The organism is Allobosea sp. P4_H5, from assembly GCF_056400825.1.
Window position 1 is genome coordinate 1 of the sequence record NZ_JBFUKM010000006.1, and the last position, 54,327, is coordinate 54,327.

Annotated in this window: 56 protein-coding genes and 1 tRNA gene (1 of these 57 only partly in view); 28 read left to right on the plus strand and 29 right to left on the minus strand. The window is 66.8% G+C overall.

Translation table 11 applies throughout. From position 1 onward, the window contains the following. A partial coding sequence (locus AC1DS0_RS13435) for an autotransporter outer membrane beta-barrel domain-containing protein (RefSeq protein WP_476814840.1) occupies nt 1-2,821 on the minus strand: 2,821 nt, incomplete at its 3' end. Nucleotides 2,822-2,991: 170 nt separating this feature from the next. Then, complete coding sequence (locus AC1DS0_RS13440; RefSeq protein ID WP_476814841.1) at nt 2,992-3,984, minus strand: zinc-dependent alcohol dehydrogenase family protein; 993 nt, start codon at nt 3,982-3,984, stop codon at nt 2,992-2,994. Between the two features lie 104 nt (nt 3,985-4,088). Here AC1DS0_RS13440 and AC1DS0_RS13445 point away from each other — a divergent pair, with 104 nt between their 5' ends. After that, nucleotides 4,089-4,976, plus strand: coding sequence for a LysR family transcriptional regulator (locus AC1DS0_RS13445; RefSeq protein WP_476814842.1), 888 nt, complete (start codon nt 4,089-4,091; stop codon nt 4,974-4,976). On the opposite strand, the gene AC1DS0_RS13450 is transcribed toward AC1DS0_RS13445, so the two are convergent. After that, nucleotides 4,973-5,932 (minus strand): nucleoside recognition domain-containing protein, encoded by a 960-nt coding sequence (locus tag AC1DS0_RS13450; RefSeq protein WP_476814843.1) that lies wholly within the window; start codon nt 5,930-5,932, stop codon nt 4,973-4,975. The genes AC1DS0_RS13445 and AC1DS0_RS13450 overlap by 4 nt on opposite strands. Before the next feature lie 113 nt (nt 5,933-6,045). Here AC1DS0_RS13450 and AC1DS0_RS13455 point away from each other — a divergent pair, with 113 nt between their 5' ends. Then, nucleotides 6,046-6,498: an Lrp/AsnC family transcriptional regulator gene (locus AC1DS0_RS13455; RefSeq protein WP_476814844.1), complete on the plus strand. Its 453-nt coding sequence runs from the start codon at nt 6,046-6,048 to the stop codon at nt 6,496-6,498. 30 nt (nt 6,499-6,528) lie between these two features. On the opposite strand, the gene AC1DS0_RS13460 is transcribed toward AC1DS0_RS13455, so the two are convergent. Further along, complete coding sequence (locus tag AC1DS0_RS13460) at nt 6,529-6,939, minus strand: GNAT family N-acetyltransferase (protein ID WP_476814845.1); 411 nt, start codon at nt 6,937-6,939, stop codon at nt 6,529-6,531. A gap of 252 nt (nt 6,940-7,191) precedes the next feature. On the opposite strand from AC1DS0_RS13460, the gene AC1DS0_RS13465 reads away from it, so the two are divergent. Continuing rightward, a complete protein-coding gene (locus tag AC1DS0_RS13465) occupies nt 7,192-8,046 on the plus strand; it encodes a DMT family transporter (protein ID WP_476814846.1) in 855 nt (284 codons plus the stop codon). A gap of 141 nt (nt 8,047-8,187) precedes the next feature. Then, nucleotides 8,188-9,153, plus strand: a complete 966-nt coding sequence (locus tag AC1DS0_RS13470; RefSeq protein ID WP_476814847.1) for a Bug family tripartite tricarboxylate transporter substrate binding protein — start codon at nt 8,188-8,190, stop codon at nt 9,151-9,153. A gap of 57 nt (nt 9,154-9,210) precedes the next feature. On the opposite strand, the gene AC1DS0_RS13475 is transcribed toward AC1DS0_RS13470, so the two are convergent. The 4 genes from AC1DS0_RS13475 to AC1DS0_RS13490 all read right to left on the minus strand — a co-directional run bounded on the left by AC1DS0_RS13475 (nt 9,211) and on the right by AC1DS0_RS13490 (nt 11,925). After that, on the minus strand, nt 9,211-9,774 hold the full coding sequence (locus tag AC1DS0_RS13475; protein WP_476815166.1) for a methylated-DNA--[protein]-cysteine S-methyltransferase: 564 nt from the start codon (nt 9,772-9,774) through the stop codon (nt 9,211-9,213). A 214-nt stretch (nt 9,775-9,988) separates the two neighbouring features. After that, entirely contained in the window at nt 9,989-10,945 is a 957-nt protein-coding gene (gene msrP, locus AC1DS0_RS13480; protein WP_476814848.1) for a protein-methionine-sulfoxide reductase catalytic subunit MsrP, read from the minus strand. 117 nt (nt 10,946-11,062) lie between these two features. Beyond that, complete coding sequence (locus AC1DS0_RS13485) at nt 11,063-11,605, minus strand: SRPBCC family protein (RefSeq protein ID WP_476814849.1); 543 nt, start codon at nt 11,603-11,605, stop codon at nt 11,063-11,065. An 11-nt stretch (nt 11,606-11,616) separates the two neighbouring features. After that, a complete protein-coding gene (locus AC1DS0_RS13490; RefSeq protein WP_476814850.1) occupies nt 11,617-11,925 on the minus strand; it encodes an ArsR/SmtB family transcription factor in 309 nt (102 codons plus the stop codon). A 148-nt stretch (nt 11,926-12,073) separates the two neighbouring features. Here AC1DS0_RS13490 and AC1DS0_RS13495 point away from each other — a divergent pair, with 148 nt between their 5' ends. The 3 genes from AC1DS0_RS13495 (at nt 12,074) to AC1DS0_RS13505 (ending at nt 14,794) form a co-directional block, all read left to right on the plus strand. Beyond that, entirely contained in the window at nt 12,074-12,982 is a 909-nt protein-coding gene (locus AC1DS0_RS13495; RefSeq protein ID WP_476814851.1) for a DMT family transporter, read from the plus strand. A gap of 12 nt (nt 12,983-12,994) precedes the next feature. Then, nucleotides 12,995-13,543 carry a hypothetical protein gene (locus tag AC1DS0_RS13500; RefSeq protein WP_476814852.1) on the plus strand — a complete coding sequence of 183 codons (549 nt, stop codon included), beginning with the start codon at nt 12,995-12,997 and terminating at the stop codon, nt 13,541-13,543. A gap of 117 nt (nt 13,544-13,660) precedes the next feature. Further along, nucleotides 13,661-14,794, plus strand: coding sequence for an iron-containing alcohol dehydrogenase (locus tag AC1DS0_RS13505; RefSeq protein ID WP_476814853.1), 1,134 nt, complete (start codon nt 13,661-13,663; stop codon nt 14,792-14,794). Nucleotides 14,795-14,923: 129 nt separating this feature from the next. On the opposite strand, the gene AC1DS0_RS13510 is transcribed toward AC1DS0_RS13505, so the two are convergent. From AC1DS0_RS13510 to lipB, 3 genes are all read right to left on the minus strand, one after another. Beyond that, the gene (locus AC1DS0_RS13510) at nt 14,924-16,522 is read right to left on the minus strand and encodes a carboxyl transferase domain-containing protein (RefSeq protein WP_476815167.1); all 1,599 of its coding nucleotides are present in this window, start codon (nt 16,520-16,522) and stop codon (nt 14,924-14,926) included. A gap of 112 nt (nt 16,523-16,634) precedes the next feature. Further along, on the minus strand, nt 16,635-16,832 hold the full coding sequence (locus AC1DS0_RS13515) for a hypothetical protein (RefSeq protein WP_091842296.1): 198 nt from the start codon (nt 16,830-16,832) through the stop codon (nt 16,635-16,637). A gap of 67 nt (nt 16,833-16,899) precedes the next feature. After that, the gene (gene lipB / locus AC1DS0_RS13520; protein WP_476814854.1) at nt 16,900-17,604 is read right to left on the minus strand and encodes a lipoyl(octanoyl) transferase LipB; all 705 of its coding nucleotides are present in this window, start codon (nt 17,602-17,604) and stop codon (nt 16,900-16,902) included. A 136-nt stretch (nt 17,605-17,740) separates the two neighbouring features. On the opposite strand from lipB, the gene AC1DS0_RS13525 reads away from it, so the two are divergent. Continuing rightward, entirely contained in the window at nt 17,741-18,010 is a 270-nt protein-coding gene (locus AC1DS0_RS13525) for a FliM/FliN family flagellar motor switch protein (RefSeq protein ID WP_092159516.1), read from the plus strand. A gap of 31 nt (nt 18,011-18,041) precedes the next feature. On the opposite strand, the gene AC1DS0_RS13530 is transcribed toward AC1DS0_RS13525, so the two are convergent. Beyond that, entirely contained in the window at nt 18,042-18,440 is a 399-nt protein-coding gene (locus AC1DS0_RS13530) for a tautomerase family protein (RefSeq protein WP_476814855.1), read from the minus strand. Nucleotides 18,441-18,556: 116 nt separating this feature from the next. Between AC1DS0_RS13530 and AC1DS0_RS13535 the strand changes: the two genes are divergently transcribed. Then, a complete protein-coding gene (locus AC1DS0_RS13535; RefSeq protein ID WP_476814856.1) occupies nt 18,557-19,456 on the plus strand; it encodes a LysR substrate-binding domain-containing protein in 900 nt (299 codons plus the stop codon). Nucleotides 19,457-19,496: 40 nt separating this feature from the next. Here AC1DS0_RS13535 and AC1DS0_RS13540 read toward each other — a convergent pair whose 3' ends face one another. Continuing rightward, nucleotides 19,497-20,351, minus strand: a complete 855-nt coding sequence (locus tag AC1DS0_RS13540) for a 2-keto-4-pentenoate hydratase (RefSeq protein ID WP_476814857.1) — start codon at nt 20,349-20,351, stop codon at nt 19,497-19,499. Nucleotides 20,352-20,588: 237 nt separating this feature from the next. Here AC1DS0_RS13540 and AC1DS0_RS13545 point away from each other — a divergent pair. The 3 genes from AC1DS0_RS13545 to AC1DS0_RS13555 all read left to right on the plus strand — a co-directional run bounded on the left by AC1DS0_RS13545 (nt 20,589) and on the right by AC1DS0_RS13555 (nt 23,472). Continuing rightward, a tRNA-Leu gene (locus AC1DS0_RS13545) sits at nt 20,589-20,673 on the plus strand. Between the two features lie 180 nt (nt 20,674-20,853). Further along, complete coding sequence (gene mgtE / locus AC1DS0_RS13550; RefSeq protein WP_476814858.1) at nt 20,854-22,260, plus strand: magnesium transporter; 1,407 nt, start codon at nt 20,854-20,856, stop codon at nt 22,258-22,260. A 273-nt stretch (nt 22,261-22,533) separates the two neighbouring features. Beyond that, nucleotides 22,534-23,472, plus strand: a complete 939-nt coding sequence (locus AC1DS0_RS13555) for a glycoside hydrolase family 25 protein (protein ID WP_476814859.1) — start codon at nt 22,534-22,536, stop codon at nt 23,470-23,472. Between the two features lie 5 nt (nt 23,473-23,477). Here the strand turns inward: AC1DS0_RS13555 and AC1DS0_RS13560 are convergent, their stop codons facing one another. After that, on the minus strand, nt 23,478-24,197 hold the full coding sequence (locus tag AC1DS0_RS13560; RefSeq protein WP_476814860.1) for a CDP-alcohol phosphatidyltransferase family protein: 720 nt from the start codon (nt 24,195-24,197) through the stop codon (nt 23,478-23,480). Nucleotides 24,198-24,340: 143 nt separating this feature from the next. Here AC1DS0_RS13560 and AC1DS0_RS13565 point away from each other — a divergent pair, with 143 nt between their 5' ends. The 4 genes from AC1DS0_RS13565 to AC1DS0_RS13580 all read left to right on the plus strand — a co-directional run bounded on the left by AC1DS0_RS13565 (nt 24,341) and on the right by AC1DS0_RS13580 (nt 29,345). Beyond that, the gene (locus AC1DS0_RS13565) at nt 24,341-25,294 is read left to right on the plus strand and encodes a glycoside hydrolase family 25 protein (RefSeq protein ID WP_476814861.1); all 954 of its coding nucleotides are present in this window, start codon (nt 24,341-24,343) and stop codon (nt 25,292-25,294) included. A gap of 188 nt (nt 25,295-25,482) precedes the next feature. Continuing rightward, the gene (locus tag AC1DS0_RS13570) at nt 25,483-27,111 is read left to right on the plus strand and encodes an inorganic phosphate transporter (RefSeq protein ID WP_476814862.1); all 1,629 of its coding nucleotides are present in this window, start codon (nt 25,483-25,485) and stop codon (nt 27,109-27,111) included. Nucleotides 27,112-27,191: 80 nt separating this feature from the next. After that, nucleotides 27,192-28,202, plus strand: coding sequence for a CorA family divalent cation transporter (locus AC1DS0_RS13575; RefSeq protein ID WP_476814863.1), 1,011 nt, complete (start codon nt 27,192-27,194; stop codon nt 28,200-28,202). Between the two features lie 129 nt (nt 28,203-28,331). Further along, nucleotides 28,332-29,345 (plus strand): CorA family divalent cation transporter, encoded by a 1,014-nt coding sequence (locus tag AC1DS0_RS13580; RefSeq protein ID WP_476814864.1) that lies wholly within the window; start codon nt 28,332-28,334, stop codon nt 29,343-29,345. Nucleotides 29,346-29,434: 89 nt separating this feature from the next. Here the strand turns inward: AC1DS0_RS13580 and AC1DS0_RS13585 are convergent, their stop codons facing one another. Further along, nucleotides 29,435-30,724, minus strand: coding sequence for a cytochrome P450 (locus tag AC1DS0_RS13585; RefSeq protein WP_476814865.1), 1,290 nt, complete (start codon nt 30,722-30,724; stop codon nt 29,435-29,437). A gap of 29 nt (nt 30,725-30,753) precedes the next feature. On the opposite strand from AC1DS0_RS13585, the gene AC1DS0_RS13590 reads away from it, so the two are divergent. From AC1DS0_RS13590 to AC1DS0_RS13610, 5 genes are all read left to right on the plus strand, one after another. Beyond that, the gene (locus AC1DS0_RS13590; RefSeq protein WP_476814866.1) at nt 30,754-31,719 is read left to right on the plus strand and encodes a LysR family transcriptional regulator; all 966 of its coding nucleotides are present in this window, start codon (nt 30,754-30,756) and stop codon (nt 31,717-31,719) included. A 145-nt stretch (nt 31,720-31,864) separates the two neighbouring features. Next, nucleotides 31,865-33,037, plus strand: a complete 1,173-nt coding sequence (locus AC1DS0_RS13595; RefSeq protein ID WP_476814867.1) for an isovaleryl-CoA dehydrogenase — start codon at nt 31,865-31,867, stop codon at nt 33,035-33,037. Nucleotides 33,038-33,223: 186 nt separating this feature from the next. Then, nucleotides 33,224-33,772, plus strand: a complete 549-nt coding sequence (locus tag AC1DS0_RS13600; RefSeq protein ID WP_476814868.1) for a gamma-glutamylcyclotransferase family protein — start codon at nt 33,224-33,226, stop codon at nt 33,770-33,772. A 143-nt stretch (nt 33,773-33,915) separates the two neighbouring features. After that, nucleotides 33,916-34,422: a hypothetical protein gene (locus AC1DS0_RS13605; protein ID WP_476814869.1), complete on the plus strand. Its 507-nt coding sequence runs from the start codon at nt 33,916-33,918 to the stop codon at nt 34,420-34,422. A 100-nt stretch (nt 34,423-34,522) separates the two neighbouring features. Beyond that, nucleotides 34,523-34,900, plus strand: a complete 378-nt coding sequence (locus AC1DS0_RS13610) for a hypothetical protein (RefSeq protein WP_476814870.1) — start codon at nt 34,523-34,525, stop codon at nt 34,898-34,900. Nucleotides 34,901-34,934: 34 nt separating this feature from the next. On the opposite strand, the gene AC1DS0_RS13615 is transcribed toward AC1DS0_RS13610, so the two are convergent. The 3 genes from AC1DS0_RS13615 to AC1DS0_RS13625 form a co-directional block, all read right to left on the minus strand. Continuing rightward, nucleotides 34,935-36,731 carry an ABC transporter ATP-binding protein gene (locus tag AC1DS0_RS13615; RefSeq protein ID WP_476814871.1) on the minus strand — a complete coding sequence of 599 codons (1,797 nt, stop codon included), beginning with the start codon at nt 36,729-36,731 and terminating at the stop codon, nt 34,935-34,937. Between the two features lie 339 nt (nt 36,732-37,070). Further along, nucleotides 37,071-37,244 (minus strand): hypothetical protein, encoded by a 174-nt coding sequence (locus AC1DS0_RS13620; RefSeq protein WP_476814872.1) that lies wholly within the window; start codon nt 37,242-37,244, stop codon nt 37,071-37,073. A gap of 9 nt (nt 37,245-37,253) precedes the next feature. Next, a complete protein-coding gene (locus tag AC1DS0_RS13625; RefSeq protein WP_476814873.1) occupies nt 37,254-37,664 on the minus strand; it encodes a rhodanese-like domain-containing protein in 411 nt (136 codons plus the stop codon). 110 nt (nt 37,665-37,774) lie between these two features. On the opposite strand from AC1DS0_RS13625, the gene AC1DS0_RS13630 reads away from it, so the two are divergent. From AC1DS0_RS13630 to AC1DS0_RS13640, 3 genes are all read left to right on the plus strand, one after another. Further along, on the plus strand, nt 37,775-38,470 hold the full coding sequence (locus AC1DS0_RS13630) for a DUF599 domain-containing protein (RefSeq protein ID WP_476814874.1): 696 nt from the start codon (nt 37,775-37,777) through the stop codon (nt 38,468-38,470). Nucleotides 38,471-38,500: 30 nt separating this feature from the next. Next, on the plus strand, nt 38,501-38,785 hold the full coding sequence (locus AC1DS0_RS13635; protein WP_476814875.1) for a DUF3253 domain-containing protein: 285 nt from the start codon (nt 38,501-38,503) through the stop codon (nt 38,783-38,785). A gap of 269 nt (nt 38,786-39,054) precedes the next feature. After that, nucleotides 39,055-40,278: a glycosyltransferase gene (locus AC1DS0_RS13640; protein ID WP_476814876.1), complete on the plus strand. Its 1,224-nt coding sequence runs from the start codon at nt 39,055-39,057 to the stop codon at nt 40,276-40,278. A 48-nt stretch (nt 40,279-40,326) separates the two neighbouring features. Here the strand turns inward: AC1DS0_RS13640 and AC1DS0_RS13645 are convergent, their stop codons facing one another. The 5 genes from AC1DS0_RS13645 to AC1DS0_RS13665 form a co-directional block, all read right to left on the minus strand. Further along, nucleotides 40,327-41,136 (minus strand): YdcF family protein, encoded by an 810-nt coding sequence (locus tag AC1DS0_RS13645; protein ID WP_476814877.1) that lies wholly within the window; start codon nt 41,134-41,136, stop codon nt 40,327-40,329. A gap of 242 nt (nt 41,137-41,378) precedes the next feature. Next, complete coding sequence (locus AC1DS0_RS13650) at nt 41,379-41,894, minus strand: hypothetical protein (RefSeq protein WP_476814878.1); 516 nt, start codon at nt 41,892-41,894, stop codon at nt 41,379-41,381. Nucleotides 41,895-41,945: 51 nt separating this feature from the next. Then, nucleotides 41,946-42,566 carry a glutathione S-transferase family protein gene (locus AC1DS0_RS13655; protein WP_476814879.1) on the minus strand — a complete coding sequence of 207 codons (621 nt, stop codon included), beginning with the start codon at nt 42,564-42,566 and terminating at the stop codon, nt 41,946-41,948. 113 nt (nt 42,567-42,679) lie between these two features. Next, nucleotides 42,680-44,680: an acetyl-CoA carboxylase biotin carboxylase subunit gene (locus tag AC1DS0_RS13660; RefSeq protein WP_476814880.1), complete on the minus strand. Its 2,001-nt coding sequence runs from the start codon at nt 44,678-44,680 to the stop codon at nt 42,680-42,682. 148 nt (nt 44,681-44,828) lie between these two features. Further along, entirely contained in the window at nt 44,829-45,269 is a 441-nt protein-coding gene (locus tag AC1DS0_RS13665) for a hypothetical protein (protein WP_091842189.1), read from the minus strand. Between the two features lie 272 nt (nt 45,270-45,541). Between AC1DS0_RS13665 and AC1DS0_RS13670 the strand changes: the two genes are divergently transcribed. Then, entirely contained in the window at nt 45,542-46,918 is a 1,377-nt protein-coding gene (locus AC1DS0_RS13670; protein WP_476814881.1) for a M20/M25/M40 family metallo-hydrolase, read from the plus strand. A 27-nt stretch (nt 46,919-46,945) separates the two neighbouring features. Here AC1DS0_RS13670 and AC1DS0_RS13675 read toward each other — a convergent pair whose 3' ends face one another. Together AC1DS0_RS13675 and AC1DS0_RS13680 are read right to left on the minus strand one after the other, a co-directional pair. Then, nucleotides 46,946-47,626: an HAD-IA family hydrolase gene (locus AC1DS0_RS13675; RefSeq protein WP_476814882.1), complete on the minus strand. Its 681-nt coding sequence runs from the start codon at nt 47,624-47,626 to the stop codon at nt 46,946-46,948. A gap of 72 nt (nt 47,627-47,698) precedes the next feature. Then, nucleotides 47,699-48,193 carry a hypothetical protein gene (locus tag AC1DS0_RS13680; protein ID WP_476814883.1) on the minus strand — a complete coding sequence of 165 codons (495 nt, stop codon included), beginning with the start codon at nt 48,191-48,193 and terminating at the stop codon, nt 47,699-47,701. Between the two features lie 232 nt (nt 48,194-48,425). On the opposite strand from AC1DS0_RS13680, the gene AC1DS0_RS13685 reads away from it, so the two are divergent. After that, nucleotides 48,426-49,136: a zinc metalloprotease gene (locus tag AC1DS0_RS13685; RefSeq protein WP_476814884.1), complete on the plus strand. Its 711-nt coding sequence runs from the start codon at nt 48,426-48,428 to the stop codon at nt 49,134-49,136. 3 nt (nt 49,137-49,139) lie between these two features. Here the strand turns inward: AC1DS0_RS13685 and AC1DS0_RS13690 are convergent, their stop codons facing one another. From AC1DS0_RS13690 to AC1DS0_RS13700, 3 genes are read right to left on the minus strand one after another with little or no spacing between them, the layout of a single operon-like run. Next, the gene (locus AC1DS0_RS13690; RefSeq protein ID WP_476814885.1) at nt 49,140-50,471 is read right to left on the minus strand and encodes an RluA family pseudouridine synthase; all 1,332 of its coding nucleotides are present in this window, start codon (nt 50,469-50,471) and stop codon (nt 49,140-49,142) included. Next, nucleotides 50,468-50,851 (minus strand): fluoride efflux transporter CrcB, encoded by a 384-nt coding sequence (gene crcB / locus AC1DS0_RS13695; protein ID WP_476814886.1) that lies wholly within the window; start codon nt 50,849-50,851, stop codon nt 50,468-50,470. Before crcB ends, AC1DS0_RS13690 begins: the two co-directional genes overlap by 4 nt. 50 nt (nt 50,852-50,901) lie before the next feature. Continuing rightward, on the minus strand, nt 50,902-51,537 hold the full coding sequence (locus AC1DS0_RS13700) for a TetR/AcrR family transcriptional regulator (protein ID WP_476814887.1): 636 nt from the start codon (nt 51,535-51,537) through the stop codon (nt 50,902-50,904). Between the two features lie 101 nt (nt 51,538-51,638). Between AC1DS0_RS13700 and AC1DS0_RS13705 the strand changes: the two genes are divergently transcribed. Together AC1DS0_RS13705 and AC1DS0_RS13710 are read left to right on the plus strand one after the other, a co-directional pair. After that, entirely contained in the window at nt 51,639-52,304 is a 666-nt protein-coding gene (locus AC1DS0_RS13705; RefSeq protein ID WP_476814888.1) for a DUF998 domain-containing protein, read from the plus strand. A gap of 204 nt (nt 52,305-52,508) precedes the next feature. After that, nucleotides 52,509-53,765 (plus strand): hypothetical protein, encoded by a 1,257-nt coding sequence (locus AC1DS0_RS13710; protein WP_476814889.1) that lies wholly within the window; start codon nt 52,509-52,511, stop codon nt 53,763-53,765. 122 nt (nt 53,766-53,887) lie between these two features. On the opposite strand, the gene AC1DS0_RS13715 is transcribed toward AC1DS0_RS13710, so the two are convergent. Further along, a protein-coding gene (locus AC1DS0_RS13715; protein ID WP_476814890.1) for a replication-associated recombination protein A crosses the window boundary here: on the minus strand, nt 53,888-54,327 show its 3' portion. The gene runs 868 nt beyond the window's last position; 440 of the gene's 1,308 nt are visible here — the last part of the coding sequence; its start codon lies beyond the right edge, outside the window; its stop codon occupies nt 53,888-53,890.

The following is a 54,327-nucleotide window of genomic DNA, read 5'->3' on the forward strand; positions in this document are numbered from 1 at the left end:
GCGCCTCGTAGAGCATCAGATCGGCGCCGAGCAGGGCGCCACCGCTGCGGCGGCTCAGGCTCGCGGCGTTGCCGTCGCCGTCGGTATTGCCGGTGCTGCCGAAGGCGGTGCCCCAGAGCGCATAGCGCGGCTGCGGCACTGGCGCGGGCATCACGATCGCGCCCTTGCGGCCGGGCAGATCGGCCGTGAAGGCGCCTGCAACCTGACCGGGCGCTTGCGTCAGCAGCGGGCCGCGCAGATGGCCCAGAATGGTGTCGCGCACCAGCCGGCTCTCGTCGATCATGACCCTGACGGCTTGCGCATGCGCCTCGCCCGAGAGCAGGTCGAAGCCGGCGCGGGCCTGATCGGCTGTCGCCGAGATCAGCGCGTCATAGACGGGATTGCCGACGCCCAGCCGCTCCGCCGCGATCGCGATGAAGCCCTGGTTGCGGGTCGCGGCGATGTAATTGCCGCCCGTGCTGCCGGAAATGCTGCCCCCCGAGCTGCCACCGTTGCCCGGTCCGAACGAGGTGTCGTTGCGGGTCATGGTCAGCGTGACGTTCTGGCTGTCATAGCCGAGCGACGGTGTCAGGAAGGCGAGGTTCGACGTGACGCTGCTGAAGCTGCCGCTGACCCCGCCGCTTGCCGTGAGGATGGTGTAGTTGGTCGAGGCCGCGTAGTTGCCGCTCTCGGCCAGCACCTGCACCGTGCCGCCCGAAAGCGTCGCCGAACCCGACGCCACGATCCTGTCGCTCTGCCCGGCCGCGTTGACCTCGACCTGGTAGGTCGAGCCCGAAGCGAAGGCGACATTGCCCGACACCGTCAGCGTCCCGATCGAGTTGCCCGGCGCGACCGTGCCGCCATTGGCGACGGCGAGCGTGCCGATCGTGCCGGAGCCGCCGAGCGTGCCGCCACTCAAGCTCACCGAACCGGTGATCGAGCCGTTCACCACCAGCTTGCCGCCCGAGACCGTCGTGCCACCGGTATAGGTGTTTGTCCCCGTCAGCGTCAGCGTGCCCGTACCGGTCTTGTCGAGCGCGCCATTGCCGCTGATCGTGCCGGAGAAGGTGGTCGAGGCGCTGCTGCTGCCCGCCTTCAGCGTCGCGCCGGAGCCAAGCTGGACGGCGCCCGCGCCGGCGAGCGAGCCGACCGTGGCGACGAGGCCCGGCACATCGCTGAGTTCGAGCGTTGCGCCGGCCGAAACGGTGAAGTTCGAGTTCGCGGAGAAGGCCGTCGACGAGCTGCCGACCAGCGTTCCGGCCTCGACCAGCGTGTCGCCGGAATAGCTGCTGTTGTTCTGCAGGGCGAGCGTGCCGCCGCCGCTCTTGGTCAATCCGCCCGTGCCGGTGATGGTGCCGGTCAAAAGCACGGCGCGTCCGGCATCGACCTCGATGCCGCCGCCACTGCCCGACAACGTCACTGTGCGCGCCGAGGTGATGCTGTTCGTCACCAGCAGCGTGCCGCCGTTCAGCGTCACCCCGCCGGAGACATCGCCGAGATTGGCATCCGACGACACCGAGAGCTTGCCGCTCGAGATGGTCGTGCCGCCGCTGTAACTGTTCGCCCCCTGGAGAACCAGCGTCCCCGCGCCGCTCTTCGACAACGCGCCGGAGCCGGACAGCGACTGCGTCACCGTGAAGCTGTTGCCAGCCTCGACGATCTCGAAGCCACCGCCATTGCTGCCGAGCACGATGTTGCGCGAAAGGCTGGTCAGCGTCGTTCCGGTCACCTGCAGCACGCCGCCATCGAGCGTCAGCGCACCCGCGACATTGCCGAGATGGGCCTCCGCGGAGATACTGAGCTTGCCCTCGGCGATGGTCGTGCCGCCGGTATAGGTGTTCGTCCCGGTCAGCGTCAGCGTGCCCACCCCCGTCTTGATCACGCTGCCATTGCCGTTGATGACGTTGTCGAGGGTGGCGTCGGTCGGCTGGGCGAAGGTCAGCGTGCCCGCGTCCATCAGGATGCCGCCGATCAGCCCGGAGGTCGCATTGCCGAAGGTCAGCGTGTTGTTGCCGCCGGTGAAGCGGACCGCCCAGGTGCGCGTGACGCCGTCGCCGGACATCCCGCCCGCGATCGTGCCGTTGTTGGTGATTGAGAGATTGGCGCCGACGATGCCGATGCCTCCAGCGCCATAGGCGCCAGGGCCACCGCTGGCGGCCGGATTGTGGACGCCCCTCCCGCCACCATTGCCGCCCTGGACCGTGCCATTGACCGTCAGCGTCGTCGCCTGACTGCCATTGGTGAAGATCAAGCCGGTGCCACCGGAGCCACCGCCGCCGCCAAAATCCCAGTAGGTGTTGCCGCCGGCCCCGCCATTGCCGCCGGTGATCGTGCCGGAGACGACCCCCGTGGTTCCGGCCCCCGTGACCACGGCGCCCCAGCCGCCGGCGCCACCGCCGCCACCGGCACTGGACGTGTCGCCATCAGCGCCGTTGCCGCCATTGCTGCCGGTGCTGTTGCCGGTAGGCAGACCGGCGCCGACCGAGCCGTGCACACCGCCCGTGCCGCCACGACCAAGCGTCGGATCGTGATTCCAGGTCAGACCTCCGGCGCCGCCGGCCGTCGCGCCGGCTCCGCCGCCGCCGCCGCCGGCATATTGTTGGAAGCCATTGCTCCCTGCCCCGCCCGCGCCGGTCGCGCTGTCGATACCGGCAGTGCCACCGGTATTGGAGTTACCCTCGGGATTGCCGCCACGCCCACCATTGGCCACTGCCGGGCCGGCAAGAAGCAGCAGTGCCAGTGTGAGCAGGGATGCTGACGATGCCGCGACGGCAGGCATGCGGCCACGCGCCGACGCGTGGGCCGGCACGGCCTCCGGGCGATCCGGATCGATCAGCGGCATTCAAAACCCCACCCCAACCGGTGAGGTTGCCCGATTGCGCGCGCGAGGCAATGAACAGCCGTTCACAATCCATAAATTCGGGGTTGTGTTGCCGATTTGCAGCGTCGATGCGAGGCGCCAGGCCCGGGAACTACCCCTGCCCTGAACGCCTCGCCGATGGGTCGAACCGCCTATCTCACCTCGACGACGATCTTGCCGAACTGCTGGTTCGCCTCGAGATAGCGATGCGCCGCGACGATCTCGTCGAAGGCGAAGACCTTGTCGATGACCGGCTTCAGCGCGCCGCGCCGCAAGCCGTCGAGGATAAAGGCCTTGGCACGCTCCAGCGCCTGCGGATCGCGGACCACCTCCTTGTACTGGTAGCCGGCAAGCTGCAGGTTCTTCGCCAGCAGCGGGAACAGCGGCAGCGGCGTCGGCTCCGGCGAAAGCGCGCCATAGGCGATGACAATACCGTTCTGGGCCGTGGCGCCGAAGACCTGTTCCAGCGCCGGCCCGGCGACCGGATCGAAGGCGACGCGGGCGCCCTGCCCGCTCGTGTGTCTGGCCACAGCAGCGGCAAGATCCTCTTCCTGCGTGACCACGACATGCGCGGCGCCGGCTTCCAGCAGCGCCTGCGCCTTCTCGCGCGTCCGCGTCGCCGCGATCGGAATCGCGCCGAGCGCTCGCGCCGTCTGGATCGATGCGATGCCGACGCTGCTCGATGCCGCGGTGATCAGCACATGCTCGCCCGCCTTCAAGCCGGCAAGCTCAACCAGCGCGCCATAGGCGGTGACATGCGCCATCCACAGCGCCGCGGCCTCGACGAAGGAGAGCTCGGCCGGATGCTTGACCGCGACCGCGGCCGGCACCGTCGCGACCTCGCCATAGCTGCCCCAGCGCGTGATCGAGAGCGGCGGCACGATGCTGATCGCATCGCCCTCGGCGAAGCCCTCGACGCCCTCGCCGAGCGCGGTGACGATGCCCGCCGCCTCATAACCCAGCCGGGCCGGAAACACCGGCTCCTCGACATAGGGGCCGGAGCGGAACATCGACTCGGCCCGGTTGAGACCGATCGCCCTGACGGCAATCTGCAACTCGCCCGGCCCCGGCGGAGCGGTCTCGACCTCCTCGATCCGCAGAACCTCGGGCCCGCCCTTCTCATGAAAACGAACGATACGCGGCATGGGATAGCTCCTCATCGATGACTGATGAGGGCGATATGGATTGCTCGCTTTCTGGCGATAAGTCGGCGTGTCATCGCCACACTTGAAACGTTGGGTTTGTAATTATGGATCGCCTCGCCAGCATGCAGGTCTTCGTCAAGGTGGTGGAGGCAGGCACGCTCACGGCCGCCGGCATCAGCCTCGGCCTGTCCTCGCAGATGGTCGGCAAGCATCTGCGTTTTCTCGAGGAGCGCACCGGCGCACGCCTGCTGCACCGGACGACCCGGCGCCAGAGCCTGACCGAGATCGGCTCGGCCTATTACGAGCGCTGCAAGCTCGTCCTCGCCGAGGCGGACGCCGCCGACGCGATCGCGCAGAACCTGCGCGCCACGCCGCGCGGCAAGCTGCGGATCAACGCCCCGCTCAGCTTCGGCGCCCACAGCCTGACTCCGGCCCTGATCCGCTACATGCAGCGCTATCCCGAGGTCAGCGTCGACCTCTCGCTCACCGACCGCGTCGTCGACCTCGCCGAGGAGGGCTACGACGCGGTGATCCGCATCTCGCCGCTGAAGGATTCCGGCCTGATCGCCCGCACGCTGAGGCCCTACCAGCTGATCGCCTGCGCCTCCCCCACCTATCTCGCCGAGCGTGGCATGCCACAGGTCCCGGCCGATCTCACCAGCCATGAATGCCTCGGCTTCGCCTATTGGGCTGCCCCGCCTCTGTTCGACTGGGAGTTCACCAGCCCCTCGGGCAACGAGAGCGTCACCGTGCGCAGCCAGTTTCTGACCAATAACGGCCAGGCACTGCGCCAGGCGGCGCTCTCAGGCTTCGGCATCACGCTGCAGGCCGAAGACCTGCTGCGCGAGGACATCGCCAGCGGCCGCCTGATCCGGATCCTGCCGGGCTATGACGGCCCGACGCGACCGATGCACATCGTCTTCATGCCGGATCGCCGCCCGACCCCGAAGCTGCGCAGCTTCGTCGACTTCGTCGTCGCCGAATTCGGTTAGGATCGGCTCGCAGAGTCACTCGGCGCAATGGGGGCGTCCGAGAACCTTTCGAGGACGAAGGCGATCGCCGCCGTCGCCGCAATCGCGAAGATCAACCGCCCCAGCAGGATGCTGACTATGTCGGCGCCGAGCGCGACCATGATCAGCGTGTCCTCGATCAGGCTATGGGCAAAGCCCATGAAGACGCTGGCGAGGACAATCTGGCGCGGCTCGATCGGCTGCCGGCGCACCTCCGCCAGCATCAGCCCGCTGCCATAGGAGATGCCGAGCAAGAGGCCGACGGTGGTGAACGGCAGCGCCTCCTGGCGCAGGCCGACGAGGCGGAAGAGCGGGGCGAGCCCCTTGTAGAGCACGTTGAGGATGCCCGCGGCCCTGAGCAGTTCCATCGCCCAGAACAGGGCGAGCAGGACCGCGAGCATCACCAGCAGCGTCTTGGCGGTGCCATAGGCGAAGTCGAACCAGCCGCCCTCGCCCGCCGCAGGCTGCCAGACCGGGGCGATCGGCTGCGACAGCCAGCCGGTTGCGGAAAAGAGCAGGTGCAGCAGCGCGGCGAAGGCCATCCCGCCGGCAATGCGGATGGTCGAGGTCGCCCAGAAGTTCGGCCCGGCCTTGGCGACGATGCGCTGCTCGACCGGAATGGCATGCGCCATCAGGAGCAGGCTCGAGAACACCGTCATGTCGGCGGTGCTGAGCGCCAGCGTCGGGATCAGCGTGAAGAGCACGACGACGCCGCCCCACATCCCGACCAGCAAGCCCGTCAGCCAGGCCAGCGCCAGCTCGGGCGGCAGGCCGAACAGCTTCATGGCCGGCGCCAGCCAGGGCGATGCGGCCTTGATGACGCCGAGTTCCGCCAGCGCCCGCGTCGCCACCGCGATCGGCACCATGATCACCACCAGCTCACGGTAAACGGCCAGCGTTTCCCGTGTCTTGCGGTAGAACTGACTCTGGAGCGGCATCGGTGGCGGTCCTCGATTGACGCCGGGAAGCTAGCGCCAATGGCTGCGCGGCGGTGGTCAAAATCGTCGCCTTCGTGCAATTTTATTGCATCACGAGCGCTGAGAAGGTCGCGATGGATCGAATCGACAGAAAGCTGCTGAACCTGCTCCAGGCCGACGCCTCGCAGACCAATGCGCAACTGGCTGACGAAGTCGGGCTGGCGCCGTCGAGCTGCCTGCGGCGGATCAGGCGGCTGGAAGCGGCCGGCCTGATCCTGCGGACCGTCGCGATCCTCGATCCCGCCAAGAGCGGCAAGGGTCTCAAGGTGATCATCGCCATCGAGCTCGCCCGGCATGACGAGCCGAACCGGCGGCGCTTCCTCGAGCTGGCGGCGCGCCAGCCGGCAGTCGTCCAGGCCTATGGCGTCACCGGCCAGACCGACGTGATCCTGATGCTGCGCGTCGGCGGCATGGACGAGGTGACGGCGCTGTGCGAGCTGCTCTTCGGCGAAGGCAGCAATGTGACGCGCTACTACACCATGGTGGTGAACAAGACCGCAAAGGAGACGACGGCGCTCCCGCTGTGAGAAGACGCCGAGCGGTCCGTTGCAGGGCCGTCACCCGCCCAGCAGCTTCTTCATCGACGGCGCCGGGTGGAAAGCGTAGCGCTCGCGCTCATAGAACGGGATCGCCTCGCGCCTGGCGTCGAGGAACACTGCGGTGAGGCCGCGCGCCTGCGCATCCTTTTCGGCGAAGGCAAGCAATGCCCGGCCGATGCCGCCGCTGCGGACCCGTTCGTCCACCACGAGATCGTCGACATGCAGATGCGCCCCGCGCGCCAGCGTGTGGACCGGGCGCATGCCGAGCACACCGACCAGCGCGCCGTCGCGAAAAGCACCGACCAGCTCGTAGCCGGAGAAGGATTGCCGCCGCACGCGGTGCAGGAACTCCGCCTCATCGAGCGCGGCCCGCAATTGCACGACGATCGGAAAGGCCTCGCGCCACTCCGCCGGAACGAGCCGTCTCACCGAAACCATCGTCTTCGCTCACCTTGCAATCGCACAGCCGGAGTTGATGAGGTCGCCGCGCGCCTCGAAAGGCAAGTGCCTTGCCGAAGGGCCCGCATTGCGCAGGCCTTCTGCCCGGGGTCCGCCCCCGGATTGCATAGTCGGCTCCCATGGCCACTGGGGGCAAGTATACCCGCTAGTGAATGTCCCCGTCGCTTTCAGTGCTGCACGTTGGCCTGATCCGGGCACCGAGCCCGGCCGGGAGGCGCCCACGTGCAAGCTATCGTCTACGCATGCAGTGTCGTGCTCCTGTTCTCGGGCTTCGTCCTCGTGTCGAGAGCCGGGCTTTCGACGGCCTTGACCCTTCCGGACATAGCGGCGCTGCGCTTCGGCATCGGCGGGCTGCTGCTGTTGCCGATCGTGCTGAAGCACGGGTTCAGCGGCTTGCGGCCGGCGCAAGCCCTGGCCTTGTCGATCTTGGGCGGGCTCGGCTTCGCCTTGTTCGCCTATGCCGGCTTTGCGCTCGCGCCCGCCGCGCATGGGGCTGTCCTGTTGCACGGCACATTGTCGCTGACCACGGCCATGCTGCTATGGGCCGTCACCAACGGCCTGCCGCAAGGCCGACAGACCATCGGGCTGGTGGTCATCGGCCTCGGCATCGTCGCCATGGCCTGGGATGGCTTCGGGCATGCGTCCTGGCGGCTGCTTCTGGGAGATGCCTGCCTGCTGGCGGCCTCGCTGTGCTGGTCGGGCTACGGGCTCTACGTGAAGCAGCTCGATCTGCCGGCGACGCGTGCCGCAGCGATCGTCGCGGTCGTGTCGGCGCTCGCCTTCCTGCCGGTCTACGCCGCCTTGCCGGGCAAGATGCTGTTTCGCGCCTCGCCGCCGGATCTCCTGGTGCAAGGCCTGTTTCAAGGCGTCCTGATCGGCGCCGTCTCGATCTTCGTCTATACGCGCGCCGTTTCCCTGCTGGGCGCCGCGAGGGTTGCGCTCTTCACCGCCGCCGTCCCCGGCCTGACCGCGATTGCGGGCTACGTCTTCCTTGGTGAGACGCCCAGCCTCTCGGTTGCGCTGGGCGTGGCGCTGGTCACATCCGGCCTTCTGGTTTCTCTGCGTCGTATGCCTTGAAGAACGAGGCCACTCCGTAGCCGCCCGCAATCGCGCACTCGATATCCTGCATACAAAATTCCGCATACACTCTTGTCGCTGGAGCAAGAGCGCTCTACTCCTTGCATGCAAGAAGCAATGACAATGCATGGGAGGAGTATGATGAAGGGTTTCCGCAAGCTCGCTTTGGCTGTGGCCACGCTCGCCATCGGCGTGGCGCCGGCCTTCGCCTTCCCGGATCGGCCCGTGCAGTTGATCGTGCCCTGGGCGGCCGGCGGCGGCATGGATTCGGTGATGCGCATCTTCGCCAACGGGCTCGAGTCCGAGCTGAAGCAGCCGGTCAACGTCATCAACCGCACCGGCGGCGGCGGCATCACCGGCCATAGCGCCATCGCGACGGCGGCGCCCGACGGCTACACCATCGGCGGCGCCAGCCCGGAGATCTCCTTCTTCAAGTCGCTCGGCCTCGGCGACCTGACGCCCGACAGCATCGACATGTTCTCACGGGTGTCGCTGATCCCGGCCGGCATCACGGTCAAGGCCGACAGCCCGTGGAAGACCGCGGCAGACTATCTGAAAGCGGTGAAGGACAGCCCGAAAGGCTCGATCATGGCGTCGGGCACCGGCGTCGGCGGCTCCTGGCACATCGCCTCGGGGGGCATCCTGAAGGCCGCGGGCATCGCCCCCGACGCGGTGCGCTGGGTGCCGAGCAATGGCGGCGCCCCCGCCTTGCAGGACCTCGTCGCCGGCGGCCTCCAGGTCTTCACCGGCTCGCCGATCGAGGCCAAGGCGATGCTGGAAGCCGGACGCGTGCGCACCATCCTGCTGATGACCGAGGAGCGCCACCCGAACTTCCCGGATGTGCCCAGCGCCAAGGAGGCAGGGCTCGACTGGACCTATCAGAACTGGTTCGCGCTCGCCGCGCCGAAGGGCGTGCCGGCCGACCGTCGCAAGATTCTGTTCGACGCCGCCCAGCGCACCATGCAGCGCGAGGATGTCCGCAAGGGCATGGCCGATCGTGGCATCACCCCGGTCTGGGACAAGCCGGAGGAGTTCGCCGCCTATGTGAAGGCCTTCACCGAGCGCGGCAATGGCGTGCTCAAGGAACTCGGCCTGACCAAGAACTGAGAGTTCACAAAATGGGCTCGCTGCCTGGCAGCGAGCCCAGCCTTGCGAAATCCGCCCTTACCGCTGCCGCGCCTGTAGCGGCAAGTCGCCGAACAATGACGGCTCGGCGCTGGTGCGCGCCTTCTCGATCGTCAGGATCTTGAGCTTGGTCTCGACGCCGCCATCGGCCGAGAAGCCACCGGTCTTGCCGCCCGCGGCGAGCACGCGATGGCAGGGCACGATGATCGGGATCGGGTTCTGGCCGAGCGCGACGCCGACGGCCCGCGCCGCGCCGGGCTCACCGATCCGCGCCGCAACCTCGCCATAGGTCAAGGTCTCGCCGGGTGGGATCGAAAGCGCCACGGCGTAGACGCGCCGGTTGAACTCCGGCGTGGCCGAGAGATCGATCGGCAGATGCGCGAGGTCGCGCTGCTCGCCGGCCAGCAAAGCGACGACATCGGCGATCGCCTGCCGGACGAAGGCGGGCGGCTCGGCCTCGACGCCTTCGGGAAAGCGCCGCCCCAGCCGCCGGCGGGCCGTATCCTGGTCGCGCTCGGGCAATTGCGCCGCAACGATGCGCTCGCCTTGCCATACCAGGGCGCAGGAGCCGATCGCGGTGGTGAAGAGACAGAAGTTCTGCATGGACAGACGATAGCGCGGCTGGACCGGAAACGGCACCCGTTTCCTGCCGAACGATCTGCTGCTGGTCGATTTTAACTGATCGCCCCGGACAAGCGGCGAAGCCGCGCCGATCCGGGACCCTTTCCGGAGCCTTTCCGAGAGAGGTTCAGGCATGGATCCCGGATCTACGCTTCGCTTCGCCCGGGACGACACTGGTGGAAGCAAGAGCCCCAGCTCAGGCCCAGAGCCGTTCCTTCTCCAGGCCCTTGTAGAGATCGGCCACCTGCTCGGCATAGCCGTTGAACAGCAGCGTCGGCTTGCGGTCGCGCGTGCCCAGCACCTGCTCGCTCGCCTGGCTCCAGCGCGGATGCGAGACCTCCGGGTTCACATTGGCCCAAAAGCCGTATTCGGAGGCCTGCAAGCCCTCCCAGAAGGTCTTCGGCCGCTCGGCGACGAAGCTGATCTTGCTGATCGATTTCACCGACTTGAAGCCGTATTTCCACGGCGTGATCAGGCGCAGCGGCGCGCCGTGCTGGGTCGGGATCGGCTTGCCGTAGATACCGGTCACCATCAGCGTCATGTCATGCGTCGCCTCGGCCATGGTCAGCCCCTCGGTATAGGGCCAGGGATACCAGCGCTGCGACTGCCCCGGCGCCACCTTCGGGTTCATGAAGGTCTGCATCTGGACGTATTTTGCGCCCGACAGCGGCTTGGCCAATTCGACGAGCTGCTTCAGCGGGAAGCCGGTCCACGGCACCGCCATCGACCACGCCTCGACGCAGCGGAAGCGGTAGAGCCGCTCCTGCAGTGTGACCTTCCGGATCAGGTCGTCGAAGCCGATCTCGAACGGCTTCTCGACCAGCCCGTCGATCGTGATCGTCCACGGCCGAGCGACCAGTCGCTTCGACGCAGCGGCCACCTCCTTGGAGGTGCCGAACTCATAGAAATTATTGTAGTTCGCCGCCAGTTCCTCGTCGGTCACCGGCCGATCGAGCGTATAGGCCGCGTTGCGCTTGGCCGGGTAGAGGTCGAGCGTCGGATCGGCGCCCTGCGCTCCCGCGGCCTGCGGCAAGGCGGCACCCGCGATCGCGCCGGCCCCGCCGGCAAGCCATTGCCGGCGATTGAGAAAGATGGATTCCGGTGTCGCCTGGCTTTCGGGCATCTCCCAGCCGGCGCGACGCTTGATCAACATGACGGACATACTCCGTTGCAACGGAGCAAGTTTAGTCGATCCCGCATCACCCCACCAAGTCACGAGGGGGAGAGCAGTTCTCCCGCTCGGTTAGAGCCGCGACTGAAAAGTACCCTTTCAGTCCGGCTGATCGGCGTAGCGCTTGGCATAATCCGCCTCGAACCCTTCGATCCGCGACCAGAAGCCGCGTGGCGGATTGCCGGCGAGCCTGTCTTCCAGGATGCCGAGATGGGCATGCCAGCCGCCGGAGACGTCGATCATCTCGGCCTTGCTGGCGAGCTTGCGATGCGTCAGCACCAGCCTGACCTTGTCGCCCTGGGGAATGAGCTCGAAGACCGCCTCCGAGCTGGCGCCACCCTCGCCCGGCCAGGTCATCGCCAGCGCCGTCATTGGCTCGTAGCGCGTCACGATGCCCTTGGACGGCCAGCCATTGTCGTTCATCTCGCGATAGCGCTCCGGCGGGCGCTCGCTGGTGATCTGCGAATGCTTGAACAGAAGGTCGGCCTCGCCGCCGACGCGCGGCTCGATCTCGCCCGATGCCAGCCAGGTGCTGCGCTTCTCGGAATCGGTGAGATAGGACCAGACCCGTTCGAGCGGGCCGGGCAGAAGGCGCTCGAAGCGGACCGCGCCGCTCTCCAGGACCACGCCATACTCGTTCATGACTTCTCTCCTCACTCGTCTTCGGGTTTTGCGAGCTCTCGTTCCAGGCGGTCGAGCCCGGCATTCCAGAAGCTGCGCACCTGCCTGACCCAGGCGTCGAAGGCATCGAGCCCGTCGGGATCGAGCCGGTAGATCCGGCGCTGCCCGCTGACCTCCACGCTCACCAGCCCGGCCTCCTTCAGCACCTTGAGATGCTGCGAGATCGCCGGCGCGCTCATGCCGAACTGCGCGGTGATCTCGCCCGCCGCCATGGCGCGCTGGCCGAGCATCTCGACGATGCGGCGGCGTGTCGGGTCGGCAAGGGCGGTGAAGTGGTCCATATTCTTAATTTAGTAATTCACTTAATTAAGTCAACACGAAAATAACGTGCCCTGCCCACTCTGCGCCCGCCTCCTGCGCCCAGCCGGCTTGCCGCCCCTGTTGCGACAGGCCATGAAGAGCGCCCCGTCCGCCGCCTCCCACGAGACCATGCCCACCCGAAACGCCACCCTCGCCGGCATCCTGATGATGCTGCTCGGCATCCTCTTGTTCTCGATCAACGACGTGATGGGGAAATGGCTGGTCGCGACCTATACGGTCGGCCAGCTCCTGCTGCTGCGCTCCTCCGTCGCCCTCGCGGCGATCATCCCCTTCGTGCTGAAGCAAGGCCTCCGTCGCACGCTGCGGCCGGAGCGGCCGGGCCTGCAGTTGCTGCGCGTCACGCTCGGCTCCTGCGAGGTCGCGTTGTTCTACTGGGCGGTGTCCTATCTACCGCTCGCCGACACCATGACCTTCTGGCTGGCCGCGCCGATCTGGGCGGTGGTGCTGGCGGCGCTGCTGCTCGGCGAGCGCGTCGATAGCGGCCGCTGGCTGGCGGTCGCCGCGGGCTTCGTCGGCGTCGTGATCACGCTCAACCCGTCGGCGCAGAGCCTGTCCCTCCCGGCGGTCATCGCGCTTGTCGGCAGCTTCTCCTTCGCCGCGATGATGATCACCGGCCGGCAATTGCGCGGCACGCCCGACGTCACCCTGGTGTTCTGGCAGACGCTTGGCGCGCTGGTGATGGGCCTCCTGCTGCTGCCCTTCGGCTGGGTCACGCCCACACTGGCCGATCTCGGCCTGCTCGGCCTGCTCGGCATCGTCGCCATGGTCGCGCATCTGTGCGTGACGCGCTCGCTCAAGCTCGCCGAAGCCTCGGCCGTCGTGCCCTATCAATACACGCTGATCGTCTGGGCGCTGGTCTTTGGCTGGCTCGTCTTCGGCGACTGGCCGACCTCGGCCATGCTGATCGGCTCCGCGCTCATCGTCGCCGCGGGCCTTGTTCTGCTCGTGCTCGAGCGGCGCGCGAGTGGCACCGCCTCTGAAACCGCCAAGGAGCGTGTTACGATCGAGCAGAACTGATCCGGAGGTGCGATGGCCGAGGCTGCGAAACCACCGGATTTCTGGAGCTGGCTCGGCGCCGCGATCTCCCTCGTTCTGGGCCTCTGGCTGCTTTTGGCGGGCTGGGGCAGCCTGCCATTGGCGCGCAGCGATCTCCTGGTCGCCGACCATGTTGGCCCGATCAGCTACAGCACGCCGCTGATGCGCGTCAGTTCGGGGCGCGGGTCGAGCACCTACCGCACGCAGGACCTCTGGCTCGTCGCGATCGGCGACAATCAGCAAGTTCACTCCCAGCGCCTGTACAGGCCAGCCCGCGGCCTCTGGGTCGACGGCATCGACCGGCTCGATCCTGGCCAGCAGGTCCGCTTCCTCGTCGATCCCGGCCACAAACTGGTCTACGAGGCGACTTCGCGCGGCAAGACCTTCCTCGCCTATGACGACACCGTCGAGGCACTGACCAGCGGCGCGCGGCGCTCGTTCCTGTTCGGCTTCGCGCTGCTCGGCAGCGTCGCCTGGCATCTCTGGCCGCTGGCCCTGCGCTACTGGCGCGAGCGGCAAGGCGCCGGCGCACCAACGTCCTGATCCCGCTCACCGCCGGGGTGTCCCGCGTCGGAGTCGGGGCTCCAGGGCTGGCGCCATGGCGCCGGGCAGGCGACAAACTGCAGGCCCGCCCGAAAACTGAGCGGGCGGGAGGACTTCATGGCGACGATCACCTATCTGACCACCGTCCAGTTCGGCTTCGGCGAGCTCAAGGCCATCGCACCCGGCCTGACCGATCTGAAGATCGCGCGCCCGCTGATCGTCGCCGATCGCGGCCTGGCGGCGACCGACCTGATCCAGCGCCTACGCGCCGCCTCGCCGCTGCTCGGCAATGCCCCGCTCTTCGTCGACACCCCGACCAACCCGACCGAGGAGGCCGTCGAAGCCGCGCTCGCGCTCTATCGCGAGCATGATTGCGACGGCCTCGTCGCCATTGGTGGCGGCTCGCCGATCGACCTCGCCAAGGGCGTCGCTTTGCTCGCCGCCCATGATGGCCCGCTCGAGACCTATGCCGCGATCCTCGGCGGCATCCCGAAGGTGACGAGCAAGGTCGCACCGGTGATCGCGGTGCCGACCACGGCTGGCACCGGCAGCGAGGTCGGCCGCGCCGCGCTGATCACGCTGAAGGATGGCCGCAAGCTCGGCTTCATCTCGCCGCACCTGATCCCGAAGCTCGCCATCTGCGACCCCGATCTGACGCTCGGCCTGCCGGCCATGCTGACTGCAGCGACCGGCATGGATGCGCTGACCCATTGCATCGAGACCTATCTGAGCCCGCGCGAGAACCCGCCGGCCGAGGCGATCGCCCTCGACGGCTTGAAGCGCGCCGCCCTCAATATCGAGCGCGCAACCAAGGACGGCTCCGACCGCGAGGCGCGCAAGGAGATGCTGATGGCGGCCCTGCAGGGCGGCCTCACCTTCCAGAAGGGTCTGGGCGCGGTCCACGCCCTCTCGCACCCGCTCGGCGGCCTGAAGCAGGTCTCGCTGCATCACGGCACACTCAACGCCGTGCTGCTGCCGGCGGTCCTGCGCTTCAATGAGCAAGCAGCCACCGGGAAATATGCGGAAATCCGCCGCGTGCTCGGCCTCTCCGCCGACGCCGACCTCGCTGCCTGGGTCGCCGGGTTGACGCAGCGCCTCGGTTTGCCGGGCTCGCTCTCGCAGATGGGCGTGCCGCGCGAGGTCCTGCCGGCCATCGCCGAGGCGGCGACGCAGGACCATTCGAGCGCGACGAATCCGCGGCAGGCGAGTGCGGCGGACTATCTCGCAATGCTGGAGGCGTCGTTCGGGTAAGCGGCACTCCCGCCGTCATTCTCGGGCGAAGCGCAGACCCGAGAATCTCTGGACGAGAAGGCGCTATTAGAGTCTCATCCGGCCTGAGATGCTCGGGTCAAGCCCGAGCATGACGCCTTTCGAGCGCCCTCACATCCGGAACACACCAAAGCGCGTCTCCGGCACCTCGGCGTTGAGGCAGGCGGAGAAGGCCAATGCCAGCACGCGGCGCGTCTCGGAGGGCAGGATGATGCCGTCGTCCCAAAGCCGGGCGGTCGCGTAATAGGGCGAGCCCTCGGATTCGATCTTGTCGCGGATCGGCGCCTTGAAGGCTTCGGCGTCCTCCGCCGTCCAGGGCTTACCCTCGGCTTCGAGATTGTCGCCGCGCACGGTCGCGAGCACGCTAGCCGCCTGCTCGGCGCCCATCACCGAGACCTTCGAGTTCGGCCAGGCGAACAGGAAGCGCGGCGAGTAGGCGCGCCCGCACATGCCGTAATTGCCGGCGCCGAACGAACCACCGACCAGCACGGTGATCTTCGGCACCCGCGCCGAGGCGACCGCCGTCACCAGCTTGGCGCCGTCCTTGGCGATGCCGCGCGTCTCGGCCTCGCGTCCGACCATGAAGCCGGTGATGTTCTGCAGGAACAGCAGCGGGATACGGCGCTGGCAGCAGAGCTCGATGAAATGTGCGCCCTTGAGCGCGCTCTCCGAGAACAGAATGCCGTTATTGGCGATGATGCCGACCGGGATGCCGTGGATGCGGGCGAAGCCCGTCACCAGAGTCGAGCCATAGAGCGGCTTGAACTCGTCGAGCTGCGAGCCATCGACCAGCCGGGCGATGATCTCGCGGGCATCGTATTGCTTCTTGAGGTCGGTCGGCACGACGGCCTCGAGCTCGTCGGCGCCGTAGAGCGGCTCAACCGTCTCGGCGAGATCGATATCGGGCCGCTTGACGCTGTTGAAATTGCTGGCGATACGGCGCGCGATCGTGAGCGCATGGGTGTCGTCGCCGGCATAATGGTCGGCGACACCCGAGAGCCTGGCATGGACGTCGGCGCCGCCGAGATCCTCGGCCGAGACGACTTCGCCGGTCGCAGCCTTCACCAGCGGCGGGCCACCGAGGAAGATCGTGCCCTGGTTGCGAACGATCACCGTCTCGTCCGACATCGCCGGCACATAGGCGCCGCCGGCAGTGCAGGAGCCCATCACCACCGCGACCTGCGGGATGCCGAGCCCGGACAGGGTTGCCTGATTGTAGAAGATCCGGCCGAAATGCTCGCGATCGGGAAAAACCTCGGTCTGGTGCGGCAGGTTCGCGCCGCCCGAATCGACCAGGTAGATGCAAGGCAGCTTGTTCTCGCGCGCGATCTCCTGGGCGCGCAGATGCTTCTTCACCGTCATCGGGTAATAGGTGCCGCCCTTGATGGTGGCGTCGTTGCAGACGACCATCACCTCGCGCCCGGCAACGCGGCCGATGCCGGCGATCATGCCGGCGCCATGCACGTCCTTGTCATACATGTCGTAGGCGGCGAGCGAGCCGATCTCGAGGAAGGCCGAGCCGGGATCGAGCAGGCGCAGCACGCGTTCCCTGGGCAGTAATTTTCCGCGCGAGGTATGGCGTTCGCGCGAGCGGGCATTGCCGCCGAGCGCGGCGGTCGCGCGCCGTTCCAGCAGCTGGTCGCGCAGCGTGCTCCAGGCGGCGACATTGGTGCGCGCCTCGGCCGAGTTGAGATCGACCTTGCTCTCGATGACCGCCACGGCGCGCTCCCTTGCGATAGTTCTCGCCCGGTTATGGCGCGCCGCGACCAAAAGGCAAACAGGCGACGGCGCACAGATGCGCCGTGCGTGATTTTGCCGAGTGCTACTCGCGCATCCGCTTGACCGAGCCAGTCACGGTCGGAGCGGCGAAGGCGCCGACCGCACCGCCCGCAACGGCGCCGATCGGCCCGCCGATGATCGCACCCGTGCCTGCACCGGCGGCAGCGCCCGCGATGCGTTCCTCGGTGGTGGTGCAGGCTGAAAGCAGGGCCGCCAGGCAGCCCGCGAAGATGATCCTCATCGTCATCGTCCCCAAGGTTTCGTCACGGGGGCAAGCATCCCGGCGGATGGTCAACGCGAGGTAAACGTCAAGGAACGGCGACTGTAGGCCCGAAAATCTGCTCGAACTCGGCCCTGAGCGCACTGTCGACCTCCGGCATCGTCAGCGGTAGACCAAGATCGACGAGCGAGGTCACGCCCTGGTCGGAGACGCCGCAGGGCACGATGCCGTCGAAATGCGCCAGCTCCGGCTCGACGTTCAGCGAAATGCCGTGGAACGAGACCCAGCGCCGGACGCGGATGCCGAGGGCGGCGATCTTGTCCTCGGCGCCCTCCCCCTTCTCAGGCCGGCGCACCCAGACGCCGACGCGCTCCTCGCGCCGCTCACCGCGAACGTTGAAGGCGGCGAGCGTACCGATCAGCCAGGCTTCCAGCGCCGAGACGAAGCGGCGCAGATCGGGCTCGCGCCGCTTCAGGTCGAGCATCACGTAAGCCACGCGCTGGCCGGGGCCATGATAGGTGAACTGCCCGCCGCGTCCGGTGCGATGCACCGGAAAACGCTCCGGCGTCAGCAGATCCTCGTCCCTGGCCGAGGTGCCGGCGGTGTAGAGCGCGGGATGCTCGACCAGCCAGACACGCTCGCGCGCGACGCCGTCGGCGATCAGCGCGGCGCGGGCCTCCATCTCGGTGACGGCCGCCTCATAGCCGATCGGCTCGTCGGTGATCACCCATTCGACCGGCTCGGAACCCGCCTCAGGCAGGAACGAGACCGAAAGCGCCTCGCGCGTCTTCACCTTGCCTTAACCCTGTCCGTTCAACTCTTGGAAACCGGTGCCGCGCCCGTTTCGCTTCACCGCTGCTCATGCGCCGGTTTCCGCGCCGCTGGCAAGTTCGTGGAATTGTTTTCAGGTAAGTCTGCGGAGGCAGGTTTTGAAGGCCGATCTCGACAACGTCGCGGTAGAGCTCACGGTCGTGCTCGGCTCGGCGCAGATGCCGATCTACAAGCTGCTGCGCATGGGCCGCGGCGCGATCATCGAGCTCAACGCGACCGAGAACGACGAGGTCCAGATCCTCGCCAACAACCATCCCTTCGCCAAGGGCCATGTCGTCGTCGCCGGTACCCGCATCTCGGTCGAGATCACCGAGATGCTGATGCGCCCGACCGTCTACACGCTCGAAACCGTCGCTGACGCTGCCTGATTTCGCTGCTGAAGCCCGCGTTGCGACCTCGTCAGTCACCGCGCTGCTGAACGATTGCCATGGCGAAAGCGCCGTTGCCGACCGACCAGTCGGAATAGTCGTTCTCGTGCATGAAAATGAAGATGTCTTTTGGCGAAACCCCGGCCGCTGACAGATTCTCGGCAATCGCCGCATACAGCGCGCGCTTCATCACATCGCTGCGGCCTCGACGCATCGTGATCTCGATGACGATCAGATCGTCGGAGCGGGCGATGCCATTGAACGAGCGACTGTAGAAGAACCGCTCCGGCTCATATTCCGAGACGAGATTGAAAAGCTCGTCGACCGGCATGCCGATCGCAGCGACAAGCGCTTGGTGAACTCCATCGACGATGGCGGCTACCCGCGCCTGGTCTGTGTCTTTTCGAACCGAAGTGCGGACAAACGGCATGTCTCAATCCTTCAACAGCGGGGGGCTTCAGAGGGTATTTTCGAACGCTTATGTTCAGAAAAACCCTTGAATCAAACCGATATCTCGGCAGCTTCTATGTGTGATAAACTCACAAGATGAAGCGACGACCGATCCCACTGAACGCGCTGCGCTCGTTTGAAGCTGCCGCGCGGCTCGGCCGAATGAGCACGGCCGCCGACGAACTCGCTGTCACCCACGGCGCAATCAGCCGGCAGATCAAGCATCTGGAGGCCGTTCTAGGGGTCACCCTGTTTTCCGGCCCACGGACCAGGCCGCGATTGACCCCGGCCGGCCACGCCTTGTTGCCCCCGCTTTCCTCCGCTTTCGATCAGATCGAAACTGCCGTTGAGACAGCCATTCGCGCTGAGAACGAGGTTCTCGATGTCGGCTGCCTCAGCACTTTTCTGATGCGCTGGCTGATACCTCGCCTGCACGGCTTCAGGGAGCTTCACCCCGGGGTCGATGTCCGCCTCAGCGCCACCGATTATTCCGCTCCTCGCAGCCGCAAGCGCTTCGATATCGAGATCATGGTCGACGAGCATTTTCGCCCGGACCGCAACAGACCGGAATCGCTTGTGCTGTTTCAGGAATTGCTTGGCCCGGTGGCACGGCCGGATGTGCAGTTCCGGTCCACGGAAGACTTGCTTCCGCACCTTCTGCTCCACACGAAGACCCGTGAAAATGCCTGGCCGATGTGGTGCGTTGCGGCCGGGCTTGACGTGATCGACGCTACTGGAGCGGCGTTCGATCACTATTACTACACGCTGGAGGCCGCCAGCGCCGGGCTGGGGATATGCATCGCCCCTTGGCATCTCGTCATGAACGATATCGAGACTGGTCGCTTGGTTGCCCCGCTAGGGTTCGCGCACACCGAGTACTATTACGTCGCGCGAACCCAATCACCGTCGAATCGAAAGATCGAAAACTTCTGTACTTGGCTGACCACAGAGGCCGCCGGCATTGCGCCCCCGGCGCCCGCCCGATCGGTCCGTTAGAGACGGAAACCACGACGCTGAAGCGGCCAGGTCCGCCGCCTCACTCGAACTGGACGCTGACCTTCGGCGTCCCCGCGAATCCCTCATAGCGGACAGTGATCTGCTGGCCCGGCTTCGGCGGCGTCAGCGGCGAGAACGAGCCGACGCTGATCAGGTCGCCGGCGGCGAGCTTGCGGCCACTCTTGGCCAGGTCCTGCACCAGCCAGACCACCGAGTTCAGCGGGTTGCCGAGCGTCGCGGCGCCGGTCCCCTCGGCCAGCACCGCCCCGCTGCCATCGGTCGCGACGATCTTGGTCTCGGCGAGCAGCGCCACCGTCGCGGCATCGGCCTTGAGCGGCACCTCGGCGCCGGCGACGCCAAAGCGGGCGGCGACATTGATCGCCAGCAGCTGCGTGCCGTCGAGCGTCTCGCTCGGCGCCAGAGCCAGGTCCGGCAATTCGATGAAGGGACGCATCCCGGAGATATGGCGCAGCGCTTCCTCAGGCGTCTTGGCGGTGTTGATTCCCTCGTCCTTGACGACGAGCAACATGTCGGCCTCCCAGACCGGGCGAGCGCCATAGGCCGCGGGCAGCTTCGCCCCGTCGTTCAGAATCATCTTGTCGAACAGTACGCCGCTGACCGGTCCATCGGCCTTGAAGCGCTCCTGCACCGCCTTGGCAGTGAGCCCGGCCTTGTAGCCGACGACCTTGCCGAGCTTGCCCTGAAGCTCGGCGACGAGCTTGCCGCGCGCGCAGGCCGCATCCTCGGGATTCGCCACGGGCAAGGCCTTGGCCGGACGCTTCGCCTCCCAATCGGCGACAAAGCCGCTGATCGCGGCTGCGTCGGGACAGGCGGCCTGCGCTCCGCTCGCCATGAGGCAGGCGTTCAGGGCCAGAGCAATGGAACATGCGCGCATCGACGTCCTCCCGTATCCGCTCATGGCCGGCGCGGGAGCGCAGACTGGCGGCGATTATCGCTGAGCCGGCTGCGCCATGGAGCGCGCGGGCGGCAGCGTTGTGCCTTGACGATCTCCGGCCGGACGAACTTCGTCAACAAGACTGTCCGAACAGGGCTTGTCCCGGCTCACGGCTTTTGCTAGACCCGCGCCGCTCCGGAGTTCACCGCCACAGCGCGGCGCCCTCCAGGAGCCGCTGCGGTCATGGCGGAATTGGTAGACGCACTACCTTGAGGTGGTAGCGGGGAGACCCGTGGAGGTTCGAGTCCTCTTGACCGCACCAGTTTAGGACGAAGGTCCACGAAACGGCGATCCGCGAGGGTCGCCGTTTTTCGTTGCGGATGCATCGAATCCCGCTGCGGCGCGTTGCCATCAGGCGGAGGCGCTGACACAAGGGCGCTGACGCGCTCAGGCGCGAATCCCCTGCCCCGAATTCTCCAGCCCTCGAATCGCGGAGCGACCCATGGTGGAAGCCGAGCCCGCTCCGGACGAGACGCTGGAGCGCAAGGTCCGCGACGAGGATGGCGCGATCGACGCCGGCTTCGTCGAGCAGGTCTCCCAGGCCGTGCTGCTCTCCGATGTCACCGCCTTGCGCGGGCTCGTCGCGGAACTCCATGAAGCCGATCTCGGCGACCTGATCGAGGCGCTCGACCAGGAGGAGCGGCCCAAGCTGATCTCGCTGCTCGGCGGCGATTTCGACTTCGCCGCGCTGACCGAGGTCGACGACGCTGTCCGCGAGGAGATTCTCGAGGAGCTCTCGCCGGAGACCGTCGCCGAGGGCGTGCGCGATCTCGACACCGACGATGCGGTCTACATCCTCGAAGACCTCGACGAGGCCGACAAGCGCGAGATTCTCGACAAGCTGACGCCGGCCGAGCGCACGGTGCTGCAGCAAGGCCTCGACTATCCCGAAGGCTCGGCCGGCCGGCGCATGCAGCCCGAGGTGATCGCCGTGCCGCCGTTCTGGACGGTCGGCCACACTATCGACTTCCTGCGCGAGACCGAGGACCTGCCCGAGCGCTTCTTCGAGATCTTCGTCGCCGACCCCAGTCACCATTTCGTCGGCACGGTCAGGCTCGACCAATTGCTGCGGACGAAACGCCCGGTCAGCGTCGTCGATCTCGTCGAGGACGACCGCCGCGTCGTGCAAGCCACCGACGACGTTGAGGACGTGGCGCGGATGTTCCAGCGCTATAATCTGGTCGCAGCCCCCGTGATCGACGCAGCCGGCCGGCTCGTCGGCGTCATGACCATCGACGACATCGTCGACGTGATCGAGGAAGCCGGCGACGACGACGTCAAACAGCTCGCCGGCGTCGACGCCGAAGAAGAGATTTCCGACTCGGTGCGCCAGGTCGCGCTCGGCCGCTTTCGCTGGCGCTTCATCAGCCTGATCGCGGCCTTCGTCAGCGCCTCGGTCATGGCGATGTTTGAGGAGCAACTCGGCAAGCTCGTCGCGCTCGCGGTGCTCGCACCGATCGTCGCCAGCCAGGGCGGCAACGCCGCGACCCAGACGATGACGGTGGCGGTGCGCGCGCTCGGCACCGGTGAGCTCGGCGGCTGGAACATGGGCCGCTTCTTCCGGCGCGAGATGATCGTCGGGGTGCTCAACGGCGTCGCCTTCGCGTTGATCACTGCACTGGTCGCCGGCTTCTGGTTCGGCAACCATATGCTCGGCGTGGTCATCGGCCTCGCCATGGTCGCGACCTTGATCATCGCCGCGTTTGCCGGTGTGGCCGTGCCGCTGGTCCTCGACAAGGCCGGCATCGATCCCGCGATCTCGTCCGGCACCTTCGTCACCACCATCACCGACGTGGTCGGTTTCTTCTCCTTCCTCGGCATCGCGACGATGCTGCTGCGCCTGTCCTAGGCGGGGCGGAACCTCTCCCGTCATTCCGGGGCAGCCCGCAGGGCTGAGCCCGGAACCCAGAACCGATGCGCCTGATCGTCGAGATGCCGACGTTGCCGCCTTTCTCTTGAACGGTATCGGTTCTGGGTTCCGGGCTCGCCGCTACACGGCGCCCCGGAATGACGGGCAGCCGAAATCGCTCTCAATCTCGAAGCGACAGCCTCGAAAAAACCGGTAACGTAAACCGGGCGTCAAGTTTTCTCCGCAATTGTCCGAGAAATGATCGCCCGCCGCATGAAATCCTTTTCCCTGGCCCCCTTCGCGCTGCTCGCCGCCCTGACGGCTCTGGGCGGCTGCGTCGGTTTGGACAACTATCCGGCCAAGGGCGATGCCCGCCCGCATCCCGGCGTCGAGGCTGCCAGGCGCTATCCGATCCAGGGCATCGACATTTCGCGCTGGCAGGGCGAGATCGATTGGGCCTCGGTCAAGGCGGCCGGCACCCGCTTCGTCTACATCAAGGCGACCGAGGGCGGCGACCATGTCGATCCGGCCTTCCAGCGGAATTGGGAAGCCGCCCGCCGGGCTGGCGTGCCGCGCGGCGCGTATCACTTCGTCTACTGGTGCCGCCCGGCACATGAGCAGGCGGTCTGGTTCAAGCAGCAGATCCCGAACGATCCCGACGCGCTGCCGCCGGTGCTCGACCTCGAATGGAACGGCCACTCCAAGACCTGCCCGAAGAAGGTCGAGCGCTCGCTGGCGCTGGAGAAGATCCGGCTAATGCTGACCGAGCTCGAGCAGCTCACCGGCAAGAAGCCGGTGATCTACACCGACATCACCTTCCACAAGGACATTCTGGAAGGCGAGTTCAACGATTATCCCTACTGGATCCGCTCGACCGCGGCCAAGCCTGAGGCGCGCTACGAGAACCGGCCCTGGGCCTTCTGGCAATTCACCACCACCGGCCGCGTCCCCGGCATCAAGGGCGATGTCGACCGCAACGCCTTCTACGGCAATGAGGGCGAATTCGCCGGCTGGCGCGAGGGCCGCTTCGACATCGGCACCCGGACCTGGACGCGCCAGCGCCCGGCCGCGCCAAATCCGAGCCCCGGCCCGGAACATACACCCGTTGCGGCGATGCCCGGTGCGAGCCGGACGGTCGCAGCCGCCGCATTTCAGCCGGCGCCGCTCGGTGAGGTGGTGGAGAGCGAAGAGCCCGCGCCGGAATCAGAGTAGGCGCTCTATCCGCGCGACATCCTGGCCCGCACCAGACCGAGCCCGACGAAATAGCAGGCCGCCAGCCCAAGCCCGGCCTTGCTCCAGATGTCCGGCGCCATGCCCTGCCACAGCGTCACTGCTGCGGCGATGCCCCACACCGCCAGCATGACCAGCGTCAGCCCGCGCCAGCGCCGCACGCGCACCGGGTGCACGAACACGACCGGCAGGAACATCAGCACGGTGGCGATCAGGATGACCGCGAGCGCCATCCAGGCCGGCGGCGCGAAGGCGACGACATAGAACACGACGATATTCCACACTGCCGGGAAGCCGCGGAACCACCAATCGTCGGTCTTCATGCCGGTATCGGCGAAATAGAGCGCGCTCGCCAGCGTCACGGCAAGACCCGCGATCACCCCATAGGGTGCAGCCATCACCTCCGGCCGCAGCAGCATCGCCGCCGGCACGAAGACATAGGTGACGAAATCGACGACGAGGTCGAGCAGCGCCCCGTCATAGCGTTTCGCCCGGCTCTTGACCGAGAAGCGCCGCGCCAATGGCCCGTCGACCGCATCCACCACCAGCGCCACGCCGAGCCAGATGAAGGCCTGGGTCAGGTCGCCGGTGAACACGGCCTGCAGTGCCAGGAAGCCGAGCGCGGCGCCGAACGCCGTCAGCACATGGACGCCATAGGCCAGGGCCCGACCGCCCTTGCCGGGATCCTCGCCGCCGGAATCGTCCATCGCCAGCCTCCCGCCGGTTAACCAAGCCTGAAGCCGGTCGCTCGAATGCTAACCACCTCTTAACCCGCCCCTCGCCTATCCTTTTCTGCGAAGAGGAGACAAGCATGGCGCCCCGCGCTGAGACCAGACCAGAAGCGCGGCGCATGGCGAAATCTGCCGGCCAGCTGGCGATCTGCGCCTTGCTCGGCCTGTTCGGCGCCGAGCCGGCGCTCGCGCTTTATCCGAAGAAGAGCGATTCCGACCCCCATGCCGGCGTGCGCGATGCGCGACGCCGCGTCATCCAGGGCATCGACGTCTCGCGCTGGCAGGACGATATCGACTGGCAGAAGGTCAAGGATGCCGGCACGCGCTTCGCCTTCATCAAGGCGACCGAGGGCGGCGACCATCTCGACCCGATGTTCAGGAAGAACTGGGCCGAGGCCAAGAAAGCAGGCGTACCGCGCGGCGCCTATCACTTCGTCTACTGGTGCCGGCCTGCGAAGGATCAGATCCGCTGGTTCAAGCGCCACATCCCGCGCGATCCCGACGCCCTGCCGCCAGTCCTCGACGTCGAGTGGAACGGCGAATCCGCCAGATGCGGCAAGAAGATTCCGCGCGAGAAGGCACTCGCCAAGATCCGCGAGATGCTGAAAGGGCTGCAGGAGCACACCGGCAAGAAGCCGATCATCTATACCGACATCACCTTCCACGAGGACGTGCTGGAAGGTGAGTTCAACGACCATCCCTATTGGCTGCGCTCGACCGCCGCCCCGCTGCACCATCGCTATGAGCGCAAGCAGTGGGAGTTCTGGCAGTTCACCACCACTGGCCGCGTCCCCGGCATCGGCGGCGACGTCGACCGCAACGCCTTTTTCGGCAGCGAGCATGAATTCGCCGCCTGGCGCGACGGGCGCTATGACATCGGCGCGCGCAAATGGCGCGGCGGCGAGCCCAAGGTCGCGACCACGCCCAAGCCACCGGCCACGCCGGCCGGCCTGAGGACGCCGAAGGCGGCCGGCGGCACACCGCTGAAATTCCTGCCGCCCGGCAAGATTCCGCGCACCGCATCCCGCGACGTCGCTACGACAGGTTCGCTGGCAAATCGCGACGAGGACTGACGAAACCGAGCCGAGCCGCAAGGAATCGCTCCCTGGCACGCCATTTATTAGACTAAAGTCGTAAGACTAAACTTTCTCAGCTTGCGCAGTGACCTTTCGCAATCGCGACAATACGCTCGATCGTCATCAGACTGTCGGCAACACCGCTCAGCTTCCGCGCATCTCAACGGAGTTGTGGGGACGTCGCGATGAGCACCGTTACGCTGGACCAAGGTCAGGATCTCAAGCCGGGAGCCGGAAAACCGAAGCTCGATGCACCGCAGGGCGCGATCGCCGGCCTGATCTTCGCCGCCGTGATGACGGTCGGCCTCGGTTATATGTGCTATTCGCTCTACCAGGACATCAGCGGTACCGGCATGCCGGCGACGACCTGGCTGCCCTTCGCCCTGCTCGGCGTGGCCATGCTGATCGCGCTCGGCTTCGAGTTCGTCAACGGCTTCCATGACACCGCCAACGCTGTCGCGACGGTGATCTACACCAACGCGATGCCGGCCAGTGTCGCAGTCGTCTGGTCGGGCGTCTTCAACTTCCTCGGCGTGATGATGGCGTCCGGCGCCGTCGCCTTCGGCATCATTTCGCTGCTGCCGGTCGAACTCATCCTGAATGTCGGCTCCGGTGCCGGTTTCGCCATGGTCTTCGCGCTGCTGATCGCCGCGATCATCTGGAATCTCGGCACCTGGGCGCTCGGCCTGCCAGCCTCCTCCTCACATACGCTGATCGGCTCGATCATCGGTGTCGGCCTCGCCAACCAGCTCTACAACAGTGCGAGCGGGACCTCCGGCGTCGACTGGACCAAGGCGACCGAGATCGGCTGGTCGCTGCTGATCTCGCCGCTCTTCGGCTTCATTGCCGCGGCGCTGGTCTTCCTGACGCTCAAGCTGATGGTGCGCAATCCCGAGCTCTATGCCGAGCCCAAGGGCAACAAGCCGCCGCCGCTCTGGATCCGCGGCATCCTGATCGCGACCTGCACCGGCGTTTCCTTCGCCCATGGCTCGAATGACGGCCAGAAGGGCATGGGCCTGATCATGCTGATCCTGATCGGCTGCGCGCCCACCGCCTATGCGCTGAACCGCGCCATTCCAGCCGGCGATCTCGATAATTTCCGCAAGACCGCAATCGCCGCCAGCGCCGTCATCGACCAGAAGGCGCTGGGCTACGCCATCATCGGCGACCCGCGCCAGAACGTGACCCGTTATGTCTCCGAGCGGAAGATCGACGACTCGACCTTCCCGGCGCTCTCGGCCCTGAACAAGGAGATCGTCAAGACGATCGAGACCTACGGCCATCCCTCGAAGTTCCCGGCCACCACCGTCGCCAACGCCCGCAATGACATGTATCTCGCCTCCGAGGCGCTGCGCTTCATCTTCAAGGCCGACAAGAAGGAGGAGAAGATCTTCTCCGCCGACGACCTCAAGGTGATGACCGCCTACAAGACCTCGCTCGACGACGCGACCAAGTTCATCCCGTTCTGGGTCAAGGTCGTGGTCGCGCTGGCGCTCGGACTCGGCACCATGGTCGGCTGGAAGCGCATCGTCGTCACAGTCGGCGAAAAGATCGGCAAGCAGCACCTGACTTATGCGCAAGGCGCCTCGGCCGAGCTCGTCGCCGCCGGCACGATCGCAGCCGCCGACATTTACGGCCTGCCGGTCTCGACCACGCACATCCTTTCCTCCGGCGTCGCCGGCACCATGGCGGCCAACAAGTCTGGCCTGCAGATGTCGACGGTGCGCAACATGCTGATGGCCTGGGTGCTCACCCTGCCCTGCGCCATCCTGATCTCCGGCACCCTGTTCGTGCTGTTGCGCCAGGTCTTCTAAAGCCCGCTCAACTCGGCGGCGCGGCCCCCCCGCGCCGCCGACGACCTTGTCTCGATTTCGCGCGGATGGCGCCAATCTCGATGAACATCGCGCACCTCTCACCGACCGATATCCAGTCCCAGCGCGGCATTCTCTGGGCCTTCCGTTTCGAACCGGGCAGTCCCGCCATCCTGATCGAGCGGGACGAAATGCCCGATCTTGCCGGCGAGGCGGGCTTGGTCTGGGTGCATCTCGACCTCGTCGACGAGCGCGCCCGCGGCTGGATCGCAGCCGAGCCCGTCATCCCGGCGCCCGCAGGCGATCTCCTGATCAGCCACGATCAGCATCAATGCCTCGATCACTCCGCCGATCTCGTCTGGGGCGTGACGCATGATGTCGGCCTCAACGCCAGCGGCGCCTCGCACCATGTCAATCCGCTGCGCTGGGTGATCGGCGAGCGCTTTCTCGTCACCGGCCGGCGCGAGCCCCTGCAATCGATCAGCCAGATGGCGGAGGCGCTGCAGAAGGGCGAGCGCATCGACAGCCCGATCGCCCTGTTCGAGCGCATCGTCGCCTTCATTATCCAGGACATCGCCGCCGCCGTGCTCCAGCTGACCGACGAGATCGACACGCTCGAGGATCAGGTGCTGGCCAACCGTGCCAGCGACAGCCCGCAGCGTATCGGCGCCATGCGCCGCTCCGTCGTGCGGCTGCACCGCCATGTCAGCGGGCTGCATCTCCTGTTCCGCCGCTTCGCCGAAGCCGAGATCGGTCCGACCGCGCCCGCCACGGTCAAGAGCGTGGCCATGCGGCTGCTGCAGCGCATCGATACCTTGCGCCACGACGTCCAGGCCCTGCACGAGCGCACCCGTCTGCTGCAGGAGGAAGCGGCTGCCGCGACAGCGACCGAATCCAGCCGCCAGCTCCACTTCCTCTCGATCCTGACCGCCCTGTTCCTGCCGGCGACCTTCATCACCGGCATGTTCGGCGTCAACGCCAAGGGTGTGCCCTGGGACGACACCACCAACGGCTTTGCTTACGTCCTGCTGGTGTGCCTAGCCTGCGCGCTGCTGACGCTGCTGCTCCTCAAGCGCCGCGGCATCGTCACGTGAACCACCCTGCCCTAGCCCCGATCTTGTGCGGTTGCGAAAAGCGGCCCAAGGCGATAAGCGGCCAAGCGCGCTCGGCGGCGTGCCCTCGCCCGGCTGGACAGCGGCAGGATTCCCGGCACGAGGTCGCGCATGGACGGACGCACATCCCGGATGCCTGACCTCCACTCGCAGACCGGCATCGTCTGGGCCTATCGCTTCACTGCGGATGGTACGCCGACGCTCATACCGCGCGACGAAGTGCCGACGCTGGCGCCGGAAGACGGCTTCGTCTGGCTGCATCTCGACCTCGTCCACACCAGGGCCCAGGCCTGGATCGACGAGCGCAAGGAATTGCCATCCGCGGCGCGCGAGCTCCTGCTCTCGCGCGAGACGCATCAGCGGCTCGACCATACCGCCAGCCTGGTCTGGGGCATCGCCCATGACCTGACCCGCGACATCGTCGACCGCACCGATAATGTCGGCACGCTCGCCTGGGCTGTCGGCGAACGCTTCCTGCTGACCGGGCGGCGCGAGGCACTGCAATCGGTCCGCAAGGCGGTCGAGGCGCTCAATGCCGGCGAGCAGATCGGCTCTCCGGCCGAACTGTTCGAGCATCTCATCGAATATCTGATCGACGACGTCACCGACGCTGTCGTGCGCCTCTCCGACGAGACCGACAGCATCGAGGACCAGATCCTGCTCGACAGGCTGGAGGATGGGCCGCAGCGCGTCGGCTCCGTCCGCCGCACCGCCGTGCAACTGCACCGCCAGCTCGCCGGCCTGCACCTGCTGTTCCGCCGCTTCGCCGAGACACCGTCGGGGCGCTCGGCACCTGAGACGGTGCGGGCGGCAGCGCTGCGCCTGCTGCTGCGGGTCGACACGCTGCGCCAGGACATCCAGTCGGTGCAGGACCGCGCCCGCCTGCTCCAGGACGAGATCGCCGTGCGCTCGGCCAACCAGACCAACCGGCAGCTCTACACGCTCTCGATCCTGACGGCGCTCTTCCTGCCGGCGACCTTCATCACCGGCCTGTTCGGCATCAATGTGAAGGGGCTGCCCTGGGTGGAATGGGACCTTGGCGCCGGCTTCGTCACCCTCGCCTGCCTCGGCGCTTCGCTGCTGACCCTGTTCCTGCTGCGCCGTCGTGGGGTGATCGGGCGGTAGGGCTATCGGCTGGTGAAGCGGCGTACGCGATGTGCTTAGGCGTGGCACGTAAGCGGCGGCTCCGCGCCAGTAGCGGACACAATCTCTCCTCAACCCTTGAACAAGGGCGTGCGGACATGTCCGGACGCGGCATAGGTCAACGATGCCTCGAGATCGTTGAGAGGCACGCGCCAGGTCAGCAGATGGTCTACTGCGATCTCGACGAGCAGCGAGGCGGCCTTGTCTGCTGGGCAGGCGTGAGCGCCGGCGCCGAATTCGAAGGATTTCCGGTCTGCCCGCGCAATGTCGAGCCGATCGGGATCGGGATTGAGCGCGGGATCGCGGTTGGCCGCCGCCAGCAGGACGATGATCATCTCCCCCTGGCGTAGCTTGTGACCAGCGATCTCGCCGTCACGCGCCATGAAGCGAAAAGTACTGCTGGTCACGGTGTCGTGCCGCGCCACCTCCCCAACGAGCGGACGCAACAAGGTCCTGTCGGCGTCGACCTTTGCACACAACGCCGGATCTCGCGCGAGCGCCAGAAGGGTCGACCCGATCAGCGACGCGGTCCCGGCATAGCCCTGGATCATGTAACCGACAGCGTTGACGATCACATCCTTGTCGTCGCATCCGAGGCGCGTCGCCTCCCGAGTCAGCCCATCGAAGAGCGGTCCGCGCCGGTTGGGGTCGCTCCCGAGCCCGCCGACAAGGTCCAGCAGCGCCTTCGCGCCCAGATGCCCGCGCGCGATCATCTCGGTTGTCGCTGCCGGGATTCCGGTTCCGGCAGCCGCTGCGGCGGCGCCATAATCCCCGAGCCAACCCATCACGTCGCCGTAGTGTCTCTGGGGGATACCGAGCAGGTGAGCGATGACCTGCACCGGCAGCGCGAACATGAACTGCGCGATCCAGGATTTGTCGCGGGCCGGCCCAAGCTCGCTGTAGAGCTCAGCCGCGCGCCTCCGCGCAATATCAGCGACCTGACGAAGGTCGATGCTGGCCAAGGCGCCCGCGACCGCATCCTTGAGTTTGCCGCGGGCCTCATCGTCGCGCAGCCGCACGAGCCGCCCGAAAATTTCGGCTGCGGCGCCGCCGCGTAGCGCCTCTGGGATCGGCCCATTCAAAGGGCGGGTGAGACAGACCGCACTGGCCAGGACCCCGGCGACGGAAGCGGCGCTCGCAGCCACCCACCAGCCATTGATCTCGTCTCGGAAGAACGGCCGCTCTCGCGCGAGTCGGGAATAGTAAGGGTATGGGTCCGGATGGGACGGCGCCTCGCGAACATGGGCGGGATCACCGTCTGGCGAAGTCATCACCTGCATCTCTGGGCACCATCCGGTTCGCGCCTCGTCGCCTTCGTCATCTCCATCAATGCGGCTTGCACGAGCATCTGTCGAAGTCATAGTATCTCTAATAGCGATCAGCTTTTTGCATGAATATGGACAGCGAAGCCCTCGAGACCTTTGTCACCATCCATCATGCCAACGGGTTTTCCCGCGCCGCTGAAATTCTCGGCCGCTCTCAACCTGCGATCAGCCGGCGCATCGCGCTGCTGGAAGGTGAACTCGGCGTGCCGGTATTCGAGCGAGCCGCAGGTGGCGTGGTGCTCAGTGAGGCAGGCGGAGTGCTACTGCCTCATGCCGAACGCGTGCTGGCCGCTCTGCACGATGCGCAGAGCGCGATCGAGGCGATGCGCACGGGCGCTGCCGGCCGTGTCGCGCTCGTCACCGTTGGCACGCTTGCTGGATCGAACCTCACCGCCGTGCTGAAACGCTTCACAGCCGATCACCCTGGAATCGATCTGTCGATCAGCACCGCCACGAGCGCCGAAGTCAGCGAGCTGGTGAGGCGTGGCGAAGCCATGATCGGACTGCGCTATCTTCTCGATGTCGCGCCCGATCTCGTCTGCGAGCACATCGCGTCGGAAACCATGGCCGTCGCATGTGCCCCCGAACATCCCTTCGCCGCTAAAGGCCTGGCGTCGATGTCTGCCTTGCGCGACGAGCGCTGGTTCGCCTTCCGCAACGCATACGATCTGCGCGAAAGTTTCGCGGACAACATATTCGCGCAGTTTCAGGCATGCGGGATCGGCGAGATCCGCTGGACGCCGGTGGACAGTCTCAACGCGATGAAGCGATTGGTCGAGGCTGGCCTTGGCCTCGCGCTCTTGCCGGAAAGCGCGATCGAGGAAGAGCTGCGCACCGGTTCGCTGGCCACCATCGTGATCGCAGACCTCAAGGTGGCCAATCCCGTCTATGCCGTCATCCGCCGAGGCGGCTATCTCAGTCCCGCCACGCTCAATCTGCTGTCGCTCCTCAGAACCGAGGCAGGCCTCGTCAACCGTTCGACTGTGCGGGACGCGAATCGACCACCGCAGATTGCTCGGCTGCCCCCGTGAAGCCAGTCGGCTCACATTGCCCTCCTCCGCGTCCTTCGTCGTGCCTGGGCATCGGCGCAGAACCATCTAGCAGTGCATGCCCGCTGACTCGGAAGCCAACCGCGCTATAACCGGGCAAAGGCCTCATCCGAGCCGGGAGGACATCATGCTCGCCAACGCGCCCCGCCCCTTCAATTTCGACCTCGGCGAAACCGCCGACGCGATCCGTGACACCGTCCATGCCTTCGCGCAGGAGAGGATCGCCCCGCGCGCCGAGGAGATTGACAGGACCAACCAGTTCCCGCGCGATCTCTGGCCGGAGATGGGAGCGCTCGGCCTGCACGGCATCACCGTCCCGGAGGAGTATGGCGGCGCCGGCCTCGGCTATCTCGAGCATTGCGTCGCGATCGAGGAGGTCTCGCGCGCCTCGGCCTCGGTCGGCCTCAGCTACGGCGCCCATTCCAATCTCTGCGTCAACCAGATCGCCCGCAACGGCAACGAGGCGCAGAAGCGCAAATACCTGCCCAAGCTGATCTCGGGCGAGCATGTCGGCGCGCTCGCCATGTCCGAGCCGGGCTCGGGCTCGGACGTCGTCTCGATGAAGACCAAGGCGGTCAGGAAGGGCGACCGCTATGTCCTGACCGGCAACAAGATGTGGATCACCAACGGCCCGATCGCCGAGACGCTGGTGGTCTACGCCAAGACCGATCCGGAGGCTGGCCCGAAGGGCATCACCGCCTTCCTGATCGAGAAGGGCATGAAGGGTTTCTCGACCCATCAGAAGCTCGACAAGCTCGGCATGCGCGGCTCCGACACCTGCGAGCTCGTCTTCGAGGAGTGCGAGGTTCCGGAGGAGAACGTGCTCGGCTCCGTCGGCCGCGGCGTCAACGTGCTGATGAGCGGGCTCGATTATGAGCGCGTCGTGCTCTCGGCCGGCCCGCTCGGCATCATGCAGGCGGCGATGGACATCGTCCTGCCCTATATCCACGAGCGCAAGCAGTTCGGCCAGTCGATCGGCGAGTTCCAGCTCGTCCAGGGCAAGGTCGCCGACATGTATGTCGCGATGAACTCGTGCAAGGCCTATGTCTACGCCGTCGCCAAGGCCTGCGACCGGGCCGAGACCACCCGCGAGGACGCCGCCGGCGCCATCCTGATCGCCGCTGAGAAGGCGACGCAGCTCGCCCTCGACGCGATCCAGCTGCTCGGCGGCAACGGCTACATCAACGACTACCCGACCGGGCGGCTCCTCAGGGACGCCAAGCTCTACGAGATCGGCGCGGGGACGAGCGAGATCCGCCGGATGCTGATCGGGCGGGAATTGTTCAACAAGACGAAGTGAGGCGCTACACCCTCCCTTCTCCCCTCGGGGGAGAAGGTGGCAGCGCGAAGCGCTGACGGATGAGGGAAGGATGCCCTCGGCCAATTTCCGTCTCAACGGTCGAACCGCCCTCATCCGTCTGCTACGCAGACAGCTTCTCCCCCTAGGGGAGAAGGAAATCCGCCCCGATAGATCGTTGCGTCGCTCATGCCCCTCTACTTTGCCTATGGCGCCAACATGGATGTCGCCGCGATGCGCGAGCGCTGCCCGCGCTCGACGCCGCTCGGCCTCGCACGCCTGCCACGCCATCGCTTCATCATCACCACCGACGGCTATGCCTCGGTGATCCGCGATCCGCGCGAGAGCGTCCACGGCGTGCTCTGGGATTGCGCGCTCGGCGACATCCGCACGCTCGACAAGTTCGAGGAGCTGGCGAGCGGCCTCTACATCAAGATCAACCAGCCGGTCGTGGTCGAGGGCGGCGCCAAGCGCGCGCTGATCTATGTCGGGCGCAGCGCGCAGGTCGGCCGCCCTCGCCCGGGCTATCTCGAAAGCGTCATCGTCAGCGCCAGAAGCTGGGCTTTGCCAGAGCCTTACCTCGCCGCGATGAATCGCTTTCTGAGCAAGCCGATTCAGGACGGGAAGCCGTTTAATCCGGACATGAGCGAGCCGCTGCCGGCCGGCCCGGTCGCCGGCGTCAGGCCGCGCGCCGCAGCGCCAAGGTCGGCGATCCGCGCCGGCAAAGCATCGGAATAGTTCGAGTCTCGAAAGATCGACGCTGGCGCATGCACGCCATGCGCGAGGCCCCCCACCTGCGAAAATCGCGCTGGCCGGGACAGGCGGGAGGCGTCCGGAAAGCTTCCGGGCTCCTTTCCCGAACTGTCTCGATGGAGGCCCCAATGAGCGGAATCGTCGGCTGGATCACCGGCAAGATCAAATGGCTGCTGCTGATCGCAGCGATCGGCGGGCCCGTCCTCGCCTTCTTCAGTTGGCAGGATGGCGAACGCGTCAGAACGATCGCGGCGAAGGGCATCGAGGCGCAGGCCTCGGTCGAGGGCGCGACCCGCACCAAGCGCCGTCGCGGCGGCACCAGCTACAGCGTCGACCTCGCCTGGAAGGATTCGGCCGGCAAGGACCGTAGCGCCGAGAAGATTTCGGTCTCCAACCAGTTCGCCAATCGCATCATCAGCAACGACAAGCTCACCGTCGACACGTTGAAGATCAAGTATCTCCCGGACGAGCCCGGCAAGGACGCCGTGATCATCGCGGACGATGCCGACAAGCAGGCCGACCAGGACAGCGAGATGATCTATGTCGGCGCCGGAGCCGGCGCCATCGGCATCGTCGGCTCGACACTGTTTTTCCTGCTCGGGCGCCGTCGCCAGGAGGAGCCGCAGGCCGCCTGAGCCGACCCTCCACCAGCTTTTGCGCCGCAATCCTGCGAGGATGGCGGCGCAAGGCGCTGTTTCGTAGCAGCCTGATTGCCTCTCTTCAGGAGCAAGATCGATGAAGCTCGTCCTTGCTGCTGCTGTCCTGCTGTTCCTTGCCATGCCCGGGATGGCAGTCGCCCGCTCGCCGGAAACCCCGGCCCCGCCGCTGACCTGCGGGGGCGACGAGCCCTATTGGAGCCTGAAGCTCGGGACCGACGGCAAGGCCCGTTTCTCCGATGGCGACGGCGAAGCCACCATGTCCCCCTTCAGCCTGCAGCAGAGCCGCAACACGACGCTGATCGCCGGCGTCACCTTCGGGCTGAAGGCCGAGATCCGCGCCGTCATCGGCCACGAGGCCTGCTCGGCGACCAACAGCGACGAGGACAGGCCGATGACGATCTCGGTCTGGTACAAGGATGGCCTGCTGTCCGGCTGTTGCCAGCCGGACAGCTAGGGCATTTCCCTATTCAGGGGTGCAACTGGTGGCCTTACGCCACCAGCCCCTTGGCCAGCTCGCTGACCTGCTTCTCGAACAGCGCCCGGTAGATACCGCCGTCATGGGTCAGCAGCGTCTCATGCCGGCCCTCTTCCACGACCTTGCCGCGGTCGAAGACCAGGATGCGGTCCATGGCGCGCACCGTCGAGAGCCGGTGGGCGATGACGATGGTGGTGCGGCCTTCCATCAGCCGCTCCATCGCCTCCTGGATCAGCGCCTCCGATTCCGAATCGAGGCTCGAGGTCGCCTCGTCCAGGATCAGGATCGGCGCGTCGGCCAGGAAGGCGCGCGCCAGCGCCACCCTCTGCCGCTCGCCGCCCGAGAGCTTGACGCCGCGCTCGCCGACGAGCGTGCCGTAGCCCTTCGGCAGGCGCATGATGAACTCATGCGCATTGGCGAGCATCGCCGCCTGTTCGATCTGCGCCATGCTTGCGCCGGGCCGGCCATAGGCGATGTTCTCCGCCAGCGAGCGGTGGAACAGCACCGGCTCCTGCTGCACGATCGCGATCTGCGCACGCAGGGAAGCCTGCGTCGCCGAGGCGATGTCGCGCCCGTCGATGGCGATGCGTCCGTCGGTGACGTCATAGAGACGCTGCACCAGCTTGACGAAGGTGGTCTTGCCGGAGCCGGACCGCCCGACCAGGCCGACCTTCTCGCCCGCTTTGATCGTCAGCGAGAAATCGCGATAGAGCGGCTCGATGTGACCTCCATAGTGGAAGGTCACCCGCTCGAAGGCGATCTCGCCGGCGGTCACGTCCATCGCCGTCGATCCCTGACGATCCGGCACGCCGAAGGGCAGCGAGTGCATCGCCACCAGCTCCTCCATGTCGTTCACCGAACGCTGGAGGTTGTGCACGTGCTGGCCGACATCGCGCAGATAGCCATGCACGACGGCATAGCTGGTCAGCACGAAGGCGACGTCGCCGGGCGAGGCCTGGCCATTGGCCCAGAGCCAGATCACCAGGCCGATCACCGCGGCACGCAGGGCCAGCAGCACGACCTGCTGCGCCGTACCCGACCAGGTCCCGCGCACCCAGGTCCGCCGCGTCCGCCCCGCCCATTTCGCCAGCACGCCCGAGAGGCGGCTGTCCTCGCGAGCCTCGGCGCCGAAGGCCTTGACCACCGGGTTGCACGAGATCGAGTCGGCCAGCGCGCCGCCCAGCTTTGTGTCCCAGCTATTTGCGAGCGTCGCCGCCGGCGCGACGAAGCGCAGCGACAGCGCCATCGTCACGGCGCAGTAGATCACTGCGCCGGCAAAGACGACCGCGCCCATCGCCGGCCAGTGCCAGGCCAGCAGCACCGTCGTGCCGAGCAGCACGATCAATGACGGCAGCAGCGCGATCACGATCGTGTCCGTGAGCAGGTCGAGCGCCCACATGCCGCGCGTGATCTTGCGCACTGTCGAGCCGGCAAAGTTATTGGCGTGCCAGTCGGTCGAGAAGCGCTGCAGACGCGCGAAGGCTTCGCGTGCTACGTCGCCCATGGTGCGCAGCGTCATCGCGGTGATGCCGATGAAGGACAGGTGCCGGAAGAACACCGTGCCCGCCCCGAGCGCGATCATCATGGCGAGCGCAACGAGCGCGGCCTCAAGCCCGCTCGCCTTCTCGCCGGCGACCGCATCGACCAGCCGTCCCGCATAGAGCGGCATGAACAGGTCGGCTGCTGTCGCCGCCATCACGGTGAAGACCACGCCGGCGACGCGCCAGCGTTGGCGGCCCCAATGTGAAAAAGTGAAGCCGAGAACGGCCCGGAACGGCTCCTGCCGCTCGTTCTTGGGAGAAAGAGACATGAAAGCATCCGGTCTCTGCGAGACCGGCTCCAAATTCAGGCGAAGCGCGACAAGGGCCGTCGCTTCAGAAAACGCGATTGGAAATGTTGGCTCGAGCCGCCTAGGAGGCGGGCCTCGTGCTGATCCGACCTAGTGGCGGCGGGACCGCGTGGCGGGAGCGACGATGGTTGCGAATTCCATTCAGCCCTCCCTTTCCTGAGTTGGAGCCAAGGCCGGCAACATGCCGCATGCCCGCTTATTGTGCAAGCCGCGCCCAATGCATGGGGTGGTTGCAATGGAAACCGGTCGGATTTCGCAATGCGGTCATGATGTTTGGCGACGCGCGGGCGGTATTCGTGCCTACCAGAACAGCGCCAGCAGCCTCATCCCGATCACCAGCAGGAACGCCGCGATGACCGTGCCGAGCACGCGCTGGCGCTTGCCCCGGTCAGGGAATTGCTTCGCCAGCAGGCGGCCGAGCGGCTTGCGGAAGACGAAGCAAATGACGAGAAAAACGATGACGAAATGAGACAAGCGGCGAGCTCAGCCTTGCTTCGGCTCGGGCGCATCGAACGGCGCGCCGGCCTTCTTCCAGGCGCCGAAGCCGCCGGCGACATGCGCGACCGGCTTCAGCCCCATATCCTGTGCCGTCTTCGCCGCCAGCGCCGAGCGCCAGCCACCGGCGCAGAAGAAGACGAACTGCTTGTCCTCCTGGAAGACCGGCTTGGCATAGGGGCTTTCCGGATCGATCCAGAACTCCAGCATGCCGCGCGGGCAATGGAAGGCGCCAGGCATGCGCCCTTCCCGCTCGAGCTCGCGCGGATCGCGCAGGTCGACGAAGACAACGTCGCCCCGCCCGACCAGGCCCTTCGCCTCGTCGACCGAGAGCGTCTTCACAGCGGCTTCCGCCTCGGCCAGCAGCGCCTTGTAGCCCTTGGTGATCGTCTGCGGCATGGCCGGCCTCCCCTCACGAGGCCGGCAAAGTGGCGGCTGTGACGGCTGGCGTCAATCGACAGGCTTGCAGGCGCGCGCCGGCCTCGCCAATCTGCCGGCCGGAGGGGCTCATGGCCGGATTCGGACCGCTCGACCTGATCGCGATCGCCTTCTTCGCCGCCGCCTGGATCGGCTATCTTCTAGCCGTCGAAATCGGCCCGCATTCGCGGCGTAGCCTGAATGCGCTGATGAACGAGCGCCGCGAGCGCTGGATCATGGAATCGGTCAAGCGAGAGAACCGGATCATCGACACGCAGGTGATGAACGGCCTGCAGAACGGCACCGCCTTCTTCGCCTCGACCTCGCTGATCGCCATCGGCGGCTCGCTGACGCTGCTGCAATCGGCCGACCGCGTCGTCCAGATCTTCGCCGATCTGCCCTTCGCCACCACGACGACCCGCGCCGCCTGGGAGATCAAGGTGATCGGGCTCGCGGTGATCTTCGCCTATGCCTTCTTCAAGTTCGGCTGGGCCTACCGATTGTTCAACTACTGCGCCATCCTGATCGGCGCGATCCCGCCGCATACGGAGGCCGACAAGCCGGAGACGATCGCGGCGGCGCGCGAGGCGGTGGCGATGAACATCGCTGCCGGGCTGCACTTCAACCGCGGGCAGCGCGCTTTCTTCTTTGCGCTGGCCTATCTCGGCTGGTTCATCTCGCCCTGGCTCTTCCTGATCGCTACCGCGGCGGTGCTGACGGTGATGTGGCGCCGGCAATTCGCCTCGGATTCGGCCGCGGCGGTCGGCGCGACACGCCGCGGCGCTTGACGAATTCCAGCGTCCGGCTCAGCAAGCGGCATGACCAGACCGACAGATGACGAATTCGCCGAGACCATCCTGCGCCTCGTGGCCGAACGCGGCGACGAATGCTCGCTCGGCCCGATGGACGTGGCCCGCGCCCTCGGCGGTGACCATCCCGATGGCTGGGGCCCGCTGATGCAGCCGATCCGCCGCGTGGCGGTTCAATTGATGAAGGACGGCAGGCTGGTGATCACCCGAAAAGGCCGCCCGGTCGACCCCGACGATTTCCGCGGCGTCTATCGGCTGAGATTGCCGGGACATGACGGGACCGAGCAGGACTAGGGCGTTCCACGGCGACCAGCTTGAATCGTGCCGTGGCAACGGTCGTCGCACAGCGTTTAACCGCGCCGGCCTAGTGTTGATGGGATTGTCGGATGCTGCAGCGCCAGCTCGTGGGGGACGGTGTCAGCGGCAACAAAAAAGGGCCGAGGAATACCTCCGCCCTTTGCCACTATCATCATCTAACGCGCCCCGGGGCTTGCGGCAAGCCCCCCTCCACGGCGTAGCAACGCTGCCCTCGACCTGAACCCCAGGTCAAAGGGAGTAGCAAAATGCGTGTCCTGTTATCGACTTACGGCTCGCGCGGCGATGTCGAGCCTATGGTGGCGCTGGCTGTCGCGTTACAGGCGCTCGGCGTCGAGGCCGTCGTGTCCGCCCCTCCGGACCAAGAATTCATCGACCTGCTGGCCCGCGCCGGCGTGCCGCTGGCGCCGGCCTTCCTGCCGATCCGCCAATGGATAGCCGAGAGGGAAAAGCCTCGTGCGGCAGCGGACTTCCATAGCCTGGCATCCGACATGATGGCCGCGCAGTTCGCCACCATCTCCGACGCGGCCGAAGGATGCGATGCGATCGTGGCGACCGGCCTCTTCCCGTCCGTAGGCGCGGCCCGGTCGGTCGCCGAGCTGAGAGGGCTTTCCTATCACCACGTCACGTTCTGCCCGTTCTTCTTGCCGTCGCATCATCATCGTCCGTTCTTCTATCCGGGCCATCCTTTGCCGTCGGGCGTAACCGACAACCGGGCATTGTGGGGCTTCAATGCCCAGACCGTGAATGCCTTGTTCGGTGAGGCGCTCGCGACACATCGCGTGTCGGTGGGCTTGCGACCTGTGGACAGTGCTCGCGATCTTGTTCTTGCCGAGCATCCGCTGCTGGCTTCCGACCCGGTGCTGTGGCCATGGCAGCCGACCGATCTTTGCGACGCAGTCCAGACCGGCGCTTGGATCCTGCCCGATGAACGTCCGCTTTCCGCGGAGTTGATGGCGTTCCTGCAGGCAGGCGAGCCACCGATCTATGTAGGCTTCGGCAGCATGTCGCTACCATCCGTCAAGGACGCGGCGCAGATGGCGATCGAAGCCATCCGGGCGCAGGGGCACCGCATCGTGATGCTCCACGGCTGGGCCGGACTGGCGCCCGGCGAAGACCAAAGCGATTGTTTCATCACCGGCGACGTCAACCAGCAGGCCCTGTTTCCTCACATGGCAGCTGTCGTGCACCATGGCGGCGCAGGCACGACGGTCGCGGCGACCCGCGCCGGCGCGCCACAGGTCATCGTCCCCCAGGTCGCCGACCAGCCCTGTTGGGCTGCCCGCGTGGCGGAACTGGGCATTGGCGCAACCCATGAAGGTCCGGTGCCGAGCTTCGAGTCGTTGTCCGCGGCGCTGACAACCGCGTTGGCGCCCGAGACCGGAGCACGGGCGTCAGCAGTGGCGCACACAGTCCGCACCGACGGGGCGGAAGTCGCCGCAAAGCTGCTGATCGACGCGATCGGTCGGTAATCACCGTGCCGGACGATCCGGAGCTTCGTCGTCAGCAGGCTCCGTCCCTTATCGGGTGGCGCCTGCTGGTCCTGGCCCCGGAAACAGCGCATCGCTGTAGCCGGCGAGATAGTAGGCGACGAGCCCGACCCATTCCTTGAAGGCGTCGTCGGCGATATCGAGCCCGCGCGACGCCTTGCGATAGGGGCGCAGATAGTCGGCCGGCGTGCCGGCAGAGAGGAAGTCGACCGGGAAGGCCTCGACCTGGAACCCCGCCTTGCGGAATACGCCGATGGCGCGCGGCATGTGCCAGGCCGAGGTCACCAGCAGCCAGCGCTCGCCGGGCTTGGGATCGACCAGGCGGCGGGTGAACACCGCATTCTCCAAGGTGTTGCGCGACTTGTCCTCGAGGACGAGGCGGTTCTCCGGCAGGCCGAACCCGAGGAACAGCAGGCGCGCGCCGTCGGCTTCGGTGCGCACGATCGGCGAGAGCAGGTTGCCGCCCCCTCCGGCGAAGACCAGCTTCGCCTCGGGATGGGCGCGGGCGAGTTCGACCGCCTTGGTCATCCGCGCCGCGGCATAGTTGAGCACGATGTCCTCGCGCGCCACGCCGATTGCCCCGCCGAGCACGATGATGCCGTCCACCTTGCCGGAGTTGACCGCCTGCTGCGGGAAACGATCCTCCAACGGCCTGACGACGATGCGCGGCAACGGGCTGAAAGCGAGCAGGCCGAGCACGACGACGCAGATCAGCCCGAGCCAGCGCCCCGGCCCGGAAAAGCGCGTGAAGGCGAGCAGGCTCGCCAGCACCAGCCCGGCAATGGCGAGGTTCACCGGCGAGGCCAAGAACCAGAGGATCTTTGAGAGTGTGAAGAACATGACTTTCTTGAACAGACCCGCCTCCCCTTACGCGCAGAAAGCTGACAGGCCGTTAGGAAACGGCTGAAGGCGGCGGGAGTTCGATACGGGATTGCTTTCACGTTGCGGTGAAGGCCGAGCAGCTCCAGCCGTCATTCTCGGGCGAAGCGCAGCGCAGACCCGAGAATCTCAGGACGAGAAGATGTCGGCCAGCGCCTCGCCCGGCCTGAGACGGTCGGCTCAAGGCCGACCATGACGCGAAATTACCGGATGATCTGCGGCGGCTGCGCCGGCGGGCGGCGGGTCTGCCGTGCCGCCAGGCGCTCGACCTCCAGCGCCCGCTCCGCCACTTCGCGCAAATCGCAGCCAGCCTGAAGCCCGGCCGAGCGCGCCGGCGGCTGCGAGGCACCATAGAAGGCGCATTTCTGCACGGCGTAGCTCTGCCAGGCGAGCTGCAGCGCGGCGAACTGGCTGCGCGCCCCGGCATCGAGCGAGCGCTCCAAGGCCGTGCCCGCCAATGTCAGCCGCTCGCGCCAGACCGCCTCCTCGCGCCTTGCGCAGGAGATCTCGGCCTGGGCGCGATCACTGACCGACGCGGCGCTGACGCAGGGCACCGCGACGAGGCCGATACAGGCGGGGCTAGCGGCAAGGCCTTGCCTGACGCAATTCGCGACCTGCATGCGATCGGCGGATTGCACCGGATTGGTCGGCACCTGCGCGAGCGCTGCCGCGCAGGAAAATTGCGCCACCAGGACGGGAATGACGAGGAAACCGCGCATGGCGGCGATCATGACCGCCAAATCGGGCGGGTCAAGCGCGAGCTGCCGTCCTCACGTGATCGGCAACGGCATGGCGGGCCCGGCAGCCGGCCGCGCCGAAACCTGCGCATACCAGCGGCGGATATTGGGCCAGTCCTTCTGCGGCACCGGCATGTGAAGCCAGCGATGCGCGCCGAGCGCCACCGCGATGTCGCCCATGCCGAAGCGCTCATTGGCAACGTAGGACCGCCCCGCCAGATGCGCTTCCAGGATATCGAGCTTGGCTTCGGCCTTGGCGACCGAGGCCGCGATCACCGCCTCGTCAGTATAGCCCGGCGTCTTGCGGATCAGCCCCCAGAAGGCCGGCGTCATCGACGGCTGCAGTTCGGAGAGCATCCAGTCCATCCAGCGATCGGCCTCGGCGCGCCTGGCCGGGTCCTCCTCCCAGATCCAGCCGGCGCCGTAGCGGGCCGCGAGATAGCGCACGATGCTGCTCGATTCCCAGATGACGATCTCGCCATCCTCCAGCGTCGGGATCTGCCCGTTCGGATTCTTGGCGAGATAGGCCGGCTCGCGATTGCCGCCGAACTGGCCGCCGACATCGATGCGCTCGAAAGGCTGGCCGACCTCGCCGGCGGCCCAGACCGCCTTCTGCACATTGATGGAGCTGATCCGCCCCCAGATCGTCAGCATGGTCGACACCTTCGCGTGATAGGGCCGCGACAATCAGCTTGCCCGCAGACGAAGGCAAGCGACCAGGACGCAGCCGCCTCCGTCATTGCGAGAAGGCATCACCGACGAAGCGGTCAGGCGAATTCCATGATCACGGCGTCGACCGCCAGCGAATCGCCCTCCTTCGCCAGGATCTTGGCGATGGTGACGTCCTTCTCGGCGCGCAGCACGTTCTCCATCTTCATCGCCTCGACCATGGCGAGCGGCTCGCCCGCCTTGACCTCCTGGCCGACCGTGACGAGCAGCGCCTTGACCAGGCCCGGCATCGGGCAGAGCAGCACCTTGCCGGTGTCGGCCGCCGCCTTTTCCGGCATCAGCGCCGCCAGTTCCGCCTCGCGCGGCGTGTAGACATGGGCGTTGGCATAGGCGCCGGCATGGCCGAGCGCGACGCCGTTCAGGATCGGCCTGACCTGCGCCGCGATGGCGACGCCATCGAGCGTGCCGCGCCAGACCGGCTCGCCCGGCCGCCAGTCGCTCGCGACCGTCAGGCTCCGCTCGGCGAAGGCGATCGTCACTGCCCCGCCCTGCTCCGAGACCTCTCCCTCGAAACGCTCAGCCCCGAGCGAGACGATGCGGGTGCGCTCGAACTCGACCTTGCGCCAGCCTTCCATCTGCGCCGAGACATGGCGCTTGCGGCTGTTCAGGCGATGGTCGCAGGCGATCGCGATCGCCGCCATGCGCAGCGCGACCTCGCCTTCCGGCTGCGGCAGTGAGAAGCCTTCCGGAAACTCCTCGGCGATGAAGCCGGTCGAAATATTGCCCGAGATCCAGCGCGGATGCTGCATCACCGCCGCGACGAAGGGGATGTTGTGTCGGATGCCGTCGATGGCGAAGGCATCGAGCGCGCGCGCCTGCGCCTTGATCGCCGCCTCACGTGTCGGCGCGTGCGTCACCAGCTTGGCGATCATCGGGTCGTAATAGATCGAGATCTCGCCGCCCTCGAACACGCCGGTGTCGTTGCGCACGGTGGCATCGCCATCCGGCCCCTCGCTCGGCGGGCGATAGGTGACGAGGCGGCCGGTCGAAGGCAGGAAGTTGCGGGTCGGATCCTCGGCGTAGACGCGCGATTCCACCGCCCAACCGTTGAGCTTCACATCGGCCTGACTGATGCCCAGCTTCTCGCCATAGGCGACGCGGATCATCTGCTCGACCAGGTCGATGCCGGTGATCATCTCGGTCACCGGATGCTCGACCTGCAGCCGCGTGTTCATCTCGAGGAAGTAGAATGACTTGTCCTGGCCGGCGACGAACTCGACCGTACCGGCGCTGTCATAGCTCACGGCTTTGGCCAGCGCGACGGCCTGCTCGCCCATCTTGCGGCGGGTGGCCTCATCGAGCAGCGGCGACGGCGCTTCCTCCAGCACCTTCTGGTTACGGCGCTGGATCGAGCATTCCCGCTCGCCGAGATAGATGACGTTGCCGTGCTTGTCGCCCAGCACCTGGATCTCGATATGGCGCGGGTCGACGATGAACTTCTCGACGAAGACGCGGTCGTCACCGAAGGAGGACGCCGCCTCAGACTTGGCGCGGGCGAAGCCCTCGGCGACCTCACCGGCCGAATGGGCGATGCGCATGCCCTTGCCGCCGCCGCCGGCCGAAGCCTTGATCATCACGGGATAGCCGATCTCGTCGGCGATCTTCACGGCGTGCTCGGGGTTCTCGATCACGCCGAGATGGCCCGGAACCGTCGAGACCTTGGCGGCGGCCGCCGCCTTCTTCGATTCGATCTTGTCGCCCATCGCGGCGATCGCGCCGGGATTGGGGCCGATGAAGACGATGCCGTTGTCCTTCAAAGCCTTGGCGAAGGCCTCGCGCTCGGAGAGGAAGCCGTAGCCGGGATGGACGGCCTGCGCACCCGTCTGCTTGCAGGCGGCGATGATCTTGTCGATCTGGAGATAGGACTCGGCGGCTGGGGCGGCGCCGATATGCACGGCCTCATCGGCCATCTCGACATGCAGCGCATCGCGATCGGCATCGGAATAGACCGCCACCGTCTTGATGCCCATCCGCTTTGCCGTCTTGATGACGCGGCAGGCGATCTCGCCACGGTTCGCGATCAGGATCTTCGAGAACATGCGTGGCGTCCCCCCGGCCCGGAGCTTTGATTGTGCAGTGCGGGCTTTACGGGAGGCAAGCGCATCCGTCCACTGATGCGAAAGTTTTGTAACGTGCGCAAACGCCCGGCGGCAGCCGGGCGTGAACGCTCCAATCGGTCAATCGATCTCAGCTCGCCAGGATCACGCGCTGGGCGATCGGGGCGGTGGAAATCCGGGCATCGGCCTTGCGCAGGGCGAAGCTGACCAGGGCCTCGTCGCAGGATTCAGCTTCGCGGACGACCTCGAAGGCGATCTTCTGCGCCAGCGGCGTCGGACCGTCACCGGCCGAGAGCGTCGTCACCAGCCAATGCGCCTTGTCGCGGTCGATCCGGCCGGTCGGGCGGCTCTCCCAGACCGAGAAGTCGACGCAGAACGCCAGCAATACATCGGCGAAGAGCGGCGACTTGTCGGCGACGGCACGGTCGAGCGCCACCAGCACATCGATGATGTCACGGGTCAGGACGACCTCGTGCAAGATTTCACGCTGAAGAATTCGGACGTCTTCATCGTCGATCACGCGCCTGTCCATCACGTGATCGACGAATTCGCGAAGTTCGTGGCCAATCATCGTTCAACCCCTGTCCGACGTTGTTTCGTGTCGGTTTGTCCCTGTCGTGTGAAGACGATGCGGCCGAGCCAGTCAGCAGGTGGTTAACACGCAAATCTGAACGCCTGTTCAGGTTAAACGGTCCTGAGTCAGCGTGGTTGCGAGGATATTACTGACCCACCAGGGCTGCGTGCCTGCAAGCGCTTTTCCGGACTGCGTTTGGCGCATTGGACGCGGCCAAGCATGGCACTCTACCGTGCTGCAGGATCCGAACTTGGGCAGGCGGCGCGACCATGGCTTCTTCCGACACGCTGGCTGCGGTCTTCGCGCATATCGAGGCGAACCGCAGCGCCTTCCTCGATCGCCTGCTCGACTATCTGCGCCATCCCAGCATCAGCGCGCAGAATATCGGCATCGCCGAGGTCGGCGCGTTGCTGGTCGAGATGCTGACGCAGATCGGGCTGGAGACCAGCCTGGTACCGACCGACGGCCATCCCATGGTCGTCGCACGCTGGCAGAAGGCGCCGGGCAAGCCGACGGTGCTGCTCTACGGCCATTACGACGTGCAGCCGCCGGACCCGCTCGACAAATGGCTCTCGCCGCCTTTCGAGCCGACGATCCGCGACGGCCGGATCTATGCGCGCGGCGTCGGCGACAACAAGGGCCAGCATTTCGCCCAGATCCTCGCGATCGAATCCCATCTCGCAGTGCACGGCACGCTGCCTTGCAACGTCATCCTGCTGCTGGAGGGCGAGGAAGAGATCGGCAGCCCTAACATCGCCGGCTTCGTCCAGGCCAACAAGGCGATGCTCAGGGCCGACCTCGCCGTCACCGCCGACGGGCCGCGCCATGCCAGCGGCGCGGCCGCGATCAAATTCGGCTCGCGCGGCGTCGTCTCCTTCGAATTGCGCTGCCGCCACGCCGTCCGCGACGTGCATTCCGGCAATTTCGGCGGCGTCGTGCCGAACCCGATCTGGACCCTGGTGCATCTGCTCGGCACTATGAAGAACTCTGCCGGCGAGATCACGATCGCCGGCCTCCATGACGATATCGAAGCGCCGACGGCCGAGGAACTCGCCGCGATCGAGGCCCTGCCGCTCGACATCGAGGCGGTGAAGCACAGCCTCGGCCTGACCAGGCTCGACGCGCCGGCCGATCGGGCTTTCTACGAGCGCCTCTGCTTCCGCCCGACGCTGACCATCAACGGCTTCCATGGCGGCTATGGCGGCCCCGGCTCCAAGACGGTCCTGCCCAACGAAGCTCTGGTGAAATGCGATATCCGCCTGGTCGAGGCGCAGGATCCGCAGGACATCCTGCGCAAGGTCGCGGCGCATGTGGCGCAGCATGCACCGGAGGTCGAGTTCGTCGCCGCCGATGCGGGCATGCAGCCCTCGAAGACGCCGATCGCCTCGCCCTTCACCGCGCCTTTGCGCCGGGCCTTCGTCGCGGCGCAGGGCGTCGAGCCGCTGCTGATCCCGGCTGGCTTCGGCAGCCTGCCCGGCTATGTCTTCACCAAGATCCTCGGCATTCCTGCCTTCGTCACGCCCTATGCCAATCCGGACGAGGCGAACCACGCGCCGAACGAGAACCTGACGCTCGACTGCTTCTATAGCGGACTTCGCACCGGCGCGGCGCTGCTGCACGAGCTCGGAGAGTTCAAGGCGTCCTGAGCGGTCTTCGGGGTCGCCCTGATTGGCTCAGACCGGCTCTGCAACCGCCAGTCGATCGACGATGCCGGTCAGCTCGGCGCAAGCTTCGATCACATGCCGTGCGCCGGCTGCCTGCAGCGCAGCGACCGGCTGGAAGCCCCAGGAGACCGCGACCGGAGTCACGCCGGCCGCCACCGCCATCTCCATGTCGAAGGTGCTGTCGCCGACCATCAGCGTCCGCTCCGGCGCAGCTCCGGTCTCAGCCATCGCCCGCAGGATCATCTCCGGATGCGGCTTCGAGATCGCGTCGTCCGCGGTCTGGATCGTTCTGAACATCGGCGCCCAGCCATGGCGCTCGACGATATAGTCGGCTCCGCGGCGCGACTTGCCGGTGGCAATGCCGAGCACCGTGGCCGGCCGCTGCGACAGACCCGCCAGCAGCTCGACCACGCCGGGAAAGAGCGGCTCGGCCAAAGCCGGGTCGGTCTCCGCCCGCTGCCGCATGCCGTTGAAGACCTCGCGATAGGTCTGCGTCAGCACATCGTCCGGCTCGGTGAGCCCGGCGACCCGCATCAGCGCGATGTCGAGCGTGAGCCCGATGACACTAAGGCCAACCTCGCGGCCCGGGTGGACACGGCCGCAGCGCACAAAGGTCTCGTATTGCGCGCCGAGGATGATCGCCTCGGAATTGACCAGCGTGCCGTCGAGATCGAAGATGATGAGATCCATGCGCCGCGCTCTACAGGAGTTGGCGGCAGCCCGCCATCTCCGCCGGCGCAAGGCCCTCATGCCATCACGGCCTCACCCTTGCGGGTTGCGACCACAGTCGGCGATGGCAGCCTTCAGGGCGTCGCCATCGAGACCCTTGCCGCGCGCCTCCTTGCGGCATTCGGCTCGCTGGGCGAGGTCCGGCCGCTTGCCGTTGAAGCAAGCGACCAGCGCCGCCGTCCGTTCGGCCCCCTTGAGCCCGGTCGCATCGGCCTCCTGCTTGCAGACGGCCCGCGCCGTCACTGCCGTCGGCTTGCCGTCGCGGGTCAAGCCATCGCTGGCATAGAGCTTCACGCCAGGAAAGCGCTCCTGCATGCACTCGCGCATGGCGCGGCGCAGGTCGTCGCCCGAGAGTGCGATGTTCTCGGCATAGCAATCGCGCCGCGCCTCGGCGCGAGCGGCACGCGGCACCGGCTCATCGGCCGCCGCAGCAGCCGATTTCGGAGCGACTGGCGCCGGCTGCGCCTGGGCGAAGGCTGCAGGCGAAACGAAAATGAGGCCGGCGGCAAGCAAGGCGATGCGCAACATGGAAAGCCTCCCGTGACGAAGAATGAACAGGAACAAAATTAGAACATAACGCGCTTTGTTCCGCAAGTGTTCTTACGTTGGATCATGCACGGCTCGGTTGCGCGCCCAGGATCATCAGCTACCTTTCGCCACCGGCCTCGCCCGCCAGGAACCAGGAGACCACTGAATGCGAGCCGTACTGACAGGGTTGCTGCGAGCCATCGCCGGAGGGCTGCTCTGTTGGATTTTCACCATGCCCGCCGCCGCCCAATCGGCAGCGACGGCCCCCTATTCGATCCGCTTCGTTTATCTCGTCCCGAGCGATCGTCCGGTGAAAAGCGCCTATCGCGATGCGATCGCGCTCGCAGCATGGGATGCCCAGCGCTGGCTGGCCTACGCGCTCGACGGCCCGACCTTTGATTTCGGCATGGGCCCCGTCGCGATCGTGCGCTCGGAGAAGCCGGCCCGCTGGTTCTCGTCAGCCGAGCCGGGAGCCGGTTTCGGCGCCTTCTACCGTAACACGGCCGAGGAGCTCAAACGGCTCGGGATCGCCCGGACCAGCGATGCCACGGTCCGGACAGTGGTCTATGTCGATGCCGATCACGTCTGCGGCCAATCCGGGGCGGCCGGAGGAGCGCTGGCGGTCGTCTCGGCAAACGATCTGCGCGGTCTCGTCGGCGAGACCATCGTGCCGGCTTGCGAGCGGGCCAACCCTGCCGAGGTCGCGGGTCGCTGCCGCTGGGTCGGCGGCCTCGTACATGAGCTGCTGCACACCTTCGGCCTGAGGCACCCGGATCGCTCTCCGGCCTGCCAGAGTCCGCAATGCCGAGCCGAAGCCCTGATGATGCAGGGCTTCATGCGCTATCCGCGCGCGAGGCTGCTCGACGAGGAAAAGGAGATCCTGCTGAGGTCCCCCTTCATCGCCCCGCGCCGCATCGCGGCCTCCGACGGCTGCGAGGGCTGAGGCCTATTCGTCCGGCGCGTCGACGATCGGGTCGTAGGGCGCATCCTCGAAGCCGAGCAGGTTCCAGCTCTGGCGCATATGCGGCGGCAGCGGCGCGCTGACGTCGATCGTGCCCTTGCCGCGCGGATGCGGCAGCACGATCCGCCGCGCCAGGAGGTGCAGCTTGTTCTGGATGCCGCCGGGCAGTTCCCAGTTCTGGATGTTGAAGTATTTGGGGTCACCGACGATCGGATGGCCGATATGGGCGGCGTGGGCGCGCAATTGGTGGGTGCGCCCGGTCACCGGCTTGAGCGAGAGCCAGGCGAGCTTCTGCGCCGCGGTCTCGACCACCGCGTAATAGGTTACCGCATGCATGGCGCCGTCGTCGCCATGCTGGGCGACGGCCATGCGCTGGTCGCCGTCATAGGCTTCCTCGCGGGCGAGATAGGTCGAGATCCGGCCCTGGCGCACACGCGGCACGCCGGCGACCAGCGCCCAGTAGACCTTGCGGGCCGAGCGCGAGCGGAAGGTCTTGGCCAAAGTCGCCGCGGCGAAGCGCGACTTGGCGATGACGAGGCAGCCGGCCGTGTCCTTGTCGAGGCGATGGACGAGGCGCGGCTTCTGCCCGTCCTTGCCGGTCAGCGCGTCGAGCAACCCGTCGACATGGCGCGTCGTGCCCGAGCCGCCCTGCACGGCGAGGCCCGCCGGCTTGTTGAGGACCATGACGTCGTCGTCCTCATAGAGCGTGATCGAGCGCAGGAAGCCGATCGTGTCGGCATCGGCCTTGGCCGAGCGCGGCCGCTCCGCCGCCTGCTCCAGCTTGAGTGGCGGGATGCGTACGGTCTGGCCGGCTTCGAGCCGGTCCTTGCTGTCGGCGCGCTTGCCGTTGACGCGCAGTTCGCCCTTCCGGACGATGCGCTGGATATGGCTGAAGGAGAGCTGCGGAAAACGCGCCTCGAGGAAGCGGTCGATCCGCATCTCGTTCTCGTCCGGCGTCACCACGAGCTGCTGCACGCCGGTCGAGAGCACTTCGGCGGTGACCGCCTTGACCTCGGCGCGCGTCGGCGCATCCGTGATCGGCGGCTTGCGTGTCGCGGGCTTGCGCGGTGCAGGCGTGCGCGGCCCTGCGGCCCTCGGCGTCGGATGATGTGGTTTCGGGTCGCGCGTCGGCTCGGTGCGCACGACCTCCTCCTCCGCCGGACGCGGCCTGGCGCGGGCCGAGCGGCGCGCATCATGGCTCGGGCGCTTGCCTTTCGGCGCGCCTGAGGCGGGCGGCCTGCCGCCGCGCTTGGGGCCGTTGCCTCGCGGAGGAGCCCCAGCTCCCTTACCGCCAGTTCCCTTACCGCCGGTTCTCATGTCAGCCCCCGCACGATGGACAATCCCGCGACCAGCGCCACGAGCGAGAGGACGACCGAGCCGAGCACGTAGAACGCGGCCAGCATCATCTCGCCGCGCTCCCAGAGCAGCATGGCGTCCAGCGAAAAGGCCGAGAAGGTGGTGAAGCCGCCCAAAATGCCGGTGGCAAGGAAGAGCCGGGCATTCTGCGTCCAGTCCTCGCCGGCCTTGAAGGCGAGGAAGCCAGCGACGAGGCCCATCACCCCGGAACCGAGGATGTTGATCGCCATCGTGCCATAGGGAAACGAGGCGCCGAGCCATTTCAGCGAGACGACGTTGACGCCGTGCCGGAGCACGCCGCCGATGCCGGCGCCGAGAAAGACGAGAGCGGTGGAAAGCATCCCCGAGGCATAGAGCGCCCCGCGGCCGCGCACAAACGAAATCCGCCGCCTCAGCGCGACGGTTCCGTACCATAACCCCGCAGGAACGCCTCGACGGCAGCCTCGGCATAGCGAGCAAGCTCGGCAGGGTCGCTGTCGCAATTGCCGCTGAACATGGCGCGGTTCAGCGGGATCCACAGCAGCAGCCCGGCGAAGTGATTGGCCGCCAGCAGCGGATCGTCGATCCGCAACCGCCCTGTCGCAGCGTAGCGCTGGAAGGCGGCGGAGAACGTCTCCAGCACGCGTTCGAAGCCGCGCGAGAACCAGCCCTGCCCGACCTCTGGAAAGCGCTCGGCATTGGCGATCACCAGCCGGCGCAGGCGCAGCAGGTCCGGCTGCATCAGCGCGATCAGAAACTTGTCGGCGAGCCGCCCTAGCCCCTCCCTGGGATCATTGGAGGCGGCAAGCTCCTCGGCCACCAGCCGCAGCAGCCCATCGATATCGTCCGTGGTCGCGGCGACGATCGCAGCGTAGAGCCGCTCCTTGTCGGCGAAATAGCGGTAGAGCGTCGGCTTCGACACAGCCGCAAGCGCCGCCACCTCGTCCATGGTGGTGCCGTCATAGCCCTTGCTCAGGAAGAGGCTCGTCGCCGCCTCGAGGACGGAGCCGCGCTTGCGCTCGGAGCGGTCGAGAGTGGCTTGCGACATGGCGCGGCTCCTCTGGGCTTGACATCAAAAATGAAACTACACAGTTTAGTTGTACTAAACCGTTCAGTTTCAATCTACCCTTTCCGCTCATGGAGAACCAGATGCAAACCGCTTCGCCCCAACATCTCGATCGCGCCCTCCTCGCCTGCGGTGTGGCGACGACACCTCTGTTCTACGCGCTCGCCGCCCTGCAGCTGGTGTTGAGGCCGGGCTATGACATCCGCACCCAGCCCATCAGCTTCCTGGCACTCGGTGAGCTCGGCTGGATCCAGGTCGCGAACTTCCTGCTGACCGGCGCCCTGGCGCTCGCCGGCGCGCTCGGCTTGCGCCGGGCCTTGAACGGCCAGCGCGGTGGAGCGGCCGGCCCGATCCTCGCCGGCCTCTACGGCCTCGGCATGATCGGCGCCGGCCTGTTCGGGCCCGATCCACTCCCCGCCCCCGGCCAGGCACCGCAGATGAGCGTCACCGGCGCCTTCCACATGGTCGCCTTCCTCGTCTCGTTCCTGTCGCTGATCGCGGCCTGCTTCGTCTTGGCCCGCCGCTTCAGCGCCGTCGGCAAGCGCGGCTGGGCGCTTTACAGCATTGCCTCGGCGCTGCTGGCTCCGGCGCTCGTCGCGGCGGGCATGGCGAGCCCGAGCTGGGCGGGCGTGATCGTCGGCGGCGCCGGTCTCGTGCTCTTCGGCTGGTTCTCGCTCATTGCCCTGGAAATCCGCGGCGAAGCCTCGTCCTCTCTGGCCTTCCCGCCTCAAGCGCCTGCCGCGGCCTGATCGGCGGCAGCGATCCGGTGGCCCGCGATCGCCAGCAGGCCGCTTTCATCGAGGGATGCCGCACGCGCCTTCCGCCGGAACGATTGACTTGCCGCCTCCCCGGCCGGCAGAAACGTCGAGACGTAAGGGGTGGTCGTCGCGCCGATGGCATGCGGTTCTGGACCGGAAGGCGAGCATATCGGCGCAGCCTGTTGGCGCGCGGCCTTGCCCGCTGGCCTCTGCTTCGCACTCCTCTCGCAGACCGCCCTCGCCGCACCGCTGCGCCTGCCGCCCCGCCCGGCGCAGGCTCCGAGTTTCGCTCGCGCCTGCACGATCGCGCTTCCAGAGACCCCGCCTCTCTTCGCCAGCACCTCAACCGCCACCGACAAGGACGAAGCGGACGACGACAGCGAGGATGAAGAGGATGATGACGACGACGAGGAGCCGCCGGAGCGCGGCCTCGTCCTGCCGGGATCGGCCACCTGCCTTTCCATCTCCGGCACGGTTAGCGCGGGCATGCAGCGCGATTCCTTCCGCGCCTCGCGCAACGGCCCGCCAGCCCCCTCGCCCGCGACCTCTTTCCCGGTCAGCGCCGCCTTCCGCATCGCGACCTCGCACGAGCTCTCCTCGGGCCTGCGCGTCGGCACCGCCTTCGGCTTCACTCTTTACAGCCCGGTCGACGGCATCAGCGAACCATCGATCGACGAGGCGACCATCCTGGTCGGCCCCTGGACGTTCGGCCTCGATGCCTCGCGCTTCTCGTTCTGGACCGGCGACGAGTTCATCTTCTCGGCGCGCGTGCCCTCGCGCACCGTCGGCATCATCGCGCTGGAACTGCCGCTGACCGAGAGCTGGACGGCGACGCTCGCCCTTGAGGACCCGTCGCTCGGCAACACCGCCTCGAGCGCGCCGGTCCAGACCGGGCGGCGCATACCGGACACAGTCGGCCGCCTCGTCTACGAGCAGGGCGGCTGGACCATTCATGGCGCGCTCGCCCTGCGCGAGATCCCCGGCACGCCTTCGCGCCTCGGCCGGGCAGGCATCATCGGCGCGACCTATGAAGGCGAGGCGCTAGGCCATGGCTGGAGCCTGACCGCCCAGCTCGCCGGCGCGATCGACGGGGCGCCCTATCTCGGCTCGGTGCTCGACGCCCGCACTGTCAACCGCGTGCTGGTGGCAAGCGATGCCACGCGCGGCTTCTCCGGCGTCGTCTCCGGCCGCTTCGAATGGACCGACGAGCTCGCCAGCAACGCCTATCTCAGTCGCTACTGGATCGAAGTGCCGCTCGCCAACCAGATCCGCGGCGAGATCAGAATCGACCGCATCGCCGCCAATCTGGTCTGGACCCCGGTCGAGGGCTTCAAGGCCGGCATCGAAAGCTCGGTCGCCTGGGCGAAGATCGCACTCACCGGCCGCGAGATCGCTGCGGGTTTAGCCGGGCGGCAGATCTCGACGCAGCTGTTCATCGAGCGGAGCTTTTGAAGAGAACCGTCATTCTCGGGCGAAGCGAAGCGCAGGCCCGAGAATCTCATGACGAGAAGGCGCTCATCGGAGCCTCTTCCGGCCGGAGATGCTCGGGTCAAGCCCGAGCATGACGGGGTACCCTACTCACCCCGCTCCTGCCGGAGCTTCTCCCAGTACTCCAGACGCTTCCTGATCTCGCGCTCGAAGCCGCGCTCGGGCGGATCGTAGAAGCGCTGGCGGCCGAGCGCGTCCGGCCAGTAGTTCTGACCGGAAAAGGCGTCCGGCGCGTCATGGTCATAGGCGTAATCGGCGCCGTAGCCCTCTTCCTTCATCAGCTTGGTCGGCGCGTTCAGGATCGTCTTGGGCGGCGTCAGCGAGCCCGCCTGCTTGGCCGTGCGCATCGCTGCCTTGTAGGCGACATAGGCCGCGTTCGATTTCGGCGCGGTGGCGAGATAGATCACCGTATTGGCCAAAGCGAGCTCGCCCTCGGGCGAACCGAGCTGCTCATAGGTCTCGGCCGCGGCGCGGGCATGCACCAGCGCCTGCGGATCGGCGAGGCCGATATCCTCGACCGCCATCC

Excerpts from the sequence above, each read along its gene's own strand:
- AC1DS0_RS13655 (WP_476814879.1), bottom strand. The coding sequence starts at position 42,566 with ATGCTGACGATCTGGGGGCGGATCAGCTCCATCAATGTGCAGAAGGCG.
- AC1DS0_RS13670 (WP_476814881.1), top strand. The coding sequence starts at position 45,542 with ATGGCTTCTTCCGACACGCTGGCTGCGGTCTTCGCGCATATCGAGGCG.
- AC1DS0_RS13640 (WP_476814876.1), top strand. The coding sequence starts at position 39,055 with ATGCGTGTCCTGTTATCGACTTACGGCTCGCGCGGCGATGTCGAGCCT.
- AC1DS0_RS13590 (WP_476814866.1), top strand. The coding sequence starts at position 30,754 with ATGAATATGGACAGCGAAGCCCTCGAGACCTTTGTCACCATCCATCAT.
- AC1DS0_RS13605 (WP_476814869.1), top strand. The coding sequence starts at position 33,916 with ATGAGCGGAATCGTCGGCTGGATCACCGGCAAGATCAAATGGCTGCTG.
- AC1DS0_RS13650 (WP_476814878.1), bottom strand. The coding sequence starts at position 41,894 with ATGCGCGGTTTCCTCGTCATTCCCGTCCTGGTGGCGCAATTTTCCTGC.
- AC1DS0_RS13625 (WP_476814873.1), bottom strand. The coding sequence starts at position 37,664 with ATGCCGCAGACGATCACCAAGGGCTACAAGGCGCTGCTGGCCGAGGCG.
- AC1DS0_RS13685 (WP_476814884.1), top strand. The coding sequence starts at position 48,426 with ATGCCCGCCGCCGCCCAATCGGCAGCGACGGCCCCCTATTCGATCCGC.
- AC1DS0_RS13475 (WP_476815166.1), bottom strand. The coding sequence starts at position 9,774 with ATGCAGAACTTCTGTCTCTTCACCACCGCGATCGGCTCCTGCGCCCTG.
- AC1DS0_RS13595 (WP_476814867.1), top strand. The coding sequence starts at position 31,865 with ATGCTCGCCAACGCGCCCCGCCCCTTCAATTTCGACCTCGGCGAAACC.
- AC1DS0_RS13485 (WP_476814849.1), bottom strand. The coding sequence starts at position 11,605 with ATGAACGAGTATGGCGTGGTCCTGGAGAGCGGCGCGGTCCGCTTCGAG.
- AC1DS0_RS13555 (WP_476814859.1), top strand. The coding sequence starts at position 22,534 with ATGAAATCCTTTTCCCTGGCCCCCTTCGCGCTGCTCGCCGCCCTGACG.
- AC1DS0_RS13690 (WP_476814885.1), bottom strand. The coding sequence starts at position 50,471 with ATGAGAACCGGCGGTAAGGGAACTGGCGGTAAGGGAGCTGGGGCTCCT.
- AC1DS0_RS13505 (WP_476814853.1), top strand. The coding sequence starts at position 13,661 with ATGGCGACGATCACCTATCTGACCACCGTCCAGTTCGGCTTCGGCGAG.
- AC1DS0_RS13530 (WP_476814855.1), bottom strand. The coding sequence starts at position 18,440 with ATGCCGTTTGTCCGCACTTCGGTTCGAAAAGACACAGACCAGGCGCGG.
- AC1DS0_RS13630 (WP_476814874.1), top strand. The coding sequence starts at position 37,775 with ATGGCCGGATTCGGACCGCTCGACCTGATCGCGATCGCCTTCTTCGCC.
- AC1DS0_RS13560 (WP_476814860.1), bottom strand. The coding sequence starts at position 24,197 with ATGGACGATTCCGGCGGCGAGGATCCCGGCAAGGGCGGTCGGGCCCTG.
- AC1DS0_RS13450 (WP_476814843.1), bottom strand. The coding sequence starts at position 5,932 with ATGCCGCTCCAGAGTCAGTTCTACCGCAAGACACGGGAAACGCTGGCC.
- AC1DS0_RS13570 (WP_476814862.1), top strand. The coding sequence starts at position 25,483 with ATGAGCACCGTTACGCTGGACCAAGGTCAGGATCTCAAGCCGGGAGCC.
- AC1DS0_RS13700 (WP_476814887.1), bottom strand. The coding sequence starts at position 51,537 with ATGTCGCAAGCCACTCTCGACCGCTCCGAGCGCAAGCGCGGCTCCGTC.
- AC1DS0_RS13635 (WP_476814875.1), top strand. The coding sequence starts at position 38,501 with ATGACCAGACCGACAGATGACGAATTCGCCGAGACCATCCTGCGCCTC.
- AC1DS0_RS13665 (WP_091842189.1), bottom strand. The coding sequence starts at position 45,269 with ATGATTGGCCACGAACTTCGCGAATTCGTCGATCACGTGATGGACAGG.
- AC1DS0_RS13580 (WP_476814864.1), top strand. The coding sequence starts at position 28,332 with ATGGACGGACGCACATCCCGGATGCCTGACCTCCACTCGCAGACCGGC.
- AC1DS0_RS13445 (WP_476814842.1), top strand. The coding sequence starts at position 4,089 with ATGGATCGCCTCGCCAGCATGCAGGTCTTCGTCAAGGTGGTGGAGGCA.
- AC1DS0_RS13600 (WP_476814868.1), top strand. The coding sequence starts at position 33,224 with ATGCCCCTCTACTTTGCCTATGGCGCCAACATGGATGTCGCCGCGATG.
- AC1DS0_RS13705 (WP_476814888.1), top strand. The coding sequence starts at position 51,639 with ATGCAAACCGCTTCGCCCCAACATCTCGATCGCGCCCTCCTCGCCTGC.
- AC1DS0_RS13470 (WP_476814847.1), top strand. The coding sequence starts at position 8,188 with ATGAAGGGTTTCCGCAAGCTCGCTTTGGCTGTGGCCACGCTCGCCATC.
- AC1DS0_RS13645 (WP_476814877.1), bottom strand. The coding sequence starts at position 41,136 with ATGTTCTTCACACTCTCAAAGATCCTCTGGTTCTTGGCCTCGCCGGTG.
- AC1DS0_RS13565 (WP_476814861.1), top strand. The coding sequence starts at position 24,341 with ATGGCGAAATCTGCCGGCCAGCTGGCGATCTGCGCCTTGCTCGGCCTG.
- AC1DS0_RS13610 (WP_476814870.1), top strand. The coding sequence starts at position 34,523 with ATGAAGCTCGTCCTTGCTGCTGCTGTCCTGCTGTTCCTTGCCATGCCC.
- AC1DS0_RS13615 (WP_476814871.1), bottom strand. The coding sequence starts at position 36,731 with ATGTCTCTTTCTCCCAAGAACGAGCGGCAGGAGCCGTTCCGGGCCGTT.
- mgtE (WP_476814858.1), top strand. The coding sequence starts at position 20,854 with ATGGTGGAAGCCGAGCCCGCTCCGGACGAGACGCTGGAGCGCAAGGTC.
- AC1DS0_RS13500 (WP_476814852.1), top strand. The coding sequence starts at position 12,995 with ATGGCCGAGGCTGCGAAACCACCGGATTTCTGGAGCTGGCTCGGCGCC.
- AC1DS0_RS13680 (WP_476814883.1), bottom strand. The coding sequence starts at position 48,193 with ATGTTGCGCATCGCCTTGCTTGCCGCCGGCCTCATTTTCGTTTCGCCT.
- AC1DS0_RS13455 (WP_476814844.1), top strand. The coding sequence starts at position 6,046 with ATGGATCGAATCGACAGAAAGCTGCTGAACCTGCTCCAGGCCGACGCC.
- AC1DS0_RS13495 (WP_476814851.1), top strand. The coding sequence starts at position 12,074 with ATGCCCACCCGAAACGCCACCCTCGCCGGCATCCTGATGATGCTGCTC.
- AC1DS0_RS13675 (WP_476814882.1), bottom strand. The coding sequence starts at position 47,626 with ATGGATCTCATCATCTTCGATCTCGACGGCACGCTGGTCAATTCCGAG.
- AC1DS0_RS13660 (WP_476814880.1), bottom strand. The coding sequence starts at position 44,680 with ATGTTCTCGAAGATCCTGATCGCGAACCGTGGCGAGATCGCCTGCCGC.
- AC1DS0_RS13535 (WP_476814856.1), top strand. The coding sequence starts at position 18,557 with ATGAAGCGACGACCGATCCCACTGAACGCGCTGCGCTCGTTTGAAGCT.
- AC1DS0_RS13540 (WP_476814857.1), bottom strand. The coding sequence starts at position 20,351 with ATGCGCGCATGTTCCATTGCTCTGGCCCTGAACGCCTGCCTCATGGCG.
- AC1DS0_RS13515 (WP_091842296.1), bottom strand. The coding sequence starts at position 16,832 with ATGAGGATCATCTTCGCGGGCTGCCTGGCGGCCCTGCTTTCAGCCTGC.
- AC1DS0_RS13490 (WP_476814850.1), bottom strand. The coding sequence starts at position 11,925 with ATGGACCACTTCACCGCCCTTGCCGACCCGACACGCCGCCGCATCGTC.
- msrP (WP_476814848.1), bottom strand. The coding sequence starts at position 10,945 with ATGTTGATCAAGCGTCGCGCCGGCTGGGAGATGCCCGAAAGCCAGGCG.
- AC1DS0_RS13575 (WP_476814863.1), top strand. The coding sequence starts at position 27,192 with ATGAACATCGCGCACCTCTCACCGACCGATATCCAGTCCCAGCGCGGC.
- AC1DS0_RS13440 (WP_476814841.1), bottom strand. The coding sequence starts at position 3,984 with ATGCCGCGTATCGTTCGTTTTCATGAGAAGGGCGGGCCCGAGGTTCTG.
- AC1DS0_RS13585 (WP_476814865.1), bottom strand. The coding sequence starts at position 30,724 with ATGACTTCGACAGATGCTCGTGCAAGCCGCATTGATGGAGATGACGAA.
- crcB (WP_476814886.1), bottom strand. The coding sequence starts at position 50,851 with ATGCTTTCCACCGCTCTCGTCTTTCTCGGCGCCGGCATCGGCGGCGTG.